Below are 57,671 nucleotides of genomic sequence, written 5' to 3' on the forward strand. Positions count from 1 at the left end.
CTGCTGCCACAGGTCGGCGTTTTTCACCGGTTCCTTGGCAGCCGTCTTCCAGCCGCGCTTCTTCCAGTTGACCATCCACTCGTTGATGCCCTTCATCACATACTGCGAGTCCGTGGTCAGCACCACCTCGCACTCACGCTTGAGCGACATCAGGCCCTGGATTGCCGCCATCAGCTCCATGCGGTTGTTGGTGGTTTCACGTTCGCCGCCCCACAGTTCCTTCTCGACGCCCTTGTAAATCATCAGGACCCCCCAGCCACCTGGGCCAGGGTTGCCTTTGCAGGCACCATCGGTAAACATTTCGACGCTATCGCTCATGTACCACTCTTGAATTCAGTGCTTGTCAGTTTCAGGGTTGGCCGCCGTGCGGTTCACCTTGGCCAGTGGCAGCGGCAACAGCTTGCCCATCGGCTCGCGGCGCTCCGGGCGCAATGGCCTCAGGCCGACTACCATCTTGCGCGCTACCAGCAGGTACACCCCGCCACCGGCGCTTTGCCAGCCGCCGGCCAGCCGCTCCCAGCCCTCCAGGCGTTGCTGCCAGGCCGGTGAGGCAAGCGGCGGACGATAGCACCCGAAGCGGCGTTTCTCCAGCGCGAAGCCCAGCAGGTTGAGCCAGTCGCCCACCCGTGACGGCGAGATGCAACGGGCCTTGCGCAAAGCCCCATGGCTGAAGAAATGGCGCATGCCCCAGCTGCTCCATGGGTTGATCCCGACGATCAGCAAATGCCCACCCGGACGCACGGCACTGGCGGCCTCGCGCAGCAGCCCATGGGGCGACAGGCAAAAGTCCAGGCCATGCTGCAACACCACCACGTCGGCGGCATGCTCGCTCAACGGCCAGGCCTGTTCCTCGCAGACAATCTCCACCCCTGGCAGCGGCGCGCCGAGGCGCACATTGCGCTGCACCTGGGGCGCGCTCGGTGGCGGCTCGGCACAAGGCCCGTAATGCACGAGGTAGCCGCCGAAGAAGCGCCCGAGCTCTTCTTCCAGCAATTTTTCCTCTTCCTTGAGCATCAGTTGGCCGAGTGGGCCATTGAACCACTCACGGGCCAGGCTGATCAGCTCGACCCAGTCCGGGTCGGCCTGGGCAAAGGCTTGGTCGGTCATTGCGCTCTCCCTCGAAGGTTCTCCCACCGCGCCATCGCGGCTAAGATGCCCTCATGTGCCACGCTAGGCGAATCGGATCCGCACCATGATACAGATCGATGCTCTCCCCGCTTTCTCCGACAACTACATCTGGTTGTTACAGGATACTGCCAAACGCCGCTGCGCGGTGGTCGATCCAGGTGACGCCGGCCCGGTGGAACGCTGGCTGGCGGCCAACCCCGAGTGGGTGCTGAGCGATATCCTGATCACCCACCACCACAACGATCATGTCGGCGGCGTGGAACGGCTCAAGCAACTGACCGATGCGCGTGTATGCGGCCCGGCCCATGAGCGTATTCCGTGTCGAGACCTGGCGCTGGACGAAGGCGATCAGGTGACCGTGCTGGGCCAGACCTTCCAGGTGATGGCGGTTCCTGGCCACACCTTGGGGCATATCGCTTACTTCAGTGACCAGACGGCTACGCCGGTACTGTTCAGTGGCGATACCCTGTTCGCCGCCGGCTGCGGGCGCATGTTCGAGGGTACACCCGAACAGATGCAGCCTGCCCTCGCCCGCCTGGCGGCATTGCCGGCACAAACCGAAGTCTATTGCGCCCACGAGTACACACTCAGCAACCTGCGCTTCGCCAAGGCGGTGGAACCCACCAATCTACACGTTCTAAAGCGGTTCGAGGACGTTACCCGTTTGCGCGCCGACAATCGCATCACCTTGCCATCAACCATTGGCCTGGAGCGCCTGACCAACCCCTTCCTGCGTACCTCTGAAACATTAGTTAAACAAAAAGCAGACGAATGGAAGGGACATCCAAACGACTCGCAGGTCACTGTTTTTGCTGCCTTGAGGTCTTGGAAGGACACCTTCTGATAACCGCAAGATATATCGCAAGCGATGGTCAAAGGTTGACCAGGCCCGGAGCGGTTTCTAGAATCGCCGAAATTTTTCGCCCGGATACCTGTGTCAGCCGATGTCTTCCCGTAGCCGCAGAACCTCTCATTCCGTCGCCCTGACGCGCCTGGCCCAAATCAGTGCGCTGGCCCTGGCCGCCACCTTGGTGGGCTGCCAGAGCACCCGTCAGCTCGACGAAGCCGATAGCGTTCGCGCGCACAACTACCAGGCGCGGATCAAGCACAAGCCTTCACCGCTGCTGGTAAAGCCGGCCGAGCAGACGCCGCAGGATGTCTGGGAACGCATGCGCCAGGGCTTCACGCTGCAAGACAGCATCGACGTCAATCCGCGCATCGAGCAGCAGCGCCTGTGGTTCGCCAGCAACCCGACGTTCATCGAAAGTGCCGGCGAGCGCGGCAGCCTCTACCTGCACTACATTGTCGAGCGCCTTGAAGAGCGCGACATGCCGCTGGAGCTGGCCCTGCTGCCCGCCATCGAAAGCGCCTACAACCCGATGGCCTATTCACGCGCCAGCGCTGCCGGCATGTGGCAGTTCATGCCAGCGACAGGTCGCCACTTCAACCTGCGCCAGACCAACTTCTACGATGGCCGCCGCGATATCACTGCGTCGACCAACGCGGCACTGGACTACCTGACCCGCCTGCACGACATGTTCAACGGTGACTGGCTGCTGGCCCTGGCCGCCTACAACGCCGGTGAAGGCACGGTCAGCCGCGCCATCGAACGCAACGAAAGGCTCGGTCTGCCGACCGACTACTGGAACCTGCCGCTGCCACAGGAAACCCGCGACTATGTGCCCAAGCTGCTGGCCCTGTCGCAGGTCGTGCTCACGCCTGAAGCCTACGGCGTCAACCTGAACCCGATTGCCAACGAACCCTACTTCGAGGCAGTGGCCATCAACGACCGCCTGGACTTGTCGCGGGTGGCAGCCTTTGCCAACATCGATGAAGACGAGCTGATCCAGCTCAACCCGGCCTTCAAGAAGCGCATGACCGTGGACGGCCCGCAGCAACTGCTGGTGCCGACCGCCAAGGCACAACTGCTGAGCGACAGCCTGTCCAACCTCAAGCCCGAGCAACTGGTCAGCCTGCAGCCGAACAAGGCGGTGTTCGCCCGTGCCGTGGCCGAAGCCAAGGCACCGGTTGCAGCGCGTAGCTATCGGGTCAAGCGCGGCGACAACCTGGGCGCCATCGCCAAGGCCAACCGCGTGTCGGTCAAGGACATCAAGCGCTGGAACCGCTTGTCCGGCAACAGCGTACGCGCTGGCCAGGTACTCGCCCTGCGCGGTGGCAGTGCACCGAGCGCCGCGGGCAACCGGGTGGCAGCATCCGGAAAGCGCTCCACCCAATACAAGGTACGCAAGGGCGACTCGCTGTACCTGGTGGCCAAGCGCTTCAACGTGGAAATGCAGCACCTCAAGCGCTGGAATCCGCGCAGCGGCCATGCCCTCAAGCCAGGCCAGACCCTGACCGTCTACCTCTCGCACTGATCTAATGCCCTGGGGCTGCAAAGCAGCCCCTTGCAATCCGCCGGGCCGCACTCTTTTTCCAACCCCACCAAGCTGTTACTGTACCCCGATCAAAGCCCAACGCCTCTGGATCGGATGCCGACTTGATACGTCCCCTCCTGCTGTCACTCAGCCTGGCCTTGAGCTTTCCCGCAGCCGCGATGGTGAGCGAAAGCCACGGATACGCGCAGTTCGGCACGCTCAAGTACCCAGCCACCTTCACCCACTTCGACTGGGTCAACCCGCAAGCGCCCAAGGGCGGCACCTTGCGGGCCATGGCTTTTGGTACGTTCGATACCCTCAACCCCTACACCTTCAAGGGGTCGAGCCCGATCACCACGCCCAATTTCCAGCAGTACGGCATCAGCGAGCTGAACGAGCCACTGATGGTCGGCACCGGCCAGTACGATCCGTCTGGTGATGAGCCGACCTCCAGCTACGGCCTGATCGCCCGCTCGGTCGAATACAGCGAGGACCGCAGCTGGGTGGTATTCAACCTGCGCCCGGAAGCCCGCTGGCATGATGGCCAGCCGATCACCTCGGCAGACGTGGCCTTCTCCTATCGCACCCTGCTCAAGGACGGCCACCCGATCTACCGCACCAACCTGCAGGAAGTGCAACGGGTGGACATTCTCGGCCCGCTGCGTATCCGCTTCGTGTTCAAACGCGCCGGCAACCCGCTGCTGATCCTGCGCCTGGGCGAAATGCCAGTACTGCCTAAGCACTACTGGCAAAAACGTGACTTCAAAGCCACCACCTTCGAGCCACCGCTGGGCAGTGGCCCCTACCGTATTACCCAAGTGCAACCCGGGCGCCGGCTGGTGTTCGAACGGGTCAAGAACTACTGGGGCAAAGACCTGGCGGTCAACCGTGGCAAGTACAACTTCAAGCGCGTGGAATACGAGTTCTACCGCGACGCCACGGTGGCCTTCGAAGCGTTCAAGGCCGGCGAATTCGACATCTACATCGAGCACCAGGCGAAAAACTGGGCCAACGGCTACAACTTCCCGGCCGTGCGCCGTGGCGAGGTGATCAAGGCCCAGATCCCGCACCAGATCCCCACGCAAACCCAGGGCCTGTTCATGAACAGCCGCCGGGCCACCTTCAGCGACCCTCGGGTACGCCAGGCGCTGGGGCTGATGCTCGACTTCGAGTGGACCAACCGCGCACTGTTCAGCAGTGCCTACCGCCGCTCGACCAGTTACTACCCCAACAGCGAGTTCGCCGCCAGCGGCTTGCCCACCGGTAAAGAGTGGCTGCTGTTGGCGCCGTTCCGTGACCAGTTGCCGGCCAAGCTGTTCAGCGAACCCTACAAGGTCAGCCACACCGATGGCCGGGGTATCAACCGCCAGACCCTGCGTCAGGCCTTGGGCCTGCTCGCCGAAGCCGGCTGGAAGCTGAACGGCCAGCGCCTGGTCGACAGCAAGGGCCAGCAGCTGCGCATGGAACTGCTGCTGGTGAACCCCAACCTTGAACGCATCCTGCAACCTTATGTCGAAAATCTGTCCAGCATCGGCATCGATGCGCGCTTGCGCACCGTGGACCGTGCCCAGTACAAACAACGCCTGGACCAGTTCGATTTCGACATGATTCTGATGACCCTGAACCAAACCTTGAGCCCCGGCCTTGAACAGTGGCTGTACTTCCACTCAAGCCAGGCCGCCACCAAAGGCAGCAAGAACTATGCTGGGGTCAGGGACCCGGTGGTCGACCACCTGCTCGACACCCTTCTCGCTGCACGCACCCGCGACGACCAGGTCGCCGCCGCCCGCGCCCTGGACCGTGTGCTTTCATGGCAGTACTACATGATCCCCAACTGGTACCTCGACAATCACCGCCTGGCCTACCGAAACCGGTTCGCCTTCGTCACCACGCCGCCCTACACGCTCGGGCTGAACAGCTGGTGGATCAAGACTTCGGAGAAAGCCCAATGACGCCAACGCACCGTCTGCGCCGGCTGGCAGGCAGCCTGTTGCTCGCCTGCCTGAGCCTTCCCGCCCTGGCCGCACCGCAACACGCGCTCACCCTGTACGACGAACCCCCCAAGTACCCCGCCAACTTCAAGCACTTCGACTACGTCAACCCGGATGCGCCCAAGGGCGGTACCTTCCGCCAGTCCAGCTTCGGCGGCTTCGACAGCCTCAACCCGTTCATCAACAAAGGCGTGTCGGCCGAGAACATCAGCATCATCTATGACACCCTGATGCGCCAAAGCCAGGACGAACCCTTCACCGAGTACGGCCTGGTAGCCGCCAAGATCGAAAAAGCCCCGGACAACAGCTGGGTGAGGTTCTACCTGCGCCCCGAAGCCCGCTTCCACGACGGCCATCCGATGCGCGCCGAGGATGTGGTGTTCACGTTCAACGCCCTGATCAAGGACGGTGCGCCGCTGTACCGCCAGTACTACGCCGACGTCGCCGAAGTGATCGCCGAAGACCCGCTGAAGGTACTGTTCAGGTTCAAGCACAAGAACAACCGAGAGCTGCCGCTGATTCTCGGCCAACTGCCAGTACTGCCCAAGCACTGGTACGAAAACCGCGACTTCAATCGCGGCAATCTCGAAATTCCGCTGGGCAGCGGCCCATACAAGGTGGCCGAGGTCAAGGCCGGACGTTCGGTGCGCTACGAGCGGGTCAAGGACTACTGGGCCAAGGACCTGCCGATCAACCGTGGGTTCTATAACTTCGACGTCATGACCTTCGACGCCTACCGCGACACCACCGTCGCCCTGGAAGCACTCAAGGCCGGCGCGTTCGACTATGCGCTGGAAGTCAGCGCAAAGAACTGGGCCACCGCCTATAACGTGCCCGCCGTGCGCGACGGCCGCCTGATCAAGGAAGAGCTGCCCAACGGCAACCCCACCGGCATGCAGGGCTTCATCTTCAACATCCGCCGCCAGGTGTTCCAGGACGTGCGTGTGCGCCAGGCACTGAGCTTGCTGCTGGACTACGAGTGGACCAACAAGCAGCTGTTCAACGGTGCCTACACACGCACTGGCAGCTATTTCGACAATTCGGAAATGGCCGCCCACGGCCTGCCCAGCGCCAGCGAGCTGAAAATTCTCGAACCACTGCGTGGCAAAGTCCCCGAGCAGGTATTTACCGAGGCCTTCAAAAACCCGGTCAGCGACGGCAGCGGCATGATTCGTGAGCAGCAACGCCAAGCCTACAAGCTGCTGCAGGAGGCCGGCTGGAATATCGTCGACGACAAGATGGTCGACGCCCAGGGCAAACCGGTGAGCATCGAGTTCCTGCTGGCGCAGACCGAATTCGAACGTATCCTGCTGCCATTCAAGCGTAACCTTGCCGACCTCGGCATTGACCTGAACATTCGCCGGGTTGACGTTTCCCAGTACATCACCCGCCTGCGCTCACGCGACTACGACATGATCGTCGGCGGCTACCCGCAGTCCAACTCGCCGGGCAACGAGCAGCGCGAATTCTGGTCCAGTGCCGCCGCCGACAACCCCGGCAGCCGCAACTTCATCGGCCTGCGCGACCCGGCCATCGACCAGCTGGTAGACCAGTTGATCAACGCAGAGTCGCGGCAAAGCCTGGTCGACCACTGCCGCGCCCTCGACCGCGTGTTGCTGTGGGGCTACTACGTGATCCCCAACTGGCACATCAAGACCTGGCGCGTGGCCTACTGGAACCACATCGGCCACCCGAACGTGTCGCCCAAGTACGACATCGGCATCGACACCTGGTGGATCAAGCCCGGCGTAACGCCAGCCGTCAGCGAAGCCCCTGCGGACGAGGCCAACTAAGATGCTGGCCTACATCCTGCGCCGCCTGCTGCTGATCATCCCGACCCTGTTCGGCATTCTGATCATCAACTTCATCATCGTCCAGGCCGCCCCCGGCGGCCCGGTCGAACAGATGATCGCCAAGCTCGAAGGCTTCGAAGGCGCCACCAGCCGCATTGCCGGTGGTGGCGCAGAGGTTTCCGTGGCCGGTTCCAACTACCGCGGCGCCCAGGGCCTGGACCCGGCGCTGATCGCCGAAATCGAGCGCATGTACGGCTTCGACAAGTCGCCGCCCGAGCGCCTGTGGATCATGATCAAGAACTACGCCCAGCTGGACTTCGGCGACAGCTTCTTCCGTGATGCCAAGGTCATCGACCTGATCATCGAGAAGATGCCGGTGTCGATCTCGCTGGGGCTGTGGAGCACGCTGATCATGTACCTGGTGTCGATCCCGCTGGGCATCGCCAAGGCGGTACGCCACGGCAGCCACTTCGACGTGTGGACCAGTTCGGCGATCATCGTCGGCTACGCCATCCCCGCGTTCCTGTTCGCCATCCTGCTGATCGTGCTGTTCGCCGGCGGCAGCTACTTCGACTGGTTCCCGCTGCGCGGCCTCACCTCCAACAATTTCGACGAGCTGAGCACCACCGGCAAGGTGCTGGACTACTTCTGGCACTTGGTGCTGCCGATCACCGCACTGGTCATCGGTAACTTCGCCACCATGACCCTGCTGACCAAGAACAGCTTCCTCGACGAGATCAACAAGCAGTATGTGGTCACCGCCAAGGCCAAGGGACTGAGCCGGCCACGCGTGCTGTACGGGCATGTGTTCCGCAACGCCATGCTACTGGTGATCGCCGGCTTCCCGTCTGCGTTCATCGGTATTTTCTTCACCGGCTCCCTGCTGATCGAGGTGATCTTCAGCCTCGATGGCCTGGGCCTGATGAGTTTCGAGGCAGCCATCAACCGCGACTACCCGGTGGTCTTCGGCACCCTGTTCATCTTCACCCTGCTGGGGCTGGTGGTGAAACTGATCGGCGACCTGACCTACACCCTGGTCGATCCACGCATCGACTTCGCCAGCCGGGAGCACTGACATGGCCTTGTCCCCCCTCAACCGCCGGCGCTTCGAGCGCTTCAAGGCCAACCGCCGTGGCTGGTGGTCGCTGTGGCTGTTCCTGGTCCTGTTCGGCCTGAGTCTGGGCGCCGAGCTGATCGCGAACGACAAGCCAGTTGCCGTGCGCTACGACGGCGAGTGGTACTTCCCGGCGTTCAAGCGCTACCCGGAAACCACCTTCGGCGGCGAATTTCCGCTGGAAGCCAACTACAAGAGCCCGTACATCCGCGAGTTGCTGGAAAAGAAAGACAGCTTCGTGCTGTGGGCGCCCATCCCTTTCAGCTACCAGAGCATCAACTACGACCTGCGCGTGCCCGCACCGGCACCACCTTCGGCGGACAACTGGCTGGGCACCGACGACCAGGGCCGCGACGTGCTGGCGCGGGTGATCTACGGCTTCCGCATTTCGGTGCTGTTTGCCCTCACCTTGACCATTGCCAGCTCCATCGTCGGCGTCATCGCCGGCGCGGTGCAGGGCTTTTATGGCGGCTGGGTCGACCTGGCCGGGCAACGTTTTCTGGAGATCTGGTCCGGCCTGCCAGTGCTGTACCTGTTGATCATCCTCGCCAGCTTCGTGCAGCCCAACTTCTGGTGGTTGTTGGGCATCATGCTGCTGTTCTCGTGGATGAGCCTGGTGGACGTGGTGCGCGCCGAGTTCCTGCGCGGGCGTAACCTGGAATATGTGCGCGCCGCCCGCGCCTTAGGGATGCGCAACGGCGCGATCATGTACCGGCACATCCTGCCCAACGCCATGATCTCGACCATGACCTTCATGCCGTTCATTCTCACGGGCGCCATCGGCACCCTCACCGCCCTGGACTTCCTCGGCTTCGGCCTGCCTGCCGGTTCGCCATCGCTGGGCGAACTGGTGGCCCAGGGCAAGTCCAACCTGCAGGCGCCGTGGCTGGGCATCAGTGCCTTTGCCGTGCTGGCGCTGATGCTGAGCCTGCTGGTGTTCATCGGCGAATCCGCCCGCGATGCCTTCGACCCGAGGAAGTGACATGAGTGAACAGAACCTGATCGAAGTGCGCGACCTGGCGGTGGAGTTTGTCACCGGCGACCAGGTCAACCGCGTGGTGGACGGTATCAGCTTCGACATCCGCAAGGGTGAGACACTGGCCCTGGTGGGTGAAAGTGGCTCGGGCAAATCGGTCACCGCGCACTCGATCCTGCGCCTGCTGCCTTACCCCCTGGCCCGCCACCCCAGCGGCAGCATCCGCTATGAAGGCAAAGATCTGCTGCAGCAGAACGAGAAGACCCTGCAGCGCATTCGCGGCAACCGCATTGCGATGATCTTCCAGGAGCCGATGACCTCGCTCAACCCGCTGCACTGCATCGAAAAGCAGATCAACGAAATCCTGTTGCTGCACAAAGGCCTGACCGGCAAGGAAGCAACTGCGCGCACCCTGGAGCTGCTGGATCTGGTTGGCATTCCCGAGCCGCACAAGCGTTTGAAGGCCCTGCCCCACGAGCTGTCGGGCGGGCAACGCCAGCGGGTGATGATTGCCATGGCGTTGGCCAACGAGCCGGAGTTGCTGATTGCCGACGAACCGACCACGGCGCTGGACGTGACCGTGCAGTTGAAGATCCTCGACCTGCTCAAGGAACTGCAAGCGCGCCTGGGCATGGCGCTGTTGCTGATCAGCCATGACCTGAACCTGGTGCGCCGCATCGCCCACCGCGTATGCGTGATGCAGCGCGGGCAGATCGTCGAGCAGGCCGAATGCGCCACGCTGTTCAGTGCTCCGCAGCACCATTACACGCAGATGCTGATCAACGCCGAGCCCAGTGGGCTGCCGGCGCATAACCCGGTGGGCGCGCCGCTGCTTGAGGTGGATGACCTCAAGGTGTGGTTCCCGATCAAGAAGGGGCTACTGCGGCGCACGGTGGACCATGTGAAGGCAGTGGACGGGGTCAACTTCAGCCTGCCGCAAGGGCAGACGCTGGGCATTGTTGGCGAGTCCGGGTCGGGCAAGTCGACGCTTGGGTTGGCGATCCTGCGGCTGATTTCCAGCCAGGGCGGCATTCACTTCCACGGGCAGAATTTGCAAGGGCTGAACCAGAAGGCCGTACGGCCACTGCGGCGGGAAATGCAGGTGGTGTTCCAGGACCCGTTCGGCAGCCTGAGCCCGCGCATGTGCGTGGCGGACATCGTGGGTGAAGGGTTGCGCATTCACGGCATTGGTACCCCGCAAGAGCAAGAAGCGGCGATTGTTGCGGCACTGGAGGAAGTGGGGCTGGACCCGCGTACGCGGCATCGCTATCCGCATGAGTTTTCCGGTGGGCAGCGCCAGCGCATTGCGATTGCACGGGCGTTGGTGTTGAAGCCGGCGCTGATCCTGCTGGATGAGCCCACCTCCGCGCTGGACCGCACAGTGCAACGGCAGGTGGTGGAGTTGCTGCGTAATTTGCAGCAAAAGTACAACCTCACCTACCTGTTCATCAGCCATGACTTGGCGGTGGTGAAGGCGTTGAGTCACCAGTTGATGGTGATCAAGCATGGGCATGTGGTGGAGCAAGGGGACGCGCAGGCGATCTTCCATGCGCCACAGCATCCGTATACGCGGCAGTTGCTGGAGGCGGCGTTTCTAGAGGTGGATGATGCCGAACCGGGCATGATGCGCTAAAGATCAAAGTATGGGCGGTTGCGTTGCTGCAACTGCCCATACACTGACCGCTGCAGGACCGCACAGCACTGGAGGCTTTCTTGTGACTATCTCACCGTCCCCCATCGGCCCGATGCTCAGGCACTGGCGCATGCTGAACCGGGTCAAGCAACTGCACGCTGCGCAGATGTTCGGGGTGTGCCAGTCCACCATTTCCCGCTGGGAATCTGGCGTTCAGGACGCCGAGCCGGAACAGCGCGCCCGTATCGAAGCCTTGCTCAAGGCCCGCCTCAGCAGCGCTGCCGACCATGCACTGGCGCGGCTTGTATCGGGCAACGCGCAGCCTGTACACCTGGTGTGCGACCTCACCCACCGCCTGTTGGCGTGCTCAGTCCCACGCGAAGCCGAGTTCCACATCCCGGTCAGCGAACTGCTGGGCGTTTCGCTGTGGCCCTTCGCTACAGAGGAAATCGCCAATCAGGAACAGCGCCTGGCCGAGTTGGGCTGGCGAGATAACCTGACCTCCCCGGCACTGGAGTTCGCCACTGGCACGAACGGCTCTGCGGTGGTACCCATCCAGCACAGCCTGTGCCGCTGGACACGGTTAACCCTCTCGGATGGCTCGACTGCCCGACTGGTCGAAACACTCGCGCATATTTAATGCGTGGACGCAGGCAAGCACCACGTCGAAGATCCACCTCTGCAATAGCCAGAGGTCACTCACCGTGTCAGATCACAACCTTCATGGAAAACTCGAATTCCTGCGCCAGGCCGAAAAGCTCAAGAGCGTGACCCGCAGTGCCCACACCTCCACGGGCCGGCGTGAAAGTACCGCAGAGCACAGTTGGCGGCTGGCATTGCTGGCACTGGTGTTTGAAGAAGACCTGGGTGATGTCGATATCTGCAAGGTGTTGAAGCTTTGCCTTGTCCATGACCTTGGGGAGGCCTTGAATGGCGATGTCCCCGCCCCCGAGGCTCAGGCCATGCCCGACAAGGGAATGGGTGAACGGCAGGACCTGCTAGCCATCACATCAACGCTGGAACCCTCGATGCAAGACAACATCGTTGCCTTGTTCGACGAGTACGAAGCGGCCACTTCGCCCGAAGCCAAGGTGGTCAAGGCACTCGACAAGATCGAAACCATCCTGCAGCACGCCCAGGGCGATAACCCGCCTGGCTTCGACTACGCGTTCAACCTGGAATACGGCCGCCGTTATACGGATGCCATTCCATTCCTGGCCTCCCTAAGGCGCACACTCGATGACGAAACACGTCAACGCATGACAGGCTAACGCGGTCGCTGTGGGAGCGGCCTTGTGTCGCGAAAGGGCCGCAAAGCGGCCCCAGCAATTCATGCAATGAAGTTGAAACCCGGGGCCGCTACGCGGCCCTTTCGCGACACTGCAGCGATTAACGCTGGCTTACCCACTACGCCCAGGTCTGGAATGAAAGCTTGCAGCGGTTTTATCCGGCTTTATGAATGGCCAATAATTATTGGCTGCCAATAATTTCCATAATTCAGCGCTATTATCAGTTTCCCTGACAACAATCGTCTTTCATCATCAGCCAGACCAGGCATAAATTCTCTCCGTCCACTCCCAGCAGCAACGGTAGAGCCTCATGCCCAGCCCACAGCACCCGTCCGCCTCTCCTGCCCTGACCACACTGATCAGCCGATCCGGCCTGCCCAGCCCTTCACTCAGTGAAACGCAGGCTCACGCCGTATTGCAGGCGCACTATGGTCTCGACGGTGGCCTGACGGCATTGGGCAGCCAACAGGACCTCAACTTCCGCGTGGAGGCGCCAGAAGGCCGCTATGTGCTCAAGGCCTGCCACGGCAGCTATGCCCAGTTGGAGCTGGAAGCACAACATGCCGCCCTGGCCTACTTACGCGAACAGGGCTTGCCAGTACCCGCCGTGCGCCCCGCCAGCAACGGCGAAGGCTTGCTGGCACTGGACGTAGACGGGCAACCCCTGCGCCTGCGCCTGCTCGACTACATCGAAGGCCAACCGTTGACCCGCCTCAAACACCTGGAGCCACGCCTGATCGCTGAACTGGGCAGGCTCTGTGCGAAGCTGGACAGGGCGCTGGTCGACTTCGATCACCCCGGCCTTGTGCGCACCCTGCAATGGGACCCGCAACATGCCCAGGCGCTGATCGACCACCTGTTGCCGGTGCTGCAAGACAGCGGGCAACGCACCCGCATCGAACACGCCACTCGCCAGGCCTGCGCGCGCCTGACGCCGCTGGTGGACCAGCTGCCGGTTCAGCCCGTGCACCTGGACATCACCGACGACAACACCGTCTGGGCTCGCGATGGCCAGCGCCAGTGGCAACTGCAAGGTGTGATCGACTTCGGCGACCTGCTGCGTACCTGGCGCATTGCCGACCTGTCAGTGACCTGCGCAGCATTGCTGCACCACGCCGAGGGCAACCCGCTGCGCATCCTGCCGGCGATCAGCGCCTACCAGGTGCTCAACCCGCTGACCGAGGCCGAGCTACGCGCCCTATGGCCACTGGTGATCAACCGGGCCGCTGTGCTGGTGTTGAGCAGCGCACAGCAACTGGCCGTGGACCCTGGCAACCAGTACACCCGCGATAACGTGGCCCATGAATGGGAAATCTTCGACACCGCCACCGCCGTGCCTTTCGCGCTGATGGAGGCCGCCATCCTGCAAGCGGCAGGCTTGCCGCTCGACGTTCCAGACTTGAACCGTTGCGCCCCCCTGCTCCCCGAGCTGGCCGGGCAGGCTGTAACACGGGTGGACTTGGGGGTACTCAGCATCAATTGCGAAGCGGGCAACTGGGAGCAACCCGGTTTCGATCAGCACCTGCTGACCTCGCAAGCGGCCCCGGCTTGCAGCCTGTACGGGCAATATCGCCTGTCGCAGACCCATATCGACCGCCCCGAAGAGCCCGCCACCTGTGCCCTCGGCGTTGAGCTGCATGTGCCCAACGGCAGCCAGGTACAAGCGCCAGAAACCGGCACCTGGCAGCGCCATGGCGACGGCCGCGGTTGCCTGCGAACCGCGCACTGGGCCTTGTGGCTGCAGGGCCTGGAGGATGCCCCCGCAGATGGACAGGCCGTGGAAAAAGGCCAGTCGCTGGGCAATAGCTGCGGTTTCCTCAGCGTACAGCTGTGCCTGGACCTCAGCATCCAGCCCCCCTTCTTCGCCACCCCGTCGCAGGCCGATGCCTGGCTGGCCCTGTGCCCGTCGCCAGCCGCGCTGCTGGACCTGGACTGCGATGCCGATCCGCTGCCCGACCCACAAGCCCTGCTGGCCCGCCGCGACGCCAGCTTTGCCCGCTCGCAGAAACACTACTACGCGCAGCCACCGCACATTGAGCGCGGCTGGCGTAACTACCTGATCGACATGCAGGGCCGCGCCTACCTGGACATGCTCAACAACGTCGCCGTGCTGGGCCATGGTCACCCACGCATGGTCGCCGAGTCGGCCCGACAGTGGTCACTGCTGAACACCAACTCGCGCTTCCATTACGCGGCCATCACCGAGTTTTCCGAACGCCTGCTCGACCTGGCGCCCGAAGGTTTCGACCGTGTGTTCATGGTCAACAGTGGCACCGAGGCCAACGACCTGGCCATTCGCCTGGCCTGGGCCTACAGCGGCGGGCGCGACCTGCTGAGCGTGCTGGAGGCGTACCACGGCTGGTCGGTGGCCACCGACGCCATCTCCACCTCCATCGCCGATAACCCGCAAGCCCTGGAAACCCGACCGGACTGGGTGCACCCGGTCGAGGCGCCGAACACCTTCCGCGGCCGATTCCGCGGCGCCGACAGCGCTGCCGGCTACCTGCGTGACGTCGATGCCAAACTGGCCGACCTCGATGCACGCGGCCGTCAACTGGCGGGCATCATCTGCGAGCCCGTGTACGGCAATGCTGGCGGCATTTCGTTGCCGGCCGGTTACCTGCGCGATGCTTACGCCAAGGTCCGCGCGCGTGGCGGCGTGTGCATTGCCGACGAAGTACAGGTGGGGTATGGCCGCCTGGGTGAGTACTTCTGGGGCTTCGAGGAGCAGGGCGTGGTGCCCGACATCATCACCATGGCCAAAGGCATGGGCAACGGCCAGCCGCTGGGCGTGGTCATCACCCGCCGCGAAATTGCCGAAGCGCTGGAGGCCGAGGGTTACTTCTTTTCCTCGGCAGGTGGCAGCCCGGTCAGCTGCCGCATTGGCATGGCGGTGCTGGACGTGATGCAGGAAGAAGGCCTGTGGGACAACGCCCGCGACACCGGGCGCTACTTCAAGGCGCGCCTGCAGGCACTGGTCGACAAGCACCCGCTGGCCGGCGCGGCGCATGGGTCGGGCTTCTACCTGGGGCTGGAACTGGTACGCAATCGCGAAACCCTGGAGCCGGCCACCGAAGAAACCATGGCCCTGTGCGACCGCCTGCGTGATCTGGGGATCTTCATGCAGCCTACAGGCGACTACCTGAACATCCTCAAGATCAAGCCGCCAATGTGCACCACCCGGGCGAGCGTGGACTACTTTGTCGACAGCATTGACCGGGTGCTTGGCGAAGGCTTGTAAGTTTCAAGGCGTGAGCCCGATGGCTGCGGCCCACGCCTCTAGTGCCTCACACGCGGCCATCGCGATCTGTTCATCTGTGCGACCGCTGAACTGACGCTCAATTGCATCGGCGGCAATCAGCCCGGCGACGGTGGGCTTGCCCACGGCATCGGTCAGGTCCAGCCACTCACCCCAACTGGCAGGCACGTCATACCAGCGCAAATAGCCGGAGGATGAACTTGGCCACCAGCGCTCATCGAACTGCAAAATCACCTTTTCCAGCTTGCCCATGCCCAAATGCGCCAGCGCTCGTTGCTGGGTTTCAGGTAACGCAGGGGTGAAGTGCATCGTTTTCAACACACCTACGGGGACTGTGCAAATACAGAAATCGCAGGTTTCATCATTCACCATGACGGCTGTGCCTGACCAGTCGATACGGGTTACCGGTGTGTTCAACCGAATGTCCAGGTTTTGCGTCAACACATCGACCAGCTCGCTGTAGCCACCAGGCAGCATGCAGTCGCCATGCCCGACGCCCTCTTCGTCCAATGCGCTGACCGACAGCTGCGTCACTGGTAAACACGCTTCCAGCACAAGGTTGGCATCAATGGCGAACTGCGTGGCCCGCACGCCAGCAGGGTCCAGTGTGGCCATATAGCCGCTGATCGCCTCGGACAAAGGCAACTGCCGGTCAAGGCGCTCGGTGAAGGCAGCCCAGGCGCCTTCGACATCTGGCAACACTCCGTCACTTGCAGCGGCAAGCGGGCGGCTGAAGTCGGTCTCGATGCAAGCCAAACCCTGGCACTGCGCAATGGCGGCCAATGGGTTTTCAGCAAAATGTTGAAGCCATGCCGCACCTTCATCGGCCTTCACACTCCCCAGCTCGACTGTATGCGTGCGCCCGCCTGTACGCCCTCGTGCTTCCAGCACAATGCAATCGATACCCTGGCGCCGCAAACGCTGTGCCGCAGTCAAGCCCGCACAACCGGCACCGATCACGATCACCTTGCGCGCCCCGGCCGCCATTGCAGCCTCTGCGGCGCGCTGCCCATCATTCCATGCACCATGAGCCGTTGCCGGGGCGCGGGTGTCACAAGCTTCTCCGGCGATGACCAAGCGTTCATGCAGCACTTGGCCTAGGTCACTTCGATGCTGCCGCGTCCCGCCCGGCAACAACGCACTGTAGGCGCCGAGGCTGAACGGGTCTGCACTCCAGTGAGTGACATGCCACGCGGTTGGTCTATGCACGCTCTTCTCCATTGAGGGAACTGTCCTGTATGTGCATTAATGTTCATAATTTCTATCAATAAAAGATGATCATCATCAGGTTTACTGACAATGGCCTTTTCCAGCGATTCCCTGGCAATATTCCTCGCCGTGCTCGATGCCGGCTCGTTCTCCGCCGCTGCGCGCAAGCTGGGCCGTGTGCCTTCAGCCGTCAGCATGGCGGTTGCCCAGCTGGAAGCTGAACTGGACCTGGTGCTGTTTGACCGGGCCACGCGCAAGGCCTTGCCCACCAGCGCCGCCCTGGCGCTGGAGCCGCAAGCCAGGCAGGTGATCTGCCAGCTCAACCTGCTGGACGCCCAGGCTCTGCAACTGCATAAAGGCCTGGAAAAGCGCCTGACCATCGCCATGGCACCCGAGCTACAAACCGGTCGCTGGAGCCAGCCACTCGAAATCCTCGCCCAAGAGTTTCCCAGCCTGGAAATCGAAGTGCGCTCGGCCACGCAGACCGAAGCCGTTCGCTTGCTGCACGAAGGCAGCGTGCAACTGGCGCTGGTGTTCGAGCGACCTGGTATCGACGAACGGGAGTCGTTTCTTGAAGCCGGCAGCCAGCTGCTGGTAGCGGTCGCTTCGCCCCGCCACCCCGCCGGACAGAACAGCGGCACGCCATTGCCTGAAGAAGCCTTTGCAGAACAGCGGCAGATCATCGTGGCCTCGGGCAAGGCCACCGGGTCGGATCCGCGAATGGTGCTGTCGCGGCGCATCTGGCTGACCGACAGCTACCTGGCCACGCTGGACCTGGTGCAGTCTGGCCTCGGCTGGGCCTACCTGCCGCAGCCGCTGGTCGAACCGCTGATTGCCTCAGGCGCACTGGCAGAGGTGCGCTTTGACAACATGGCCAGCCGCTTGCGCTTGTGGGTGGATATCATCTGGGTCAAGCCGCGCCCCTTGGGCTTGGGAGCGCGGCGCTATCTGGAAGTCATGCGCCAGCTGTTCGACAGGGAGCCGGCCAGGGCCTGATGCCCTTTCACCCTCCGGGGTAGATGCCCGGATCAAGCGACCGGCGCCACCAACCTGTACCCCACCCCCGCCTCGGTAATGATGAACCGTGGCGCCGTGGGGTCATCCCCCAGCTTCTGGCGCAGATGCCCGACCACAATGCGCAAGTAATGGGTGTCTTCCACATGGGTAGGCCCCCAGATGTCCTTGAGCAACTGCTGCTGGGTAATCACCCGCCCCGGATGCCCGGCCAACAGCGCCAGCAAGGCATACTCCTTGCGCGTCAGCGCCACCTCAACGCCATCCAGCGTCACCCGGCGAAAGGCAAAATCCACGGTCAACGGCCCAAAGCTGGCCGCCACCTCCGAACCACCGGCCTGCGGCACCTGGCGTAGCAAGGCCCGCACCCGCGCCAGAAATTCCTGGATGCCGAACGGCTTGGTCACATAGTCGTTCGCCCCGCCATCCAGCGCATCCACCTTCTGCACTTCACTGGCACGCACCGACAGCACCATCACCGGCACCGCACTCCATTCACGCAGCTCACGCAGCACCTGCTGGCCGTCCATGTCCGGCAGGCCCAGGTCGAGCACCACCAGGTCCGGCTTGCCCAGCGCCGCTTGGGCCAGGCCTTCAGCGCCGGTGGCCGCTTCAAGCACTTTGTAGCCTTGCGAGGCCAGGCTGATGCGCAGGAACTTGCGGATCTGCGGCTCATCGTCGATGACCAACAACGTGGCGGGCTGGCTCATGGGGTTTCGCTTTCGGCTTCAGGTTGAGGGGGCAGCGGCAAGCATAGAGTGATGCCTGTGCCTTGGCCATCGATGCCTTCGCCCACCAGAATCTGCCCGCCATGGGCGCCTATCATGCCTTGGCAGATGGCCAGGCCCAGGCCGGTACCCTGCCCGCCACGGTCACCACGGGCGGCGGTGTAGAACATGTCGAAGATCTTCTCGCGGTCGGCCACCGGAATGCCGGGGCCTTGGTCAAGGACGGCAAAACGCAACTGCATGTCCTGCACCGATACCTGCAGCTCAAGCCGACCATTGGCCGGCGAGAACCGTGCAGCGTTTTCCAGCACATTGACCAACGCCTGCTCGATCAGCGCCGCATGCACGAACAGCAGCGGCAGCTCGGCTGGCACGTCGGTGTGCACGCGCAACGGGGCGAGCACTGCGCGCAGGCGGTTGAGCGCGCTGCCGACGATGTCGCCCGGAGCCACCCAGTCGCGCGCCAGCTTGAGGCCGCCGTGGCCCAGGCGGGTCATGTCCAACAGGTTCTGGATGTAGCGGTCGAGGCGCTCGGCCTCATTGCGGGTGCCCTCCAGCAGCTCTCGGCGGTCTTCAGTCGGGATCGCGTCGCCCAATGCCAGCAGGCTGTCGATGCTGCCACGCATGGCGGTCAACGGCGTGCGCAAGTCATGGGAAACGGACGCCAGCAAGGCGCTGCGCAACTGCTCGGTTTCACCATGCAGGCGTGCGGCCTCCAGTTGCTCGGCCAGGCGGGCGCGTGCCAACGCCTGTGCCAGCGGCTGGCCAAGGGCCGTGAGCAGGCGACGACGTGGGTCGCTGAGCGGCTGGCCGGAGCGTGGGCGCACACCGAGCAGCGCCAGGGGTTGTTCATCCACCCCTAGCGGCCACCACCACCAGCGGCCATTGGGCAGCGTATCGCTGCCGTGGCCGGCGGCCTGGCCATGCTGCCAGGCCCATTCGGCGGCGGCGCGTTCGTTATCGCTGAAGGCATGGGCTTCGCCACTGGCCACCTGCAGTTGGCCTTCAGCGTTGCGCTCCAGCAGGCACACCTGCATATCCTGCCAACCATCCAGATGCTGGCCGGCGGCATTGAACACGGCTTGGCGATCGGTGGCCACGGTCAGCCGGCGCGACAGGTCGAGCAGTTGGCTGGTCTGCGCCTGGGTTTCGCGCAGCGCCTGCAACTGGCGGCGCTGACGGGCGGCCAGGTTACCGGTGAGTGCGGCCATCAGCAGGAAGAACACCAAGGTCAGCACGTCTTCTTCGCGCTGGATGCTGAACGAAAAGTTAGGGGGGATGAACAGAAAGTCGTAGGTCAGGAACGACAGTGCGGCGCAGGCCAGTGCAGGCCCCAGGCTGCTGCGCACTGCCACCAGCAACACGGCGGCCAGGAACACCAGCGAGATGTTGGGCAGCGCCAGCACACTCGACACTGCCCAGGCCAGGCCCGCAGCCATCACGGTGGCCAGCAGCGCGAGCAGGTAATGGCGCCACACCCACACCCGCCGTACCGCCGAACGCGGCGCTGGCGGTTGCACGTCGCGGTCCAGTACGTTGATTTCCAGGTCATGGCTCTCACGCAACAGCCGGGCAGCCACTCCGGCACCAAACAGGCGTCGGCGCAAGCGGTCGCGAGACTGCCCCACAAGCACCAGGCTGGCCCGCCGTTCGACAGCATGCTGAATCAGCGTGCGCGCCACTTCGCCAGCGCGCAACAGCACCACCTCCCCGCCCAGGCGCTCGGCCAGTTGCTGCGCAGCCTGCAGGCGATGGCGAGCGGTTTCGTCACGCAGGCGGCCATTGTCCACATGCACCATGCTCCAGGGCAGGTGGCGGCGCTGGGCCACGCGGCTGGCATGACGCACCAGGCGCTCGGCCTGGTCGTCGCCATCAACGCCCACCAGCAACCGGCCACGCAAGGCCGGGGCCTCCTGGCCGCGCTGGCGATAGCCGTGGGCCAGGTCGGCATCCACCTGGGCGGCGGCAGTCTGCATGGCCAACTCGCGCAGGGCGGTCAGGTTGGTTTGTGAGAAGTACGCGTCGATCGCAGCCCGCGCCTGCTCGGGCACATACACCTTGCCTTCGCGCAGCCGTTCGAGCAGCTCGCGCGGCGGCAGGTCGATCAGCACCAGCTCGAAGGCTTCCTGCAGCACCCAGTCCGGCAGGGTTTCGCGCACGAGCACGCCGGTAATGTCGCGAACCTTGTCGTTGAGGCTTTCCAGGTGCTGGACGTTGACCGTGGTGTACACGTCGATGCCGGCGGCCAGCAGTTCCTGCACATCCTGCCAGCGCTTGGCGTGCCGGCTGCCGGGGGCATTGGTGTGGGCCAGCTCGTCGACCAGGGCCAAGGCCGGTGCTGCCTTGAGCAGGCCGTCGAGGTCCATTTCTTCAAGCGTGACGCCGCGGTACTGGCTGCGCAGCAGGGGCTGCTGCTGAAGGCCGGCGAGCAGCGCTTCGGTTTCGGCGCGGCCGTGGGTTTCGACCACCCCGGCCAGCACCTGAACGCCTTGGCGTTGCTGGGCGTGGGCGGCCTGAAGCATGGCGAAGGTCTTGCCGACGCCGGGCGCAGCGCCGAGAAACACCTTCAGCCGGCCCCGGCCGGTGCGTGGGAGGTTAGCCAACAGCGCATCGGCGCGGGCGGAATCACTCATGTTTCATCCTTTGCAATTTCCAGCAACTAGCTAATTCAGGGACAAACACCGTAACTGTGGGAGCGGGTTTACCCGCGAACACCGGCGAAGCCGGTGCCATGCACCGAGTCGCCTTCTTCGCGGGTGAACCCGCTCCCACAGGGTCCCTGCCAACCCTTCAAATCATCTAAGGGTGGCGAGTTTTTCCAGGGCCTGGTTGAGCGCCAGCACATTGACCACCGGCGGGCCGATCAATGGGTGGAGGGTGGCCTCTTCCAGCAAGGCTTGCAAGCGCTCTACCGGCACTTGCCGCGCCGCCGCCACCCGCGGGATCTGATAGGCCACCGCTTCTGGCGGAAGGTGCGGGTCAAGGCCACTTCCTGAGGTGGTCAGCAAGGCCTGTGGCACCGGCCCCTGTTGCGTCTGATACAACGCAGCGGCATCCCCCTTTACCCGCTCAGCCAGCGCCGGGTTGCTCGGAGACAGGTTGCTCGCGCTGCTGGCCACGGTCGCGTAGGCGCCTGCCGAAGGCCTTGCGTGAAACCAGCCGTCACCCTTGAATTCCTGGGCAATCAGTGCCGAACCCCGCACCTGGCCCTGGTCATCGCGCACCAGGCTGCCATTGGCCTGCTGCGGGAAAGCGACTTGGGCAATGCCGGTCACCGCCAGTGGATACAACGCCCCGGTCACCAGCGTCATCAACAGGGCCAGGCTCAACGCCGGGCGTACATAAGCATTCATGGTGGCCTCCTCAGACCAGGTTCAGGGCGTTGAGCAACAGGTCGATCAGCTTGATCCCGGCAAACGGCACCACGATGCCGCCAAGCCCGTAGATCAGCAGGTTGCGCCGCAACAGATGCGCCGCACTGGCCGCCTGCACCCGCACGCCACGCAGTGCCAGCGGAATCAGCACGATGATGATCAGCGCGTTGAACACGATGGCCGACAGGATCGCGCTCTGCGGGCTGGCCAGGTGCATCAGGTTGAGCACGCCCAGTTGCGGGTAGATCGCGGCGAACAGTGCCGGCAGGATGGCGAAATACTTGGCCACGTCGTTGGCGATGGAGAACGTGGTCAGCGCGCCACGGGTGACCAGCAGCTCCTTGCCGACCTGTACCACATCCAGCAACTTGGTCGGGTCGCTGTCCAGGTCGACCATGTTGGCCGCCTCGCGTGCAGCCTGGGTACCGTCGTTCATGGCCATGCCCACATCCGCCTGGGCCAGGGCCGGGGCATCGTTGGCGCCGTCGCCGCACATGGCCACCAGACGGCCGTCGTTCTGTTCCTGGCGAATACGCGCCAGCTTCTTCTCGGGCGTGGCCTCGGCCAGTACGTCATCAACCCCTGCTTCGGCGGCGATGGCAGCGGCGGTCAGCGGGTTGTCGCCGGTCACCATCACGGTGCGGATGCCCAGTTTGCGCAACTCGGCGAAGCGCTCGCGAATACCCGGCTTGACCACGTCCTTGAGGTGGATCACGCCAAGCAGGCGCTTGTCGACGCACACCAGTAACGGTGTGCCGCCACTCTGGGCAATGCGCTCCACTTCGCGGGCCAGCGCCGGGGGCATTTCCAGCCGTTGCATGCCGACGAATGCCAGTACCGCATCGACTGCGCCCTTGCGGTAACGGTGCTGCTGGAAGTCGATACCCGACAAACGGGTCTCGGCACTGAAGGCCACGGCCTGAAACTGCCCGGCAGCCGGCTCGATGAAGTCGTGCAGCTGGCGCAGGTACTCGACAATCGACTTGCCCTCGGCGGTGTCATCGGCCAGCGAGGCCAACAGCGCGCCCTCCCCCAATTCCTTGGCGGTAATGCCTGGCGCAGCATGCAGGGCGCTGCAACGGCGGTTGCCGAAGGTGATGGTGCCAGTCTTGTCGAGCATCAGCGTGTGCACGTCACCGGCTGCTTCCACCGCACGGCCTGAGCGGGCGATCACATTCAGCCGCACCAGCCGGTCCATGCCGGCGATGCCGATGGCCGACAGCAGGCCGCCGATGGTAGTGGGGATCAACGTCACCAGCAGCGCGGCCAGGAAGATCAACGGCAGGCTGCCACCCGCGAAGTGGGCGAACGGCTGCAAGGTCACTACCACGATCAGGAAGATCAGCGTCAAGCCGATCAGCAGGATGTCGAGGGCGATCTCGTTTGGCGTTTTTTGTCGCTTGGCGCCTTCGACCAGGGCAATCATGCGGTCCAGGGTCGACTCCCCCGGGTTGCTGGTGATGCGGATCAGCAACCCGTCGGAGACCAGCCGGGTATTGCCGGTCACGGCCGAGCGGTCGCCGCCGGATTCGCGGATCACGGGTGCAGACTCACCGGTAATGGCGGCCTCGTTGACCGCAGCGATGCCTTCGAGCACCTCGCCGTCACCGGGAATCATCTCGCCGGCCACCACGCGCACCACATCGTCTTTGCGCAGCGCGCTGGCAGCAACAGTCTCGTAACTGCCATCACGCTGACGACGCTGGGCCATCAGGCCCTGGCTGCCGGCCTTGAGACTGTCGGCGCGGGCTTTGCCACGGCCTTCGGCCAGGGCTTCGGCGAAGTTGGCGAACAGCACGGTAAACCATAGCCACAGGGCGATCTGCACGGCAACGCCGGTACTCACGCCACTGCCGGGGGCAACACACAGCACGGTGGTCAGCACAGCGGTCAGCGCGACCACCAGCATCACTGGCGATCGCTTGAGCTGGCGCGGGTCGAGCTTGACGAACGCCTGCACCAGCGCCGGGCGCCATAACGCCGCGAAGCGGGTCTGGTCCTTGGCAGTGTGCCGGGTATTCACTTCAGGAATGGGCATGTTCATGATCGGTCCTCAAAAACCCAGGCTCAAATGTTCGGCAATCGGCCCAAGGGCCAGGGTCGGCAGGAAGGTCAGGCCACCCACCAGCAGAATGGTCACCAGCAGCAGGCCGGTGAACAGCGGGCCGTGGGTGGGGAAGCTGTTCAGCCCCTGCGGCGCACTTTTCTTCGCCGCCAGGCTGCCGGCCAAGGCCAGAATTGGCAGGATGTAGCCGAAGCGGCCGATGAGCATGGCCAAGCCGATCATCAGGTTGTGGTACACCGTGTTGGCGCCAAAACCGGCAAAGGCCGAGCCATTGTTGGCCGTGCCTGAGGTGTAGGCGTACAGCAACTGGCTGAAGCCATGCGCCCCCGGATTGCTGACCGCACCCGCCGGGCCTGGCAGGCTGGCAGCGATGGCGCCCAGCACCAGTACGCCGACGGGCATCACCAGCAGGGTTGCCACCAGCAACTGCACCTCCCGAGCCTGCAGCTTTTTGCCCAGGTATTCCGGTGTGCGGCCAATCATCAGCCCGGCCAGGAACACCGCGATCAACACGAACAGCAACATGCCGTAGAGCCCGGCACCGACGCCGCCGAAGATCACTTCGCCCACCATCATGTTGACCATCGCCACCATGCCGGTCAGCGGGTTGAGGCTGTCGTGCATGGCGTTCACCGAGCCGTTCGAGGCCGCAGTGGTGGTGACCGTCCACAGCACCGAACCGGTGGTACCGAAGCGGCTTTCCTTGCCCTCCATGGGGGCCGTCTGTTGCACCTGGGTGCTTTCCAGCGCCGGGTTAGGCTGGTACTCGGACCACAGCGCGGTGCTGCCGCCAATCAGGAACAGGGCGAGCATGCAGGCGAGGATGGCGCGGCTCTGGCGCAGGTCCTTCACGTAGTGGCCGAAGGTGAACACCAAGGCCACCGGAATGAGGATGATCGACGCCACCTCGAACAGGTTGCTCCAGGCCGTGGGGTTTTCGAACGGGTGCGCCGCGTTGACGCCGAAGAAGCCGCCGCCATTGGTGCCCAGTTGCTTGATGGCGATCTGGCTGGCGGCCGGGCCCAGCGGGATGGTCTGGTCAGCACCTTGCAAGGTCAGCGCATGGGCGTAGTCGGCAAAGGTCTGCGGTACGCCCTGCCACACCAGCAGCAGCGCCAGGAGCAGGCACAGCGGCAGCAAGCCATAAAGGGTGGCGCGGGTCATGTCGACCCAGAAATTGCCCAGCGTCGTCGCACTGCGCCGGGCAATGCCGCGGCACAACGCGACCAGCACGGCCAGGCCGGTGGCGGCGCTGACAAAGTTCTGCACGGTCAGGCCAAGCATCTGGCTCAGGTAGCTGACCGACGCTTCACCGCTGTAGGCCTGCCAGTTGGTGTTGGTGACGAAGCTGACGGCGGTGTTGAACGCCAGCGACCATTCCTGGCCGGGCAGGTGCTGCGGGTTGAGCGGCAGGTCGCCCTGCAACAACAACACGGTGAACAGCAGCAGGAACCCGGCCAGGTTGAAGGCCAGCAACGCCAGGGTGTACTGCCGCCAGTTCTGCTCCTGGCTGGCGCTCACGCCCGCCAAGCGGTAGCAGGCCTGCTCGACCGGGCCCAACACGGGCGACAGCCAGGTGCGTTGGCCTTCCATGACCTTGAAGTAGAACCGCCCGAGCCAAGGTGCTGGAAGCAACACGATGGCGAAGAACGCCAGAAGCAAGGCGAAATCGTAACTGTGCATGGCCGCTCCCTAGCTGCGATCGGCGCGCAGCAGCGCCACCAGCAGATAAATCGCCAAAGCCACTGCCAGCAGCAGTGACAGCCCGTCGAGCATGTTCATGAGTGGTTCTCCCCGTGGTGCGGCTTGGGCCGCTATGGGGAAATTGTCTGAGGGAGGGGCGTAAAGGGGCGAGATTGGGGGATGGGGGTGGGTATAAAGAAATCGTAAAAATCAAGGTTAAGCGTTGTCTGCACCGGCCTCTTCGCGGGCAAGCCCGCTCCCACAGGACTTTCACCACAGTTGAATGTGGCGCTGTCCCTGTGGGAGCGGGCTTGCCCGCGAAAAGGCCGGTGCAGGCTTACTGCTGGGGAGGCTGCTGGGCAGCGTTACGACTCCAGTCCAGCAGCAGGCTGTAACCGACTGCCAGCAAGGTCGGCCCGATGAACAGGCCAATGAAGCCAAAGGCAAGCAAGCCACCGAACACGCCCAACAACACGATCACCAGCGGCAGGTTGCCGCCACGGCTGATCAGGTAAGGTTTGAGCACGTTGTCCACGCCGCTGATGACAAAGGTGCCCCAGATGCCCAGGAACACCGCCATGCCGTACTCGCCCTTCCACACCAGCCAGGCCGTGGCCGGGATCCAGGCCAATGGCGGGCCCATGGGGATCAGGCTGAGCATGAAGGTCACCAGGCCCAGCACGATGGCACCCGGCACGCCGGCGATCAGGAAGCCGATCAGCGCCAGCAGGCCCTGCGCTGCCGCCGTGCCGATCACCCCGTTGACCACCCGCTGCACGGTACCGGCTACCAGTTCCAGGTAATACTCGGCGCGCTCGCCCATCAAGCGGTGCAGCAAGCGTAACACGAAGGCCGCCAGGCGTGGCCCGTCGCGGTAGAAGAAGAACACGAACACCAGGCTCAGCGTCAGCTCCAGCACGCCGCTGCCGATCTGCGCGCTGCGCGCCAGCAGCCAGTTGCCCACCTGCCCGAAGTAGGGTTTGACCGAGGCCAGCAAAGCCGCGCCCTGCTGATCCAGCGATTGCCACCAGGTGACCAGGCGCTCGCCAACAAACGGAATGCCACCCAGCCAGTCCGGCGCCTCGGGCAGGCCGTCGACCTGCACGTCACGCACAAACGCCGTGGCATCGCGAATGTGATCGGCCAGGTTGAACCCCAGCCACACCAGCGGCAGTGCCACGATCAGGATCCAGGCCGTGGTCAGCAGGCTGGCCGCCAGCGTCTCACGGCCGCCCAGCAGGCGTGTCAGCAAGCGCATCAACGGCCAGCTGGCAAAGGCCAGGATCGCCCCCCACAACAGCGCCGAGATGAACGGTGCCATCACCCACAGGCCGGCACCCAGTAACGCCAGCAGCAGAATCTGGACCAGCAGGCGATCATTGTTAACCATGGTGGCGCTCGTTCAACGGATCAGTTCAAGGTGCAGGCCGTCTGTAGGCGCGCTGCCAACCTCAAGGCGGCCATTGCGCACCCCCGCCTTGACCAGCGCCTCGCGCCAGGCTTCGGCCTGGGCGCCACTGAGGCTGGCGCGCAAGGTGCTGTCGAGGTTCAGGCTGCGGGCCAGCAGGTTCACCCAGGTGTCTTGCGGTGCAGCAAGGTCAGGGTAGTCGAGCTTGCCGGTGTCGCGCATTTCGCGCAGCACCGTGGCGGCGGTTGGCAGCAGCTCGCCCAGCGGGCTGCCGGCGACGAACTCCTCCACATGCAGGTAGGCGCGGCGGTTGCCACGGGTGACGCTGTACAGTGCGACCAGGGTGTCGGCCTCTTCTGCCGAGCGGCGTAGCAAGATGAACGCCTGCTGCTCGTCGCCACCGTTGAGGCGGGCATTGGCGAACACATCGTTGGCCCACAGGCTGGCCTCGCCGCAATCGCGGCCCTGGCACCAGAACAACGGGTAACCGCCGTCGCGTTGCAGTGCTTCGCGGGCGCTGGTGAAGGCTTCGCGGGCGGTACGTTCGACCGGCAGTTCGTAGGTGACCGAACTGACCTGTCCACGGCTTTCGACCTTGTCTTCGACCCGCAGGCGGCCGCTGATCTTGCGCAGCGGGCCCATCGGGTAAACGCGCTCCTGCTCCACGGCTGGGCGTTGGTCGACGACCTTGGCGTCCTGCGGGACCGGCAGGCTGCCAGCCCACAACGTGGGGCTGGCGAGTATCAGGCCAACAGCCAGGGCCGTACGCATGGAAACGGGCGCGCTCATTGGCGACCCAAGCGGCGCCCTGCGCCGAAGTGATGCTCCAGGATGTCTGGCAGTTGCATGGTTGTCTCCCTGTTCAACCCGCCAAGCCTCGACACTTGTCCAGTGCAAGTCAAGCAAAGCCAAAGAAGCGATTGAAACAGTCTGCGACAAGAGCCGCGCCCTGCTCATCGTTCAGGTGCAGGTGATGACCACCAGGCAACGCCACCTGCTCAAAGGGTAGCTGCTCCAGCAACGCGGTGTGGCGCGTCAGCATGCCGTCGGCGGCCACCACCAGACACGCTGGGCAACTTACCCGCCGGACATAAGCCATGGCCTGGGCTTCGCTCAGGCGCACCGGCGATGGCAGGGTCAGGCGGCTGTCGCTGCGCCAGCTGTAGCCTCCGGGTACCGGCATCAGGCCGCGCTGGGCCAGCAATTCAGCCGCTTCACGGCTGACCGCGACCATGCCTTTCATCCTGGCGTGCACGCCTTCTTCCAGCGTCGCGTACACCGACTTGCGCTTGCCATCCAGCCTTAGCTGAGCTTGCAGCGCCATCCCCAGGCGTTCACCGGCATCCTGCTCGGCGCCGGTCGGCGGAATGACGCCGTCGATCAAGGCCAGGTGGCTGACCCGGTCGGGCAAGGCACCGGCCAGTTGCACCGAAACGATGGCCCCAAGCGAATGCCCCAGCAGGGCAAAACGCTGCCAACCGAGCTGCTCGGCCACCCGCAGCACATCATGGGCATAGTCGGCCAAGGCATAACCGGCGCCAAGCGGGCGGTGTTCAGAGTAACCATGCCCGGCCAGGTCCAGGGCGACGATGCGCAGGCCCTTCAGTTGCGGCGCCAGGCGGGCGAAGCTGTTGGCGTTGTCCAGCCAGCCATGCAGGGCAATCACCGGCAGCCCGTCCTCGGGGCCGAACAGGTGCGCGGCCAGCTCGATATGGCCCAGGCTCAGGCGGATTTCCTCGACGTGTGCGCTCATGCGTGGCTCCAGCGGTCGAACAGGCCCTTGATCAGGCTGGCAGTGTCAGCAGGGCGCTCCAGCGGGAACATGTGCCCGCCCGGCACGCTGTGGTATTCACCCTTGGGCATGCCCCGCACGGCCAAGGTGTGGTGGCGGCGAATGACGTTGCTACGGTCGCCTCGCACCATGGCCAGCGGCACCTGCAACTGCCGCGCGGGCGCCGGGCTGGTATGCGGGATGCTGCGGTAGATGCTGATTTCCGTAGCCGGGTCGAAGCGTAGCTGCAGGCCCTGTTCTGCCGCCTGCAAGCCGTGTTCGACATAAGCGTCGAGGCAGTCGGGATCGAAATGGCGAAACAGTGACTTACCCGCGAAATAGTCCCGGGCGCTGTCGCGGTCATTGAAGGTTTCGCGGCGCCCCAACGTGCGCCCGGCCGGCGTGATGCGGTCGATGAAGCCGAAACGCTTGGCAGTGCGCAGCAGCCATTGATCGGCGCGAGTGAGTACCGGCGAGTCGAGCATCACCACCCCACGGTAGTACTCGGGGCGGCGCAACGCAGCGTGCAGGTGCAAGACGCCACCTAGCGAATGGCCGACACCCCAGACCGGTTGGTCCTGTTGTGCCAGGTGGTGCAACAGTTCATCAACCAGGCTCTGCCAGTTGTCATTCACCGGAAAGCGCGGATCGTGCCCGTGCTGGGCCAGGTGCTGCACCTGGTAGTCCGGCGCCAGGGCAGCGAACAGCTTGCCGTAGGTGGCCGAGGGGAAGCCATTGGCATGGGCGAAGAAGATCTGCTGCGACATGGCGCCTGGTCCGGACGGAGGATGATGGCTCATTGTCGGCATCGGCACGCCGTTCGGCAACGTCCGGAAAGGTCATCGGCGAGGGCTATCAGGTCACGCCGAACGGTCGAAACTGGCCAGTGAACGGCGCAGGCAGGCTTGCATGTAGGCCAACTGGCTTTCCAGCGCTTCGCGGGCCAGGCGCTGGTCCTTACAATCAAGCTGAAGGCGACGCAGAGCCAGGCAACTGGTTTGCAGCAGGTGGGCGACTCGCAGGCAGGCATCCTGCAGCGTGCACAGGTCGTACTCGCTTTGTTGCCTGGCGCTGGGTTCCAGATCGGGATTGCCCATCACCCTGTGCATCAGATGGTAAAGCTTGGCATCGGCCGATTCGCGTAGAAGGCTGTAGCGGGCGAAGTCGAGAGCGGCGCCCCGGTCAACCTGGTTAATCGTGGGTTGCAGGTCCAGGGAGCTCAACAGCTCCCACATCTCACCACTCATCCACTGCTCCCTGCCTGATTGCTTTTGGGCAACGCTAGCAAGACGCCGTCAAACGCGACAACTGGCAAAAATGCCAGTTGCCTTCCAGATTACCAGGGGTGCTTTGCGCCCCAGGGTATCAAGCCGGTGAATTGATTGCCCGAAGCGTCATCAGCCCAGCCAGCGGCCAATCCCCTTCCAGCTCCGCCAGGCTGGCGGTGCTCATGGCTGCGGGATGCTGCTGATGGCCATGCTCCAGCGCCCCGACCAAGGTCCCCACCAGCGGCTGGTGGCTGACCAGCAGCACATGCTCCAGGCCCAGGCGTTCGATTTCGCCGATCACCTTCTGCACGTCACTTTCAGGCGTCAGCCAGGGCACGGTGCGCACGGGCTCGGCGAAGCCCAAGGTGTCATGCACCAGCGCCGCCGTTTGCTGGGCACGCACATAGGGACTGGCGATAATCGCCTGCAACGGCTGACCCAACAGGCGAGCAGCGCTGTGCAGCACCTGCTCACGACCATGAGCAGTCAAACGGCGCTCGGCATCCGTGTTGGCCCGTGGCTCCGCTTCACCGTGGCGCAGTACCCACAGCTTCACAGCTTGGGCTCCTCGTCACGCACCGGGTGCGGGGCCGGCGCCACGGCGTGCGCCGCTTCGCCTTCCGGCGCTCGCGGCGCAGGCCAGTCAGAGAACGGCCATGGCTTCTGGTCGCTGTGGAAACTGCCGAAACGGCCAATCTGCGCCAGGAACTGGCTCAGGCTGTCACCGAAGTTCATCAGGCTGGCGCTGGGTGCGCCGTACACCAGACGGTAGATCAGCTGTACCAGCACCAGGCCACCCAGCAGCAATTCGGCCAGTTGCCAGACCACCAGGAACACCAGCATCCACAGTACCCGCAGGATGATCGACTCACGCTGGGCGCGTTCGGGCGTATCGTTCATGTGTTGCTCCTTGCTCGTGTCAGAGCCGCCAAGGACTCAGTTGAAACCGCTGATGGAAATGAAATCGACATCGGTCTTGGGCTCGGCGCGCATCAGGTGCTCGATCACCTGGTTCAACGTGCGGCCTTCGAACAGGATGGCATGCAGGCCCGCCACCAGCGGCATGTATACCTGCACTTCCTGGGCTTTGGCCTTGAGCACCTTGATGGTATTGACGCCTTCGGCCACCTCGCCCAGGCGGTTGACCGCCTCCTCCAGGCTCTGGCCCTGGCCCAGCGCGTAGCCAACCTGATAGTTGCGGCTCTTGGGCGAGGAGCAAGTGACGATCAGGTCACCGACGCCGGCCAGGCCGAGGAAGGTCATGGGGTTAGCCCCCTGACTGACGGCGAAGCGGGTCATTTCGGCCAAGGCGCGGGTAATCAGCATGCTCTTGGTGTTCTCGCCCATGCCCAGCGCAACGGCCATGCCGGCGATGATGGCGTAGACGTTTTTCAACGCGCCACCCAGCTCGACACCGAAGCGGTCTGCGCTGGCATAGACGCGGAACGTGCGCCCATGCAGCACAGCCTGCACCTGCTTGCAGAGTGTTTCGTCCTCGCTGGCGACCACCGTCGCGGTCAGCGCATGCTCGGCGATCTCGCGGGCAAGGTTAGGGCCCGATAGCACGCCGATGCGGGCTTCGGGGGCGATCTCTTCAAGGATCTGGCTCATCAGCTTGAAGCTTTGCGCTTCGATGCCCTTGGTCAGGCTGACCAGGCCCTTGCCGCGCAGCAACCCGGCATGCGGCGCCAGCACGCTGCGCAAGGCGCTCGACGGCAGGGCAACGAAAATCAGCTCGCTGGCCTGCAGGGTCGCCAGCAGGTCACTGACCGGCTCGACACCATCGTGCAGGTGGATGCCCTTGAGGTAGCGCGGATTCTCACGATTGACGCGCATGGCCTCGGCTTGCGCCGGGTCGCGCATCCATTGACGCACCGGCACACCGTTTTCCGCCAGCAGGTTCGCCACGGCGGTGCCGAAGCTGCCGCCTCCCAGAACTGCAACAGGTTGCTGTTCAGTCATATCCAATCCGTTAAAGCCCAAAATTAAGTGGCGACCCTGCCATTATACGGCTCGCCTGCTACAGAACCAGTCTCTGTACCCGCGAAAGGGCCCGGGCCGCTCATGCAGATCACTGGCAAATGCGCCACGGTCAGTTACCATGCCTGTTTCAATCCTGATACAAGGCCGCACCGTGTTCCCTGGCACGCCCCCGTACCCGCGCCTGCTCATACTGACCGCTCTGCTCGGTGGCCCGGCCGTGGCCGATGACCTGTTCATCGACAGCACCGACCTGCCACAGGTGCTGACTGCCACGCGCTTGAAACAGTCGCCGGCAGCAGTCCCAGGCAGTATGACCGTGCTCGACAGCGAACTGATCCGTGCCAGCGGTGCCCGCGACATCCCCGAGTTGCTGCGCCTGGTGCCGGGCATGATGATTGGCTACGGTGCCGGTAACCAGCCCACGGCCAACTACCACGGCAGCAACGTCAACGACGCACGGCGCATGCAGGTTCTGATCGATGGCCGCTCGGTGTACCGCGCGGGCCTGGCCACAGTGGACTGGAGCGACATCCCTCTGGCCATGGAGGATATCGAGCGCATCGAGGTCTTTCGCGGCCCGAACACCGTCAGCTACGGCGCCAACGCGCTGATGGCGGTGGTCAACATCCTTACCCGCAACCCTGCCGACAGCCATGGCACGCGGCTGAAGGTGACCCGCGGCCAGGATGGCATCAATGACTTCTATGCCAGCCACGGCTTTGGCTGGGACGGCGGCGACATGCGCCTGTCGCTGTCCGGCCAGCAGGACGATGGTTTCGACGAAAACCAGTTTGGCCAGAACTACCGCGACAGCCGCCGGCTGACCCGCTTCAACCTCAGCGCCAGCCACAACCTGGCAGTGGACCAGACCCTGGAGTGGCAACTGGCGGCGAAGGAAGGCAGTAACCAGCGGCCCTATACCTATCAGCCAGTATTCGCCCGGTACGAAGCAGGCGACAACGCAGACGTCAATGCCAAAGACTATGCCGGTTCATTGCGCTGGACCAAGGATTTCAGCGCCGAGCACAGCCTCTATATCCAAGGCTCGGCGCAGCACTTTGACCGCCAGCAGGTATGGCGCGCCTGTGATGCATTGCAGTCGTTCAGCCCCGAATTGACGCAACTTTGGCAAATGAACCCTGACTTCGCCGAAAAAGTGGCACGCGGCATTGCCACTGGCGTCCCCCTTTCCACCAACGACCCCGCCCTGAAAGGGCTTCTGCAAAAAGTGCAGCAGCAATGGGAGCGCGGTGGCATGCAGCAGGTCTGCGGCGACGTCGACCAGAGCACCCGCGAAACCCGCTACGACCTGGAAATCCAGGACACCCTGAGCCTGACCGACAGCCTGCGCCTGCTCAGCGGCATGAACTACCGCTATGATCGGGCCGACTCGCAGACCTACTTCAACGGCAGCCTCGACGACCAGACCTGGCGCCTGTTCGGCCAGCTGGAATGGCGCGCCGACGAGCACTGGATCCTGCAGGGCGGGACCATGTTCGAAGACTCCCGCCTGTCGGGCAGCTCGCTGACCCCGCGCGTGGCGGTCAACTACCTGATTACCCCGCGCCATGGCCTGCGCGCCGTGTACTCCGAGGCCGTGCGCTCGCCCGACATGTTCGAGAACAACGTCAACTGGAGCTACACGGTCAAGAACCTCTCCCCCAATGCATTTGGCCTGCAGAACGGCGAGTATTTCGTCAAGACGCGTGGCCCTGGCAACCTCGAACAGGAACGCATGCGCTCCCGCGAGCTGGGCTACAACGGCTTCTTCAGCGACATCGACCTGAGCATGGATGTGAAGCTGTTCTACGACGAGATCACGGGAATGATCAGCGAGCCCTTGAAGAACAACCAGTACATCGCCAGCAACGCCAACAAGGCCCGTTTCAGTGGCAGCGAGGCGCAACTGGACTGGCGCCCCACCCTGCGCGATCGCCTGCGCCTGACCTACGCCTACGTCGATGCCTGGGCCAGCAACCCCGACGACCGCCGCCTCAGCGCCCACAACAGCGGCTCGGCCGGCTGGATGCGCGAATGGGGTGCTGGCTGGTCGAGCGCGCTGTTCTACTACGGCGACGATGCACTCAACCAGTACCGTTACGAGCGCCTGGACCTGCGCCTGGCCAAGCGTTTTCGGGTGCATGGCAGCAACCTGGAGCTGGCAGCGCTGTGGCAGCAGCGCCTGGACGATGAGCCCACCACGGCAATCCAGAACCGCTACGACAGCCGCCACCGGCTGAGCGTCAGCGCGGAGCTGGATTTCTGATGGCCGTGTTGCTGCGCCTGTTGCTGCTGTGCCTGTGGCCGCTAGGGCCCTTGTCGGCCAGTGAAATCCTGCTGGTGGGTGCCGAGGACCAGCCCGGCATTCGCAGTTTTGTCGCGGCGCTGGAAAGCCGTCGACCGCATGACCATGTCCATTTTCTGACCACTGCCGAGCTTCCGCGCCCGAGCAAACTCAAAGCTGACCAACGCCTGATTCTGCTCGACAACGCCGCGCTGGAGTGGCGCCTGGGCGAAAACGCCGGCCCGCCGGCCCTGGCCATGCGGATCAGCCGGGTACAGGCTGAACAACGCCTGGGAAAGTCGCGCCCCGCGTTCCTCACCTTGTTGTGGAGCGATGCGCCGCTGGGCCGGCAATTGCGCCTGACGCGCTACCTGTTGCCGCAAGCCCAGCGTATCGGCGTGCTTTACGGTGAACACAGCAGTTTCTTGCTCGACGAGCTGCGCCATGCCGCCCGACCACTGGGCCTGGAGGTCATTGCCCAGGACTGGTCCGACCCACGAGACAGCCGGCCGCTGCAGCACCTGCTGGGCAACAGCGACGTGCTGCTGGGCCTGGACGACCCCAACCTGTTCAACTCCAAGACTGCGAAGAACCTGCTGCTGAGCAGCTATGGCCGGCAGATGGCACTGATCGGCCCGAACGCCGGTTTTGTGCGCGCCGGCGCACTGGCCAGCACCTACAGCGATCAGGACGACTGGCTGGCGGAGCTCGACCAACTGCTCGACCAGCCGCCAACGCGCTGGCCACGCAGCCTGTACCCAGCGCGCTACAGCGTCAGTGGCAACCAGCAGGTGGCCCGCGCCCTGGGCCTTGAACCGATCGACCCGAACGCCGCTGCCAAGGCCCTGGCCGCAGGAGAACCCACCCCATGAGCAAGCGCCTGAGCTGGGACATCCACACCCGCACCCAGATCATCAGCCTTGGCCCTGCCCTGCTGCTGACCTTGCTGTTGATCAGCTTCTTTACCTTCGTGCGCATCCAGGACCTGCGTCAGGAGCTCAACCACACCGGGCAACTGATCGCCAATCAGTTGGCCCCGGCGTCAGAGTACGGGGTGATTTCGGGCAACAACGAAGTCCTCGAAGGGCTGATGCGTGCCACCCTCAGCATCCCGCATGTGCGCTTCCTGGAAGTACAGGACAGCCGCAACCATATTCTGGTGTACGTCGAGCAGTCCGACGAAAGTGCCAACCGCGCGCAACAGGTTGAAGTGTTCCAGGCCCCCATCCGCCTGCAACAAATCCGCCTGGACAACGACTTCCTGCAACAGGGCAAAGCCGCCACCCCCGCTATCGGTGACGACTACCTGGGTCGGGTCATCGTCGGCATGTCGGATGACGCCTTCAGCCAGCGCCAACAGGAAATCGTGATCAAGGCCGGCATCCTGGCGCTGTTCGCGCTGCTGTTTACCTTTTTGCTGGCGCGCCGCCTGGCCCTGAGCCTGGCCAAGCCCATCAGCGACATGGGCCATGCGGTAAAGGCCATTCAGCAAGGCGAGTACAACACCCCCTTGCCCGTGGTCGATGACAGCGAACTGGGCCACCTGGCGCGACACATCAACAACCTGGCCAGCGCCCTGGAACAGGCCAGCGATGAACAGAAGCAGGCCATTGCCGAGCTGATCCAGGCCCGTGAGGAAGCCGAGCAGGCCAACCGCGCCAAATCGGACTTCCTGGCGATGATGAGCCACGAACTGCGCACGCCGATGAATGGCGTGCTGGGCATGCTGCAGTTGCTGGAGACCACATCGCTGAGCAACGAACAGGCCGACTACACGGCGGTCGCCAGCGAGTCCACCGGGCATTTGCTCAAGGTTATCAACGACATCCTCGATTTTTCGCGCATCGAACGCGCCGCGCTGCAACTGGAACACATCGACTTCAATCTGGGTGAGCTGATCACCAGCAGTGTCCAGTCGTTCCAGCACAGCGCACAGCAGCGCGGCCTGGGCCTGCACTTGCAACTGCCTGCTGGCATCAAGCAGTTGCAAGTGAACGGCGACCCCACACGCATCCGCCAGATCCTGCTGAACCTGGTGGGCAACGCCCTGAAGTTCACCGAACGCGGCCAGGTGCAGGTCGAGGCACGCTGGCAGGTGCTTGACAGGAAACTGATCTGGCTGACCTGCAGCGTGCGCGACACCGGCATCGGCATCGACAATGCCCGCCTGGAAATGATGTTCGTCGCTTTCCAGCAGGCCGACAGCTCGATTTCACGCCGGTATGGTGGCACCGGGTTGGGGCTGTCGATCGCCCGCACCCTGGCCGAGCGCATGGGCGGCAAGCTGCGTGGTGAAAGCCGTGAAGGCCTGGGCTCGACCTTTACCCTGGAGATGCCACTGGCCCTCGCCAGCCCTGCCCCCGTCCCGCTGGCGCCGCCAACAGCTGCGCCAACGCCGCTAACCGACAATGATCAGGTACTGCTGGTAGAGGACAATCCGGTCAACCAGAGCGTCATCGAGGCCATGTTACGCAGCCTGGGGTTGCCAGTATGCACGGCCGAGGATGGCCTCGAGGCGGTCGATCTGGTCGGCCGGCAGCGCTTTGCCGCTGTGCTGATGGATTGCCGCCTGCCGCACCTGGACGGCTATGAAGCGACCCGGCGCATCCGGCAGTTGCCCAATGGCGCCGGGCTACCGATCATCGCCTTGACCGCCAACGCTTTGCAGGGCGATCGCGAACGTTGCATGGCCGCCGGCATGGACGACTACCTGAGCAAACCCTTGCGCCGTACCGAACTGCAGCGGGTGCTGCAACGCTGGTTACCCGGCCGGACAACCGCGACTGGCGATAAATGCTAAAGTGCGGCAGTCTTAAACACTGGACAGGACCTTCATCGGACCTGAAAATAGACGTTTCAGTGCACACCTGTACTTCTTTCACCAGATGCACTGTGACTTTCACCACAACGCAATAGTCTACCTGTAGGCTGCCGCCCCGAAGCTGTTGCTTTTCGGGCCGGCCGGGAAGATTCATCCCCTGCCACAGGGGGTTATTGAGGAGCTCGCATGACCAAACAACACGCCTTTACTCGGGAAGACCTGCTGCGCTGCAGTCGCGGTGAGCTGTTCGGCCCAGGTAATGCGCAACTGCCCGCGCCGAACATGCTGATGGTCGATCGCATCACCCATATCAGCGAAGAAGGCGGCAAGTACGGCAAAGGTGAATTGGTCGCCGAGCTGGATATCACCCCGGACCTGTGGTTCTTTGCCTGCCACTTCGAAGGCGACCCGGTCATGCCAGGCTGCCTGGGCCTCGATGCCATGTGGCAGCTGGTAGGCTTCTTCCTCGGCTGGCAGGGCCTGCCGGGCCGCGGTCGCGCCCTGGGTTCGGGTGAAGTGAAATTCTTTGGCCAGGTATTGCCTACTGCCAAGAAAGTCACCTACAACATTCACATCAAGCGCGTCCTGAAGGGCAAGCTGAACATGGCCATCGCCGATGGCTCGGTCAGCGTCGACGGCCGCGAGATCTACACTGCCGAAGGCCTGCGGGTCGGCGTGTTCACCTCCACTGACAATTTCTAAGGGTTATTCGCATGCGCCGCGTCGTTATCACTGGTCTGGGCATCGTATCGTGCCTGGGCAATGACAAAGCTACCGTCACCGAAAACCTGCGCAACAGCCGTCCGGGTATCCGTTACAACCCGGAATACAAGGAAATGGGGCTGCGTAGCCAGGTTTCCGGGTCCATCGACCTCAACCTCGAAGAACTGATCGACCGCAAGGTCTACCGCTTCGTCGGCCACGCCGCCGCATACGCCTACCTGGCCATGCAGGACGCGATCAAGGACGCCGGCCTGACCGAAGAGCAGGTTTCCAACCCGCGCACCGGCCTGGTGGCCGGCTCCGGCGGCGCTTCGACCCTGAACCAGATGGAAGCGCTGGACACCCTGCGCGAGAAAGGCGTCAAGCGCGTCGGCCCGTACCGCGTCACCCGCACCATGGGTAGCACCGTTTCGGCGTGCCTGGCCACCCCGTTCAAGATCAAGGGCATCAACTACTCGATCTCGTCGGCCTGCGCCACCTCGGCACACTGCATCGGTACCGCCCTGGAGCAGATCCAGTGGGGCAAGCAGGACATCGTCTTCGCCGGCGGCGGTGAAGAAGAGCACTGGAGCCAGTCGTTCCTGTTCGATGCCATGGGCGCCCTGTCGACCAAACGCAACGAAACCCCGGAACTGGCCTCGCGCGCCTACGATGCCGACCGTGATGGCTTCGTCATTGCTGGCGGTGGCGGCATGGTGGTGGTCGAGGAGCTGGAGCACGCCCTGGCGCGTGGCGCCAAAATCTACGCCGAAATCGTTGGCTACGGCGCCACTTCCGACGGCTACGACATGGTTGCTCCGAGCGGCGAAGGTGCCATCCGCTGCATGCAGCAGGCACTGTCCACCGTCGACACCCCGATCGACTACCTGAACACCCACGGCACCTCGACCCCGGTCGGTGACGTTGCCGAGGCCAAGGGCATTCGCGCCGTGTTCGGCGACAAGGCACCCAAGATCAGCTCGACCAAGAGCCTGTCGGGCCACTCGCTGGGCGCCGCTGGCGTGCACGAGGCGATCTACTGCCTGCTGATGATGGAAAACAACTTCATCGCCGGCTCCGCCAACATCGACGAACTGGACCCGGAAGTCGCTGACCTGCCGATCCAGCTCAAAACCGAAGAAAACGCCAAGATCGACACGGTCATGAGCAACAGCTTCGGCTTCGGCGGCACCAACGCCACCCTGGTGCTCAAGCGCTGGGAAGGCAAGTGATTCGCTGATGCGGTAATCGAAAACGCCCCGACTGGTTCGGGGCGTTTTTATTTGTAGCCTGTGCCGGCGATAGGGCCAGTACAGGCAACCCTTATTTTTGCTTTGGCAGCACAGCCAGAAAGTTATCCCGGGCCACTTTGTTGGCTACCTGTTCTGGCAAAGCATCCAGAAACGGCCTGAACCCGTGCATCTGCTCCCCCAGGCTACCAAACCGCCCCACCACGTCCGACCCCAGCATGAATCGCTCCGGGTATTTTTCGACCAACGCTACCCATTCCTTGCGCGGCACGCCTTTGTCATCCAGCAGATAGGGCTCCAGCACACTCCACGACAGGTCGACATACAGGTTCGGGTAATCCTCTAGCAACCGCGTCAGCACCGGCAGCAGAAAGTCCATCTGCGTCTGGTGCCGGTGTATCTCCATGCTGCTGCCGGCATGCGCCCAGATGAACCGCGTATGGGGGTGATTGCGCAGCGGCTCTTCGATCTCCGCCAGGTACAACGGGTTGCGCTCGCGCTTGGAGGTGATGTTGGAATGCAACAGCACCGGCAGGTCACGCTCGGCCGCCAAGTGATAGATGCGCGCCATGGCTTCATTGTTGGCACGCGGCGTGTCACCGCTGGTCAGCGCGGTCAGGTCATCGTGACGGGTGAACACCTCGCCAATGCCCTGCCACAGCCCTGGATACAGTTCGAGCATGCGCTCGATATGGCTGACCGCGTTCTTGTCCACCGGGTTGAAGCCCGTCAGGAACGGGTGAAAGCGTTCGCGCTGCTCAATCGGCAATTGCTGCAGGGCTGCGGCCACATAGGTATCGGTCGCGCTGTACCAATACGCATCGGCATCGTCACCGGCGTAATAGCGTGGGCGTTTGGGCTCGTCCTCATGCCACTTCTTGGCCACTGGTATGCCGGAAATCATCGACTGCTCGATACCGGCAGCATCCATGGCCTTGATCAATGCCGCCATGCCTTCGCTTTCCTGGAAGAAGTCGACGTAGTGCAAGTGGGCATCGCTGTAGCGGTAGTCGCGCGCCTGCGCCGCCTGGCACAGCCAGCCAGTCAACAACACGCAGGCCAGCGCTTTGGCAATCATGGGCAGCTTCCTTCCAAGGGGGCGAAAACAGTAGACCGGCCGTTAAGCGAGACGGTTCAGCCGAAGCGGGCAAACCGCTATGCTGGAGGCATTTCCACTTCGCCTGGAGCCCACCCCATGAGCAGCCCCCTGATCATCCGCCCGCGCGCCGAATCGGTCGAGGGCCAGCCGATCCTGCGCCCGCTGCCAGCGGCCCAGTGCCGGACCGTTCGTGTTTTTCGACCACATGCTGGAAACCGACTATGCCCCAGGGCACGGCATGGACATCCGCCAGCACCCGCATATCGGCCTGTCGACCCTTACCTACCTGTTCGAGGGGGCGATCCTGCACAAGGACAGCCTCGGCTCAGCACAGCGGGTATTGCCCGGCGATGTCAGCTGGATGACGGCTGGCAGCGGCGTGGCCCATGTGGAGCGTACGCCCGACGACGCCTTGGCTCATGGCTCGCGCCTGCATGGCTTGCAGGTATGGCTGGCCTCGCCGCGTGAACATGAACAAGGCGCGGCAAGCTATAGCCATCACCCAGCGGCGAGCCTGCCAGTCAGTGAAAACCTGGGGGTGCGCATTTGCATGATTGCCGGTAGCGGGTTCTGCCTGGAGTCACCGGTGCCGGTGCTGTCCCCTACCCTTTATGCGCATGTGCGGATGCAGCCGGCAACCACCTTGCAGGTACCGACCGAGCATGCGCAACGAGCGCTGTATCTGCTGGATGGTGAGCTGCTGTTGAACGATGAAGACGTGGAGCCGTGCAGCCTGGTGGTGCTGCCGGAAGGCGAAGAGGTGGTGCTCTATGCAGAGGAAGAGTGCCAGCTGGTACTGATTGGCGGCGAGCCTTTGGATGGACCGCGGCGAATGAACTGGAATTTCGTGGCCAGTGACCCGGAGCTGATCGAGCGGGCCCGGGCAAGGTGGGCGGCGGGGGATTGGCCGGTGGTGCCGGGGGAAACCTCCAGGATCGAGTTGCCCCGGTAATTTTGGGGCCGCAAAGCGGCCCCCTGCATTCTCAGCGCTGGAACACTTCTGTCAGCAGGTTATGCATCGAGCGGAACGCCCGCTCCGAGGTGCGCCGGTCATACTGCATCTTGCCCGGCACATTGGCATTCGGGTCGGTAAACGAGTGCACCGCCCCGCCATAGCTCAGCAACTGCCAGTCGACCTTGGCCGCGTTCATCTCGTCCTCGAACGCTGGCAACTGCTCTTTAGGCACCAACGGGTCGGAGGCGCCATGCAACACCAGCACCGAGCCCTTGATGCGCTTGGCATCTTCAGGGTTCGGCGTGTCCAGCGTGCCATGGAACGACACCGCCGCACGCAAGTCGGCACCGGTACGGGCCAGCTCCAGTGCACAGCAGCCACCAAAGCAGAAGCCAAACGTGCCGACCTTGCCTGGCTCCAGCAGCGCCTTCGACTGCCCCAACAGCTGCGCCAGGGCTTCCTGCATGCGCTTGCGCAGTTCGCCCCGGTCGTTCTTCAACGGCATCATCGCCGCGCCAGCTTCGTCGGCGTTGGACGGGCGTACCGATTGACCGTACAGGTCGGCAATCAGCACCACATAGCCCTTCTCGGCCACTTCCTTGGCAATGCGCTCAGCCCCTTCGCCAATGCCCATCCAGTTCGGCGCCATCACCAGGCCTGGGCGGCCCAGCGCCCCTGGCTCATAGACCAGGCGGCTTTCGTAGGTTTTGCCGGACAGGTGATAAACCAGCGATTCGACGATTACCTTGCTCATCAAGCACTCCTTAGGCACTCATTCTAAAAAGCCCGCCATGAAAAAAGCCCGCCGAAGCGGGCTTTCCTATGCATCAACTCAAGCAGACAGCTCGACCAACAGCTTGTTCAGGCGACGAACGTAGGCCGCCGGGTCCTTCAGGCTGTCACCCGCCGCCAGAGCCGCCTGATCGAACAGGATGTGCGACAGCTCGGCGAAGCGGTCTTCGCTCTGCTCGCTGTCCAGCTTCTCGATCAGCGGGTGGGTCGGATTGAACTCGAAGATCGGCTTGGATTCAGGCACCTTCTGCCCACTGGCTTCCAGAATCTGGCGCATCTGCAGGCCCAGGTCCTGCTCGCCAATGGCCAGGATCGCCGGCGAGTCGGTCAGGCGGTGCGACACGCGCACTTCGGCCACGCTGTCACCCAGCGCGCCTTTCAGGCGCTCGACCAGGCCTTCCTTGTCCTTGGCCACTTCTTCCTGGGCTTTCTTGTCTTCTTCCGAATCCAGGTTGCCCAGGTCCAGGTCGCCACGGGCGACGTCGACGAACGCCTTGCCATCGAACTCGTTGAGGTAGCTCATCAGCCACTCATCGATGCGGTCGGTCAACAGCAGCACTTCGATGCCTTTCTTGCGGAAGACTTCCAGGTGCGGGCTGTTCTTGACCTGCGCATACGACTCGCCGGTGAGGTAGTAGATCTTGTCCTGGCCTTCTTTGGCGCGGGCCAGGTAGTCGGCCAGGGCGACGCTCTGCTCGCCGCTGTCGTCCTGGGTGGAGGCAAAGCGCAGCAGGCTGGCGATCTTCTCCTTGTTGGCGAAGTCTTCGGCCGGGCCTTCCTTCAGCACTTGGCCAAAGTTTTTCCAGAAGCCCTTGTACTGCTCAGGCTCGTTCTTCGCCAGCTTCTCCAGCATGTCCAGCACGCGCTTGGTCAGCGCGGTCTTCATCGAGTCGATGATCGGGTCTTTTTGCAGGATTTCACGCGACACGTTCAGCGACAGGTCGTTTGAATCGACCACGCCCTTGATGAAGCGCAGGTACAGCGGCAGGAACGACTCGGCCTGGTCCATGATGAACACGCGCTGCACATACAGCTTCAGGCCACGCGGTGCTTCGCGCTGGTACAGGTCGAACGGGGCGCGGGCCGGCACATAGAGCAGCGAGTTGTATTCGAGCTTGCCTTCGACCTTGTTGTGGCTCCAGGCCAGCGGGTTTTCGAAGTCATGGCCAATGTGCTTGTAGAATTCCTGGTATTCCTCGTCCTTCACTTCAGTGCGAGGACGGGTCCACAGGGCGCTGGCGCGGTTGACGGTTTCCCACTCTTCGGCCGGCTGCTCTTCGCCTTCAGCGGCAGCCTGCTCTTTCGGCAGCTGGATCGGCAGGGCGATGTGGTCGGAGTACTTCTTGACCACGTTGCGCAGGCGCCAGCCGTCAGCGAACTCTTTCTCTTCCTGTTTCAGGTGCAGGACGATACGGGTACCGCGCTGAGGCTTGTCGACAGTGGCGACTTCGAACTCACCCTCGCCTTTCGACGACCAGTGCACGCCTTCCGCGGCTGGCTGGCCGGCACGGCGGCTGTAGACGTCGACCTTGTCAGCCACAATGAACGCGGAGTAGAAGCCCACACCGAACTGACCGATCAGGTGCGAGTCCTTCTTCTGGTCACCGGTGAGGTTCTTCATGAAGTCGGCGGTGCCGGACTTGGCGATAGTCCCCAGGTGCGCGATGACGTCTTCGCGGCTCATGCCAATACCGTTGTCCTCGAGGGTCACGGTACCGGCGTCCTTGTCGAAGCTCAGGCGAATCTTCAGGTCAGCGTCGCCTGCGAGCAGCTCTGGCTTGGCCAGGGCTTCGAAGCGCAGCTTGTCGGCAGCGTCGGAGGCGTTGGAAATCAGCTCCCGCAGGAAGATTTCCTTGTTCGAATACAGCGAGTGAATCATGAGGTGCAGCAGTTGCTTCACCTCGGTCTGGAAGCCCAACGTTTCCTTTTGTGTTTCCACAGTCATGGTCTTCGAAACTCCGATCTGATGGCAGTGGGCGCCTGGCGGCCGGTTCGGCCTGCGTTAGCGGCGGATGTCATTCAGATGGGGGCTGCCCGGATGATTTCAAGGGCTTTTCCGGTTCGATCTTGAAATGCGCCCGGGCCGTGGCAATCGGCGCCTGCCTGTCGCCTTGCCAGGCGGTAACGGCCACATTGGTCACCCGCCGACCTTGGCGCCACAGCTGGCACTGAGCGTATGTATCGCGAAAATGCCCGGCACGCAGGTAGTCGATGGAGAAATCGATGATTTTCGGGATGCTCGCGCTTTCGCTGTAGATCAACAGGTACAAGGCAGCGGACAGCTCCATGAACCCAGCAATCACACCACCGTGGATGGCGGGTAGCAACGGGTTGCCGATGTTGTCCGGGTTGACCGGCAAGCGGAACAGCAGGTCGTCGCCCTGGCGCTCGCATTCGATACCAATCAGCCCGGCGTAAGGGATCAACGCCAGCAATGGCCCATAGTCGCCCACCGCGTGGGCGGCATTGAGCTGTTGACGAACCGCGTGCGGAATCATGCCCCGCCCTCCTTCAGGCTATTGCCGAAACGGATACCGCCCTTGATCTCCTGCCCCAGGCGCATGAACGTGCCAACCACCTGGCATATTGGCTGGTCGGGATCGTCCTGGTAGGCAGTGCCACGGGTGAAGATCACGTCGCGGGTCACCTGGTAGCACTGGGCATGGCCGTAGATGTCCTTGCCGGCATCGGCCGGGTGCATGTAGTCGATGCGCAGGTCCAGTGTGGGGCACACCTCGAAGCGCGGCAGCACGCACAGCGTGGCCATGCCGCAGGTGGTGTCCATCAGCGTGGTCAGCGCGCCACCGTGCACGGCGCCGGTCTGCGGGTTGCCAACAATGGCTGCCGACCAGGGCATGACCAAGGTCATGCCATCGCCATCGGCGCTGGCGACACGCATCTGCAGTAACTGACAATGTTTTAGAGCCGAGAGAAAACGCTCGGCCATGGCCATCAAGGTTGAATCGCTCATTCGCTGTTTCCACCCGTACTGCCGCAGCGGCATAAAATCGATAAAAAGTCTATATAGAACGGGGCGTTATATATCTGTAATCTTCGCGGAACTTATTCCGCGTAGTTGCACTCGAAGGAACAAGTCACTTATTCCACCAAGGAGAAACACCCCCATGCGTAAACCTTTTGCTTTTGCTCTGATGCTGGCCGCTGCCATGGGCCTGGCCGCTTGCGATAAAGCGAGCGAAGACAAAGCCCAGGACGCACAGCAACACGCCGAGCAAGCCCAGGAAAAAATGGGTGAAGCTCAGGATAAAATGAACGAGGCAGCCAAGGAAAACGCCGAAGCCGCCAAAGATCAGGCTGAAGCCGAGCAGAAAGCTGCCGAAGAAGCCGCTCCGGCTACTCCGGCTCCAGAAGCCGCACCGGCCGCTCCGGCGCCAGAAGCTGCCCCTGCTGCTCCTGCTGCTCCGGCAGAACCAGCCAAGCAGTAATTGGCTAAAACAAAAAAACCCGACGCTGTCGGGTTTTTTTGTGCCTGCAACTTAACGATTAAACGTTTCAGTTACCCGCCACGGTAGTTTCCCTGCCCGGTTCGTTAGGCACACTTTCCGTGGGTGTGAACACCATCACATCCAGCACATCCGAATGGAACTCGCGGCGATACAGAATAAAGACCACCCCGACACTCATGACCATGAACAACCACGGGCTGATGAACCAGCTCAACATGGCCATACCGAAGTAGTACGAACGCAACCCCAGGTTGAACTGGTTGGCCGCCAGGGACAGCACACGCGCCGCCCGCGAGGCGAAGGCCTTGCGCTCCAGTTCATTGACCAACCGCTCTCCGATCATCGGGGCCGAACCCACCAGCACGGCGGCAAAGTTGTATTGACGCATGCACCAGCTGAACGTGAAAAAGGCGTAGACGAAGACCGTGGCCAGGCACAGCAGCTTGATCTCCGACATGCCTTGGGAGGCCTGTTGCACCAGCGGCAGGTCGGCCAGCAGCGACAGCGCCCGGTCAGAGGCTCCGAGCACGGTAAGGATGCCGGCGAGGATGATCAGCGTGCTGGAAGCAAAGAACGATGCGTTGCGTTCAAGGTTGCCGATTACGCTGGCATCGGCGATTCGGTTGTCGCGCAACAGCATGCGGCGCATCCAGTCTTCACGGTACAAGTGCAGCACGCTGGCCAGGCATGCAGTGTCACGCCCCTTCCAGATGGCATAACGGGTATAGCCGCCCCAGCACAGGGCAAACCAGGCGATGGCCAGCAGATTGTTGAAGTTGCTTTGGATGAAGTTCATGCAGGGTTCCCGAATGGGCCAGATGCCTAGAGGATAGGGACCGGGTTTCGACGCTGGCAAGCGGCAAAAGACACACACCCACCCTGAAATGTGCACGGAGCATGTAGCCAATAAAAAGCCCCGCATCCTTCCGGATACGGGGCTTTCGAGTCTGAGCCGTTGGCGAGCACCCTTTTGGCTTGTGGCCGGTGCCGCCCTCAGGCTTCGACTATCAGGCCAGTGCTTCGCGTGGCTTGCCGAGCATACGGTCGCAGGCCACGGCACCCACCAAGGTCACCACCGAAGGCACCAGCCAGGCCAGGCCCTGGTCGCTCAGCGGCAAGTGCGCCATGAAGTCTGGCAGCACATGGGCAATGCTGCTGCCCTTGATCGCGTCAACCATGCCGAACACCAGCGATACCAGCATCACCGGCGCCAGGATGCGGGTCGGCGAGTTCCACAGGTCCTTCACGAAGCTCAGGCCGACCACCACGATGCACGGCGGATAGATGGCGGTGAGCACCGGGATCGAGAACATGATCAGCTTGGTCAGACCAAGGTTGGAGATCAACAGCGAGAAACCGGCGAGGATCACCACCAAGGCACGGTACGACAACGGCAGGATCTGGCTGAAGTACTCGGCGCAAGCGCAGGTCAGGCCGACTGCGGTCACCAGACAGGCCAGCGCGATCAGCACAGCCAGGAAGCCGCTGCCCAACGAGCCGAAGGTATGCTGCACATAGGCATGCAGAACCGCCGCACCGTTGGTGGCGTCAGCCGCGATGTCGTGGCTGGTAGCGCCCAGACGGAACAGGCTGATGTACACCAGAGCCAGACCGACACCGGCGATCAGGCCGGCGATGATGGCGTAGCGGGTGATCAGCTTCGGCGACTCGACACCGCGCGAGCGGATGGCGTTGACGATGACAATGCCGAACACCAGGGCACCCAGGGTGTCCATGGTCAGGTAGCCATCGGAGAAGCCCTTGGAGAACGCAGCGGCAGCGTAAGCAGGCTGTGCTTCACCAATGGTGCCGGCTGGCAGCGCGAAGGCAGCAATGCCCAGCACCGCCAGGGCGATGATCTTCAACGGCGCCAGGAAGCGACCGACAGTATCGAGCAGCTTGCCCGGATACATGGACACTGCCAGCACAACGATGAAGTAGACCAGGCTGTAGATGAACAGCGCCAACGGGCTTTCACCGGTCAGCGGTGCCACACCCACTTCAAACGACACGGTCGCCGTACGCGGGGTAGCGAACAGCGGGCCGACAGACAGGTAGCACACAGCCGCCAGCAGGCCGCCGAAGAACTTGCCGATCGGGCTGCTCAGGGCATCCATACCGCCACCGACCTTGGCCAGAGCGACCACGGTAATGACCGGCAGGCCCACGGCGGTCACCAGGAAGCCCAGTGCAGCCATCCACACGTGCGGGCCAGACTGCAGACCGACGATAGGCGGGAAGATGATGTTGCCTGCACCTACGAAAAGCGCAAACGTCATAAAGCCAAGCGCCAGGATGTCCTGGCCTTTGAGAACTTTCATTTAAGGTAGTACCACACTGCTGAAATCGGGATTCGAGAGGGGATTTCCCTATGGGTGAGGGAAATGCTGCCCGGCTTTATAGGCCAGACCCGTTTAGCGTGTCGTTCCCTTTTGGGGAGCGGGCACAGAGTGAACGCGTAGACTAACCGTTTTACCCGACAAACGCACTGTTACAGTGCTGCTTGTCCGATGTGCGTACATGTTTGTCGTCTGGTTATCGGTGTCCGGCGATAATTTATTGCCAGTTAGTGCGAATGTCTGGTGGAAAAACCTGGTGGGGGCTATCGAATTTTCCACACCTACAAAATACCCAACGCTACAACGACAAAGGCCACCCGAAGGTGGCCTCTGTGCGCGTGGGGGGTGTAGCAGTATTACTTCTTGGCTTCCCAGCCAGTCAGCTCGGCCAGGGCCTTGCCGATGTCAGCCAGAGAACGCACGGTCTTCACACCCGCGTCCTGCAGGGCGGCGAATTTCTCGTCCGCAGTGCCCTTGCCGCCGGAGATGATGGCGCCAGCGTGGCCCATGCGCTTGCCCGCAGGTGCGGTAACACCAGCGATGTAGGAAACGACAGGCTTGGTAACGTTGGCCTTGATGTAGGCCGCGGCTTCTTCTTCAGCCGAACCGCCGATCTCACCGATCATGACGATCGCTTCGGTCTTCGGGTCTTCCTGGAACAGCTTCAGGATGTCGATGAAGTTGGAGCCCGGGATCGGGTCACCGCCGATGCCGACGCAGGTCGACTGGCCGAAGCCGGCGTCGGTGGTCTGCTTCACAGCTTCATAGGTCAGGGTGCCGGAACGCGAAACGATACCGACCTTGCCTGGCAAGTGAATGTGACCTGGCATGATGCCGATCTTGCACTCGCCCGGGGTGATGACACCTGGGCAGTTAGGGCCGATCAGGGTAACGCCCAGCTCGTCGCACTTGACCTTGGCATCCAGCATGTCCAGGGTAGGAATGCCTTCGGTGATGCACACGATCAGCTTGATGCCACCGAAAGCAGCTTCCAGGATCGAGTCTTTGCAGAACGGAGCAGGAACGTAGATAACCGAAGCGTCAGCGCCGGTAGCTTCCACGGCTTCCTTGACGGTGTTGAACACCGGCAGGCCCAGGTGGGTGGTGCCACCCTTGCCTGGGGTTACGCCGCCGACCATCTTGGTGCCGTAGGCGATGGCTTGTTCGGAGTGGAAAGTACCCTGCGAGCCGGTGAAGCCCTGGCAGATGACTTTGGTGTCTTTATTGATCAGGACGCTCATTACTTGCCCTCCGCAGCTTTGACAACTTGTTGAGCAGCGTCGGTCAGGCTGGTTGCCGCAATGATGTTCAAACCGCTTTCTGCCAGTACTTTAGCGCCCAGTTCGGCGTTGTTACCTTCAAGGCGAACAACAACCGGAACTTTAACGCCGACTTCTTTCACTGCACCGATGATGCCTTCGGCAATCATGTCGCAGCGAACGATGCCGCCGAAGATGTTGACCAGAACGGCCGCGACATTGCTGTCGGACAGAATGATCTTGAACGCTTCGGTAACGCGCTCTTTGGTAGCACCACCGCCAACGTCGAGGAAGTTGGCTGGCTTGCCGCCATGCAGGTTGACGATGTCCATGGTACCCATGGCCAGGCCGGCACCGTTGACCATGCAACCGATGTTGCCTTCCAGCGCCACGTAGTTCAGCTCGAAGCTGGCAGCGTGGGCTTCACGAGGATCGTCCTGCGACGGGTCGTGGAAGGTTTTCAGCTTAGGCTGACGGTACATGGCGTTTGCGTCGATGTTGATCTTCGCATCCAGGCAGTGCAGGTCGCCGTCGGCCTTGATGACCAGCGGGTTGACTTCCAGCAGGGCCAGGTCGTGTTCTTTGAACAGCTTGGCCAGGCCTACGAAAATCTTGGCGAACTGTGCAACTTGCTTGCCTTCCAGACCCAGCTGGAATGCCAGTTCACGACCCTGGAACGGCTGAGCGCCGACCAGTGGATCGATAGTAGCCTTGATGATCTTCTCAGGAGTTTCGTGAGCGACTTTCTCGATGTCCACGCCACCTTCGGTGGAGGCCATGAACACGATACGGCGGCTCGAGCGATCGACTACAGCGCCCAGGTACAGCTCTTTGGCGATGTCAGTGCAGGATTCGACCAGGATCTTGGTCACTGGCTGACCGTTGGCGTCGGTCTGGTAGGTTACCAGGCGCTTGCCCAACCATTGCGCAGCGAACGCCTTGGCGTCTTCCTTGCTGCGAACCAGCTTGACGCCGCCCGCTTTACCGCGACCACCTGCGTGAACCTGGGCTTTTACAACCCACTCGGAACCGCCGATCTTGTCGCAGGCTTCTGCTGCAGCTTCAGGGGTGTCGACTGCGAAACCCTTGGAAACTGGCAGGCCGTATTCAGCGAACAGCTGCTTACCCTGATACTCGTGAAGATTCATGCTTTTTACCGTCTTCGTTAGGTACTGCGCTTCGGCGCTGCGCCATTACTGGCGCCGCACCACCTGTGACCGTTGACCCCGGGTTTTCCCATGTAGTCCGGTCCGGCGGACGTTCCGCGGTGAGTCATGCACGCAAGACTCACGACGGGCTGCCCGCCGTGGTTTCTTATAATTAACGCTTCTTACGGTTGGCCACGTGAATGGCGCCGCCATTCACCGCCAGCGCTGCTTCATGCAACGCTTCGGACAGGGTTGGATGGCTGAAGACCATCATGCCCAGATCCTCGGCACTGGTGCCGAATTCCATTGCGATTGCACCCTGCTGCACCAGTTCGGCAGCCGATGGGCCAATCACATGTACACCCAGGACGCGGTCGGTCTTGGCATCGGCGATGACCTTGACGAAACCACCGGTGTCGTTGGCAGCCATCGCACGGCCGCTGGCCGCGAACGGGAAGGTGCCTACGTTAACCTCAACACCCTCGGCCTTCAAGGACTGTTCGGTCTTGCCGACCCATGCAATTTCCGGGTGGGTGTAGATAACCGACGGGATCAGGTCGTAGTTCATCTGGGCCTTGTGGCCCTTGATACGCTCGACAACCATGATGCCCTCTTCCGAGGCCTTGTGGGCCAGCATCATGCCGCGTACCACGTCACCGATGGCGAACACGCCCGGCACGCTGGTGGCGCAGTGATCGTCGACGAAAATGTAGCCACGCTCGTCGATGGTCACGCCGCTGTCGGCAGCCAGCAGGTCGGTGGTGACAGGGCGACGGCCGACCGCGACGATCAGCTTGTCGAAGGTGATCTTCTGCTCGCCTTCGGCGTTGGTGTAGGTCACTTCAACTTCGTTGCCGTTGACTTTCGAGCCGGTGACGCGCGCGCCCAGCTTGATGTCCAGGCCTTGCTTGGTCAGGGTCTTCTGGGCTTCTTTCGACACGGCAGTGTCGGCAGCCATCAGGAAGGTGTCCAGGGCTTCCAGGACGGTGACTTCAGCACCCAGGCGAGCCCATACCGAGCCCAGCTCCAGGCCGATCACACCAGCACCGATAACGCCCAGGCGCTTCGGTACGGCCTGGAATTCCAGGGCGCCGGTGGAGTCGACGATGACGTTCTGGTCGACCGGAGCCGGCGGAATGTCGATCGGGCGCGAGCCGGAAGCCAGGATCACGTTCTCGGCTTCGATGACTTCGGTGGTGCCGTCAGCCTTGGTGACTTCGACCTTTTTACCAGCCAGCAGCTTGCCGTGGCCCTGGATCGAAGTAACGCCGTTGGCCTTGAACAGGGTGGCAACGCCACCCGTCAGGTTCTTGACGATGCCGGCCTTGCGGCCAACCATCGCGGCGACGTCCATCTTCACTTCGCCCGTGGAGATACCGTGGACGTTGAAGCTCTCTTTGGCTTCCTTGTACTTCCAGGAGCTGTCCAGCAGCGCCTTGGAAGGAATGCAACCTACGTTCAGGCAGGTGCCGCCCAGGGCCAGTTTGCCCTCGGCGTCAGTGTACTTCTCGATACAGGCAGTCTTCAGACCAAGTTGGGCAGCCTTGATGGCAGCCACATAGCCGCCAGGACCTGCACCAATCACCACTACGTCGAATTTCTGGGTCATAAAAGATTCCTTATCAGCAACAAGCTACAAGCCGCGAACCGCGCGGCATGGCTTCTCGCGAAGCCAGGGCCGGCACGGTACGCAGCCAGAGGGTTAGATGTCCAGCAGCAGGCGGGACGGATCTTCCAGCAGGTTCTTGATAGTGACCAGGAAGGTTACCGCTTCCTTGCCGTCGATCAGGCGGTGATCGTACGACAGCGCCAGGTACATCATCGGGCGAATCACGACCTGGCCATTGATGGCCATCGGGCGCTGGATGATGTTGTGCATGCCGAGAATGGCGGCCTGCGGCGGGTTGACGATCGGGGTCGACATCATCGAACCGAAGGTACCACCGTTGGTGATGGTGAAGGTGCCACCGGTCATCTCTTCGATGGACAGTTTGCCGTCACGGGCCTTCTTGCCAAAGGTAGCGATGCCGTTCTCGATTTCAGCCAGGCTCATCGACTCGGCGTTACGCAGTACCGGCACCACCAGGCCACGGTCGCTGGACACGGCAACACCGACGTCGGCGAAGCCGTGGTAGACGATGTCGTTGCCGTCGATCGAGGCGTTGACTGCCGGGAAGCGCTTCAGCGCTTCGGTAGCGGCCTTGACGAAGAACGACATGAAGCCCAGGCGCACGCCATTGTGGGTCTTCTCGAACAGGTCCTTGTACTTCGAACGCAGCGCCATGACTTCGGTCATGTCCACTTCGTTGAAGGTAGTCAGCATCGCCATGTTGGACTGTGCTTCGACCAGACGCTCGGCGATCTTGGCACGCAGGCGGGTCATCGGCACGCGCTTCTCGGTGCGGTCGCCAGCAGCGACGACTACCGCAGCAGCAGCGGCGGCAGGCTTGGCAGCCGGGGCAGCGGCAGGTGCCGACTTCTTGTTGGCAACAGCCGCAACCACGTCTTCCTTGGTGACGCGACCGCCTTTACCAGTACCGGCAACGGTAGCCAGGTCGATGCCGTTTTCTTCCGCCAGCTTGCGAGCAGCCGGGGCAGCAATCGGGTCATCTTCGCCAGCATCAGCGGCAGCGGCAGCGGCAGCTGGAGCAGCGGCAGGAGCAGCGGCGGCGGCAGGAGCGGCAGCACCGCCTTCAACGATCGAACCCAGCAGTTCGTCGGACAGGACGGTGTCGCCCTCGCCCTTGACGATGTCGCCCAGCACGCCATCGGCGGTAGCCAGTACTTCCAGGACAACCTTGTCGGTCTCGATGTCGACGATCAGCTCGTCACGCTTGACGGCATCGCCCGGCTTCTTGTGCCAGGTGGCAACGGTGCCATCGGCAACCGATTCCGGGAAGGTTGGGGCTTTGATCTCGATAGCCATTATCTGTGTTTCCTTAAATTCGGTTTCAGGTGCGCGAAGGCGTTAGACAGTGAAGGCGTCTTGCAGCAGTTTTTCCTGCTGTTCGGCGTGCTTCGAAGCGTAACCACAGGCTGGTGCGGCAGAAGCGTCGCGACCGGCGTATTCCAGGACCAGTGCCTTGTTGTGGCGGCCCAGGATACGGCGCATGTGGTGCTGGCTGCTGTACCAGGCGCCCTGGTTCATCGGCTCTTCCTGGCACCACACGGCGTGCTTGAGGTTGCTGTATTGCGCCAGGATTTCGACCAGGTCGTCTTCCGGGAACGGGTACAGCTGCTCGAGACGCAGGATGGCGATGTCTTCGCGGCCTTCGGCACGGCGTTTTTCCAGCAGGTCGTAGTAGACCTTGCCGCTGCACAGCACCAGGCGCTCGACCTTGGCCGGATCGATTGCGTCGATTTCCGGGATCACGGTCTGGAACGAGCCTTCGGCCAGGTCTTCCAAGGTCGAGATGGCCAGCTTGTGGCGCAGCAGCGACTTCGGCGTCAGGACGACCAGCGGCTTGCGCAGCGGGCGGATGACCTGGCGACGCAGCAGGTGGTAGATCTGTGCCGGGGTAGTCGGTACGCAGACCTGGATGTTGTGCTCGGCGCACAGCTGCAGGTAACGCTCCAGACGCGCGGAGGAGTGCTCCGGGCCCTGCCCTTCGTAACCGTGTGGCAGCAGCATGGTCAGACCGCACAGGCGGCCCCACTTGTGCTCACCGCTGGTGATGAACTGGTCGATCACCACTTGCGCACCGTTGGCGAAGTCGCCGAACTGGGCTTCCCAGATCACCAGCGCGTTCGGCGTGGTGGTGGAATAGCCGTATTCGAAGGCCAGTACCGCTTCTTCCGACAGGAAGGAGTCGTACAGGTCGAAGCGCGGCTGGCCCGGGAACAGGTTCTGCAGCGGAATGTAGGTGCTGGCGTCCTTCTGGTTGTGCAGCACCGCGTGACGGTGCGAGAAGGTGCCACGGCCGATGTCCTGGCCGGTCATGCGGATCGGGTGACCTTCGAACTGCAGGGTGGCGTAGGCCATGGTCTCTGCATAACCCCAGTTGATCGGCAAGCCACCAGCCTGCATCTTCTGGCGATCTTCGTAGATCTTCGACACCTGGCGCTGAACGACGAAGCCTTCTGGCAGTTCCAGCAGCTTGGCCGACAGGTCCTGCAGGGTCTTGAGGTCGAAGCGGGTGTCGTGACGCGCAGTCCAGGCGTGGCCCAGGTACGGACGCCAGTCGACGAACAGCTCGCGGTTCGGCTCCTTGACCAGGCTTTTCACAACGTGCAGGCCGTTGTCCAGCGCGTTGCGGTACTCGTCGATCTTGGCCTGAGCACGCTCGGCGTCGATGCGACCGGCCTGGATCAGCGCCTCGGCATACAGTTCACGCGTAGTGCGCTGCTTGCTGATCTGCTGGTACATCAGCGGCTGGGTGCCGTTCGGCTCGTCGGCCTCGTTGTGGCCGCGACGACGGTAGCAGACCAGGTCGATGACCACGTCACGCTTGAACTGCATGCGGTAGTCGATGGCCAGCTGGGTGACGAACAGCACCGCTTCCGGGTCATCCCCGTTCACGTGCAGGATCGGCGCCTGGATCATCTTGGCAACGTCGGTGGCGTACTCGGTGGAGCGCGCATCCAGCGGGTTGCTGATGGTGAAGCCAACCTGGTTGTTGATCACGATGTGCACGGTACCGCCGGTCTTGAAACCGCGGGTCTGCGACATCTGGAAGGTTTCCATGACCACGCCCTGGCCGGCGAATGCTGCGTCGCCGTGGATCGAGATCGGGAGTACCTTGTCGCCAACGGTGTCGTTACGGCGGTCCTGACGGGCACGCACCGAACCTTCGACCACGGGCGAAACGATTTCCAGGTGGGACGGGTTGAACGCCATGGCCAGGTGAACTTCGCCACCGGTGGTCATCACGTTCGAGGAGAAGCCCTGGTGATACTTCACGTCACCGGAGCCCAGCTCGTTCATCTTCTTGCCTTCGAACTCGTCGAACAGCTCGCGCGGGTTCTTGCCGAAGGTGTTCACCAGTACGTTCAGGCGGCCACGGTGGGCCATGCCGATCACGACTTCCTTGGTGCCGTAAGAGCCGGAACGCTGGATCATTTCATCCAGCATCGGGATCAGGCTCTCGCCGCCTTCAAGACCGAAACGCTTGGTGCCCGGGTACTTGGTGCCCAGGTACTTTTCCAGGCCCTCACCGGCGGTCACGCGCTCCAGCAGGTGAGCCTGCACGTCAGCGGAAAACTCCGGACGGCCGCGCACGCTTTCCAGGCGCTGCTGGAACCAGCTGCGCTGCTCGGAATCGACGATGTGGGTGAATTCGGCGCCAATGGTGCGACAATATGTCTTCTGGAGTGCATCGAAGATGTCGCGTAGGCTCGCCTCCTCTTTGCCGATGAACAGGTCGCCGGCACGGAAGGTCGTATCAAGATCGGCATTGGTCAAGCCGTAGTGATTGATCGACAGGTCTACGGGCGCAGGGCGCTGCCACAACCCCAACGGGTCGAGCTTGGCAGCCTGATGGCCGCGCATACGATAGGCCTGGATCAGTCGCAGAACTTCAACCTGCTTCTTCTCGTGTTCACTGCTCACGCTCCCGGCGGATACCGGTTGGGCGCGGCGCTGGTTCTTTGCCAGCAGTACGAAATGGTCGCGGATTGTCGAGTGCGATACATCAGTAGCGGTGCTGCCGTCGGCTGGCAACTTCTGGAAGTAAGTGCGCCACTCTTCTGGCACAGCGTTAGGGTCGTGCAGGTAGAGTTCGTAGAGCTCTTCCACATATGCAGCGTTACCACCTGAAAGGTGGGCGCTATCCCACATGCGCTGCATCACGCTTTCTTGCATGCTTGGTCACCCTCGATTAGGGGACTGATCGGCGAGAGCCACAGCAAACCTGGAAAAGTCCGAATAAAGCGACTGAACCACGCCACTTGGATCCTGCTGATTTTCCGGGTACCAGCCCGGAAAGCCCCTGCTGGTCTCATATCTTCATAGGTATGAACGCGGGCTTTGTGGGCCCTTGTTCGGGTTTTACCTCAGTGCGGGCTCACCACCCGCACCTCGGCTTACTGCAGGTACAACAGGTTGTATCAGGTGCCGCTTTGCAGCAGCATGTTACGTACATGACCGATTGCCTTGGTCGGGTTCAGACCTTTCGGGCAAACGTTCACGCAGTTCATGATCCCGCGGCAGCGGAATACGCTGAACGGGTCATCCAGGGACGCCAGGCGCTCCTGAGTCTTGGTGTCACGGCTGTCGGCCAGGAAGCGGTAGGCCTGCAGCAACGCAGCGGGGCCCAGGAACTTGTCCGGGTTCCACCAGAACGACGGGCAGGACGTCGAGCAGCACGCGCACAGGATGCACTCGTACAGGCCGTCCAGCTTGTCGCGGTCTTCCGGCGACTGCAGGCGCTCGATGGCCGGTGCCGGGGTATCGTTCTGCAGGAACGGCTTCACCTTCTCGTACTGCTTGTAGAAGATGCTCATGTCGACCACCAGGTCACGAATGACCGGCAGGCCTGGCAGCGGACGCAGAACCAGCTTGTTGCCCTTGACCACACCCGACAGCGGGGTGATGCAGGCCAGGCCGTTCTTGCCGTTCATGTTCATGCCATCGGAACCGCAAACGCCTTCACGGCAGGAGCGACGGTACGAGAAACCTTCGTCCTTTTCCTTGATCAGCGCCAATACATCGAGAACCATCAGGTCCTTGCCGCCGGTATCGACGTCGAACGACTCCATTTTGGGCGCCGAGTCGGTGTCGGGGTTGTAACGATAAACTTCGACTTTCAACATAGCAGCCACCCTTAGTAAGTCCGGATTTTTGGCTCGAAGGCCGGTACGGTCTTCGGCGCAAAGTTGACGCCGCGCTTGGCAACGCGCTTCTCACCCGGGTAGTACAGGGTGTGGCACAGCCAGTTTTCGTCGTCACGGTCTTCGAAGTCTTCACGGGCGTGAGCGCCGCGGGACTCTTTACGGGCTTCGGCCGCGATGGCGGTCGCTTCGGCAACTTCCAGCAGGTTCTGCAGCTCCAGCGCTTCGATACGCGCGGTGTTGAAGGCCTGGGACTTGTCGTTGATCTTGACGTTGGCGATACGCTCGCGCAGGCCAGCCAGCTGCTCGATACCCTTCTGCATGTATTCGCCAGTACGGAATACACCGAAGTAGTTCTGCATGCAGCTCTGCAGCTCGCGCTTCAGGCTGGCAACGTCTTCACCCGTGGTACGCCCGTTGAGGTTGTTCAGGCGGCTCAGGGCAACATCGATGTCGGTGTCGCTGGCGTCGAGGTGCTCGATGCCGTCGCTCAGCGCCTTCTCCAGGTGCAGGCCGGCAGCACGGCCGAATACCACCAGGTCGAGCAGCGAGTTGCCGCCCAAGCGGTTGGCACCGTGAACCGATACGCACGCCACTTCACCTACAGCGAACAGGCCAGGGATGATGTGATCCTTGCCTTCTTCGTCCATGGTGATGGCCTGACCATGAATGTTGGTGGCAACGCCGCCCATCATGTAGTGGCAGGTCGGCACGACCGGAACCGGC

General features: G+C 62.7%; 48 protein-coding genes and 1 pseudogene (2 of these 49 cut by a window edge). 18 read left to right on the plus strand and 31 right to left on the minus strand.

Annotated elements, in window-relative coordinates:
- Together rnhA and QQL85_RS22170 are read right to left on the minus strand one after the other, a co-directional pair.
- Nucleotides 1–318 carry the 5' portion of a ribonuclease HI gene (gene rnhA / locus QQL85_RS22165; RefSeq protein ID WP_016498736.1) on the minus strand. Its footprint begins 129 nt before the window's first position, so the window shows 318 of its 447 coding nt (coding positions 1–318); the start codon lies at nucleotides 316–318; its stop codon lies beyond the left edge, outside the window.
- Between the two features lie 15 nt (nucleotides 319–333).
- Nucleotides 334–1,107: a class I SAM-dependent methyltransferase gene (locus QQL85_RS22170; protein WP_284356633.1), complete on the minus strand. Its 774-nt coding sequence runs from the start codon at nucleotides 1,105–1,107 to the stop codon at nucleotides 334–336.
- Between the two features lie 85 nt (nucleotides 1,108–1,192).
- On the opposite strand from QQL85_RS22170, the gene gloB reads away from it, so the two are divergent.
- The 10 genes from gloB (at nucleotide 1,193) to QQL85_RS22220 (ending at nucleotide 15,540) form a co-directional block, all read left to right on the plus strand.
- The gene (gene gloB / locus QQL85_RS22175) at nucleotides 1,193–1,972 is read left to right on the plus strand and encodes a hydroxyacylglutathione hydrolase (protein WP_284356632.1); all 780 of its coding nucleotides are present in this window, start codon (nucleotides 1,193–1,195) and stop codon (nucleotides 1,970–1,972) included.
- A 100-nt stretch (nucleotides 1,973–2,072) separates the two neighbouring features.
- Entirely contained in the window at nucleotides 2,073–3,503 is a 1,431-nt protein-coding gene (locus QQL85_RS22180; RefSeq protein ID WP_284356631.1) for a lytic transglycosylase domain-containing protein, read from the plus strand.
- Nucleotides 3,504–3,625: 122 nt separating this feature from the next.
- Complete coding sequence (locus QQL85_RS22185) at nucleotides 3,626–5,455, plus strand: extracellular solute-binding protein (protein ID WP_284356630.1); 1,830 nt, start codon at nucleotides 3,626–3,628, stop codon at nucleotides 5,453–5,455.
- Nucleotides 5,452–7,287, plus strand: a complete 1,836-nt coding sequence (locus QQL85_RS22190; RefSeq protein ID WP_284356629.1) for an extracellular solute-binding protein — start codon at nucleotides 5,452–5,454, stop codon at nucleotides 7,285–7,287. Before QQL85_RS22185 ends, QQL85_RS22190 begins: the two co-directional genes overlap by 4 nt.
- A 1-nt stretch (nucleotide 7,288) precedes the next feature.
- Complete coding sequence (locus QQL85_RS22195; protein WP_056803365.1) at nucleotides 7,289–8,362, plus strand: microcin C ABC transporter permease YejB; 1,074 nt, start codon at nucleotides 7,289–7,291, stop codon at nucleotides 8,360–8,362.
- Nucleotide 8,363: 1 nt separating this feature from the next.
- Nucleotides 8,364–9,383, plus strand: coding sequence for an ABC transporter permease (locus QQL85_RS22200; RefSeq protein WP_284356628.1), 1,020 nt, complete (start codon nucleotides 8,364–8,366; stop codon nucleotides 9,381–9,383).
- Nucleotide 9,384: 1 nt separating this feature from the next.
- Nucleotides 9,385–11,010 (plus strand): ABC transporter ATP-binding protein, encoded by a 1,626-nt coding sequence (locus tag QQL85_RS22205; protein WP_284356627.1) that lies wholly within the window; start codon nucleotides 9,385–9,387, stop codon nucleotides 11,008–11,010.
- A gap of 112 nt (nucleotides 11,011–11,122) precedes the next feature.
- Nucleotides 11,123–11,650, plus strand: coding sequence for a helix-turn-helix domain-containing protein (locus QQL85_RS22210; RefSeq protein WP_284356709.1), 528 nt, complete (start codon nucleotides 11,123–11,125; stop codon nucleotides 11,648–11,650).
- Between the two features lie 64 nt (nucleotides 11,651–11,714).
- A complete protein-coding gene (locus QQL85_RS22215) occupies nucleotides 11,715–12,281 on the plus strand; it encodes an HD domain-containing protein (RefSeq protein ID WP_284356626.1) in 567 nt (188 codons plus the stop codon).
- Between the two features lie 328 nt (nucleotides 12,282–12,609).
- A complete protein-coding gene (locus tag QQL85_RS22220; protein ID WP_284356625.1) occupies nucleotides 12,610–15,540 on the plus strand; it encodes an aminotransferase in 2,931 nt (976 codons plus the stop codon).
- A 3-nt stretch (nucleotides 15,541–15,543) separates the two neighbouring features.
- Here QQL85_RS22220 and QQL85_RS22225 read toward each other — a convergent pair whose 3' ends face one another.
- The gene (locus tag QQL85_RS22225; RefSeq protein ID WP_284356624.1) at nucleotides 15,544–16,779 is read right to left on the minus strand and encodes a flavin monoamine oxidase family protein; all 1,236 of its coding nucleotides are present in this window, start codon (nucleotides 16,777–16,779) and stop codon (nucleotides 15,544–15,546) included.
- A 78-nt stretch (nucleotides 16,780–16,857) separates the two neighbouring features.
- On the opposite strand from QQL85_RS22225, the gene QQL85_RS22230 reads away from it, so the two are divergent.
- The gene (locus QQL85_RS22230) at nucleotides 16,858–17,763 is read left to right on the plus strand and encodes a LysR family transcriptional regulator (protein WP_019096477.1); all 906 of its coding nucleotides are present in this window, start codon (nucleotides 16,858–16,860) and stop codon (nucleotides 17,761–17,763) included.
- Between the two features lie 32 nt (nucleotides 17,764–17,795).
- On the opposite strand, the gene QQL85_RS22235 is transcribed toward QQL85_RS22230, so the two are convergent.
- The 14 genes from QQL85_RS22235 to QQL85_RS22300 form a co-directional block, all read right to left on the minus strand.
- Entirely contained in the window at nucleotides 17,796–18,491 is a 696-nt protein-coding gene (locus tag QQL85_RS22235; RefSeq protein ID WP_284356623.1) for a response regulator, read from the minus strand.
- Nucleotides 18,488–21,142 carry a sensor histidine kinase gene (locus tag QQL85_RS22240; protein WP_284356622.1) on the minus strand — a complete coding sequence of 885 codons (2,655 nt, stop codon included), beginning with the start codon at nucleotides 21,140–21,142 and terminating at the stop codon, nucleotides 18,488–18,490. Before QQL85_RS22240 ends, QQL85_RS22235 begins: the two co-directional genes overlap by 4 nt.
- Nucleotides 21,143–21,304: 162 nt before the next feature.
- Nucleotides 21,305–21,862 (minus strand): potassium-transporting ATPase subunit KdpC, encoded by a 558-nt coding sequence (gene kdpC / locus QQL85_RS22245; RefSeq protein WP_284356621.1) that lies wholly within the window; start codon nucleotides 21,860–21,862, stop codon nucleotides 21,305–21,307.
- 10 nt (nucleotides 21,863–21,872) lie between these two features.
- Complete coding sequence (gene kdpB / locus QQL85_RS22250) at nucleotides 21,873–23,927, minus strand: potassium-transporting ATPase subunit KdpB (RefSeq protein WP_284356620.1); 2,055 nt, start codon at nucleotides 23,925–23,927, stop codon at nucleotides 21,873–21,875.
- A 9-nt stretch (nucleotides 23,928–23,936) separates the two neighbouring features.
- Nucleotides 23,937–25,631 carry a potassium-transporting ATPase subunit KdpA gene (kdpA, locus tag QQL85_RS22255; protein ID WP_284356619.1) on the minus strand — a complete coding sequence of 565 codons (1,695 nt, stop codon included), beginning with the start codon at nucleotides 25,629–25,631 and terminating at the stop codon, nucleotides 23,937–23,939.
- A 9-nt stretch (nucleotides 25,632–25,640) separates the two neighbouring features.
- Nucleotides 25,641–25,730 carry a K(+)-transporting ATPase subunit F gene (kdpF, locus tag QQL85_RS22260; protein ID WP_033699240.1) on the minus strand — a complete coding sequence of 30 codons (90 nt, stop codon included), beginning with the start codon at nucleotides 25,728–25,730 and terminating at the stop codon, nucleotides 25,641–25,643.
- Between the two features lie 238 nt (nucleotides 25,731–25,968).
- On the minus strand, nucleotides 25,969–27,021 hold the full coding sequence (locus QQL85_RS22265) for an AI-2E family transporter (protein ID WP_284356618.1): 1,053 nt from the start codon (nucleotides 27,019–27,021) through the stop codon (nucleotides 25,969–25,971).
- 12 nt (nucleotides 27,022–27,033) lie between these two features.
- Nucleotides 27,034–27,828 carry a DUF4892 domain-containing protein gene (locus tag QQL85_RS22270; RefSeq protein ID WP_284356617.1) on the minus strand — a complete coding sequence of 265 codons (795 nt, stop codon included), beginning with the start codon at nucleotides 27,826–27,828 and terminating at the stop codon, nucleotides 27,034–27,036.
- A gap of 109 nt (nucleotides 27,829–27,937) precedes the next feature.
- Entirely contained in the window at nucleotides 27,938–28,792 is an 855-nt protein-coding gene (locus tag QQL85_RS22275) for an alpha/beta hydrolase (protein WP_284356616.1), read from the minus strand.
- The gene (locus QQL85_RS22280; protein WP_284356615.1) at nucleotides 28,789–29,577 is read right to left on the minus strand and encodes an alpha/beta fold hydrolase; all 789 of its coding nucleotides are present in this window, start codon (nucleotides 29,575–29,577) and stop codon (nucleotides 28,789–28,791) included. The genes QQL85_RS22275 and QQL85_RS22280 overlap by 4 nt, the downstream gene beginning before the upstream one ends.
- Before the next feature lie 93 nt (nucleotides 29,578–29,670).
- The gene (locus QQL85_RS22285; RefSeq protein WP_284356614.1) at nucleotides 29,671–30,057 is read right to left on the minus strand and encodes a hypothetical protein; all 387 of its coding nucleotides are present in this window, start codon (nucleotides 30,055–30,057) and stop codon (nucleotides 29,671–29,673) included.
- A 118-nt stretch (nucleotides 30,058–30,175) separates the two neighbouring features.
- A complete protein-coding gene (gene sixA / locus QQL85_RS22290; RefSeq protein ID WP_284356613.1) occupies nucleotides 30,176–30,634 on the minus strand; it encodes a phosphohistidine phosphatase SixA in 459 nt (152 codons plus the stop codon).
- Nucleotides 30,631–30,978 carry a DUF4389 domain-containing protein gene (locus tag QQL85_RS22295; protein WP_016711631.1) on the minus strand — a complete coding sequence of 116 codons (348 nt, stop codon included), beginning with the start codon at nucleotides 30,976–30,978 and terminating at the stop codon, nucleotides 30,631–30,633. The genes sixA and QQL85_RS22295 overlap by 4 nt, the downstream gene beginning before the upstream one ends.
- Before the next feature lie 36 nt (nucleotides 30,979–31,014).
- Nucleotides 31,015–32,040, minus strand: coding sequence for an NAD(P)H-dependent glycerol-3-phosphate dehydrogenase (locus tag QQL85_RS22300; RefSeq protein ID WP_284356612.1), 1,026 nt, complete (start codon nucleotides 32,038–32,040; stop codon nucleotides 31,015–31,017).
- 139 nt (nucleotides 32,041–32,179) lie between these two features.
- Here QQL85_RS22300 and QQL85_RS22305 point away from each other — a divergent pair, with 139 nt between their 5' ends.
- From QQL85_RS22305 to fabB, 5 genes are all read left to right on the plus strand, one after another.
- Nucleotides 32,180–34,327, plus strand: coding sequence for a TonB-dependent receptor plug domain-containing protein (locus QQL85_RS22305; RefSeq protein ID WP_284356611.1), 2,148 nt, complete (start codon nucleotides 32,180–32,182; stop codon nucleotides 34,325–34,327).
- A complete protein-coding gene (locus tag QQL85_RS22310; protein WP_284356610.1) occupies nucleotides 34,327–35,217 on the plus strand; it encodes an ABC transporter substrate-binding protein in 891 nt (296 codons plus the stop codon). Before QQL85_RS22305 ends, QQL85_RS22310 begins: the two co-directional genes overlap by 1 nt.
- Nucleotides 35,214–37,145: an ATP-binding protein gene (locus QQL85_RS22315; RefSeq protein WP_284356609.1), complete on the plus strand. Its 1,932-nt coding sequence runs from the start codon at nucleotides 35,214–35,216 to the stop codon at nucleotides 37,143–37,145. Before QQL85_RS22310 ends, QQL85_RS22315 begins: the two co-directional genes overlap by 4 nt.
- A gap of 207 nt (nucleotides 37,146–37,352) precedes the next feature.
- A complete protein-coding gene (fabA, locus tag QQL85_RS22320; protein ID WP_008089108.1) occupies nucleotides 37,353–37,868 on the plus strand; it encodes a 3-hydroxyacyl-[acyl-carrier-protein] dehydratase FabA in 516 nt (171 codons plus the stop codon).
- An 11-nt stretch (nucleotides 37,869–37,879) separates the two neighbouring features.
- On the plus strand, nucleotides 37,880–39,100 hold the full coding sequence (gene fabB, locus QQL85_RS22325; RefSeq protein ID WP_284356608.1) for a beta-ketoacyl-ACP synthase I: 1,221 nt from the start codon (nucleotides 37,880–37,882) through the stop codon (nucleotides 39,098–39,100).
- Nucleotides 39,101–39,191: 91 nt separating this feature from the next.
- On the opposite strand, the gene QQL85_RS22330 is transcribed toward fabB, so the two are convergent.
- Nucleotides 39,192–40,196 carry an amidohydrolase family protein gene (locus tag QQL85_RS22330; protein ID WP_284356607.1) on the minus strand — a complete coding sequence of 335 codons (1,005 nt, stop codon included), beginning with the start codon at nucleotides 40,194–40,196 and terminating at the stop codon, nucleotides 39,192–39,194.
- 117 nt (nucleotides 40,197–40,313) lie between these two features.
- On the opposite strand from QQL85_RS22330, the pseudogene QQL85_RS22335 reads away from it, so the two are divergent.
- Nucleotides 40,314–41,169: pseudogene (locus tag QQL85_RS22335) on the plus strand (pirin family protein).
- Between the two features lie 31 nt (nucleotides 41,170–41,200).
- Here QQL85_RS22335 and QQL85_RS22340 read toward each other — a convergent pair.
- From QQL85_RS22340 to QQL85_RS22355, 4 genes are all read right to left on the minus strand, one after another.
- Nucleotides 41,201–41,926: a dienelactone hydrolase family protein gene (locus tag QQL85_RS22340; RefSeq protein WP_284356606.1), complete on the minus strand. Its 726-nt coding sequence runs from the start codon at nucleotides 41,924–41,926 to the stop codon at nucleotides 41,201–41,203.
- 78 nt (nucleotides 41,927–42,004) lie between these two features.
- Entirely contained in the window at nucleotides 42,005–43,909 is a 1,905-nt protein-coding gene (htpG, locus tag QQL85_RS22345) for a molecular chaperone HtpG (RefSeq protein ID WP_284356605.1), read from the minus strand.
- 70 nt (nucleotides 43,910–43,979) lie between these two features.
- Nucleotides 43,980–44,462, minus strand: coding sequence for a PaaI family thioesterase (locus tag QQL85_RS22350; protein WP_284356604.1), 483 nt, complete (start codon nucleotides 44,460–44,462; stop codon nucleotides 43,980–43,982).
- Nucleotides 44,459–44,935, minus strand: a complete 477-nt coding sequence (locus tag QQL85_RS22355; protein ID WP_284356603.1) for a PaaI family thioesterase — start codon at nucleotides 44,933–44,935, stop codon at nucleotides 44,459–44,461. The genes QQL85_RS22350 and QQL85_RS22355 overlap by 4 nt, the downstream gene beginning before the upstream one ends.
- Nucleotides 44,936–45,089: 154 nt before the next feature.
- On the opposite strand from QQL85_RS22355, the gene QQL85_RS22360 reads away from it, so the two are divergent.
- Entirely contained in the window at nucleotides 45,090–45,410 is a 321-nt protein-coding gene (locus tag QQL85_RS22360; protein ID WP_284356708.1) for a hypothetical protein, read from the plus strand.
- A 67-nt stretch (nucleotides 45,411–45,477) separates the two neighbouring features.
- On the opposite strand, the gene QQL85_RS22365 is transcribed toward QQL85_RS22360, so the two are convergent.
- From QQL85_RS22365 to sdhA, 9 genes are all read right to left on the minus strand, one after another.
- On the minus strand, nucleotides 45,478–46,227 hold the full coding sequence (locus tag QQL85_RS22365) for a DUF599 domain-containing protein (protein WP_284356602.1): 750 nt from the start codon (nucleotides 46,225–46,227) through the stop codon (nucleotides 45,478–45,480).
- Between the two features lie 211 nt (nucleotides 46,228–46,438).
- Nucleotides 46,439–47,752 (minus strand): branched-chain amino acid transport system II carrier protein, encoded by a 1,314-nt coding sequence (brnQ, locus tag QQL85_RS22370; RefSeq protein ID WP_016711645.1) that lies wholly within the window; start codon nucleotides 47,750–47,752, stop codon nucleotides 46,439–46,441.
- 374 nt (nucleotides 47,753–48,126) lie between these two features.
- Complete coding sequence (gene sucD / locus QQL85_RS22375; RefSeq protein WP_016393102.1) at nucleotides 48,127–49,011, minus strand: succinate--CoA ligase subunit alpha; 885 nt, start codon at nucleotides 49,009–49,011, stop codon at nucleotides 48,127–48,129.
- Nucleotides 49,011–50,177, minus strand: coding sequence for an ADP-forming succinate--CoA ligase subunit beta (sucC, locus tag QQL85_RS22380; protein WP_008091914.1), 1,167 nt, complete (start codon nucleotides 50,175–50,177; stop codon nucleotides 49,011–49,013). The genes sucD and sucC overlap by 1 nt, the downstream gene beginning before the upstream one ends.
- Before the next feature lie 172 nt (nucleotides 50,178–50,349).
- A complete protein-coding gene (gene lpdA, locus QQL85_RS22385) occupies nucleotides 50,350–51,786 on the minus strand; it encodes a dihydrolipoyl dehydrogenase (protein ID WP_284356601.1) in 1,437 nt (478 codons plus the stop codon).
- Nucleotides 51,787–51,879: 93 nt separating this feature from the next.
- Nucleotides 51,880–53,103, minus strand: coding sequence for a 2-oxoglutarate dehydrogenase complex dihydrolipoyllysine-residue succinyltransferase (gene odhB, locus QQL85_RS22390; protein WP_284356600.1), 1,224 nt, complete (start codon nucleotides 53,101–53,103; stop codon nucleotides 51,880–51,882).
- 42 nt (nucleotides 53,104–53,145) lie between these two features.
- Complete coding sequence (locus QQL85_RS22395; protein ID WP_012273353.1) at nucleotides 53,146–55,977, minus strand: 2-oxoglutarate dehydrogenase E1 component; 2,832 nt, start codon at nucleotides 55,975–55,977, stop codon at nucleotides 53,146–53,148.
- A 245-nt stretch (nucleotides 55,978–56,222) separates the two neighbouring features.
- Nucleotides 56,223–56,927 (minus strand): succinate dehydrogenase iron-sulfur subunit, encoded by a 705-nt coding sequence (locus QQL85_RS22400; protein ID WP_012315348.1) that lies wholly within the window; start codon nucleotides 56,925–56,927, stop codon nucleotides 56,223–56,225.
- Nucleotides 56,928–56,938: 11 nt separating this feature from the next.
- Nucleotides 56,939–57,671, minus strand: partial view of a succinate dehydrogenase flavoprotein subunit gene (gene sdhA, locus QQL85_RS22405; RefSeq protein ID WP_284356599.1) — the 3' end only. It continues 1,040 nt past the right edge of the window; the window shows 733 of its 1,773 coding nt (coding positions 1,041–1,773); its start codon lies off the right edge, out of view — the gene reads right to left on this strand; it ends in the stop codon at nucleotides 56,939–56,941.

It is taken from the genome of Pseudomonas putida (assembly GCF_030159595.1).
Lineage (GTDB): Bacteria > Pseudomonadota > Gammaproteobacteria > Pseudomonadales > Pseudomonadaceae > Aquipseudomonas > Aquipseudomonas putida_AC.

Excerpts from the sequence above, each read along its gene's own strand:
- QQL85_RS22170 (WP_284356633.1), bottom strand. The coding sequence starts at position 1,107 with ATGACCGACCAAGCCTTTGCCCAGGCCGACCCGGACTGGGTCGAGCTG.
- gloB (WP_284356632.1), top strand. The coding sequence starts at position 1,193 with ATGATACAGATCGATGCTCTCCCCGCTTTCTCCGACAACTACATCTGG.
- QQL85_RS22180 (WP_284356631.1), top strand. The coding sequence starts at position 2,073 with ATGTCTTCCCGTAGCCGCAGAACCTCTCATTCCGTCGCCCTGACGCGC.
- QQL85_RS22190 (WP_284356629.1), top strand. The coding sequence starts at position 5,452 with ATGACGCCAACGCACCGTCTGCGCCGGCTGGCAGGCAGCCTGTTGCTC.
- QQL85_RS22195 (WP_056803365.1), top strand. The coding sequence starts at position 7,289 with ATGCTGGCCTACATCCTGCGCCGCCTGCTGCTGATCATCCCGACCCTG.
- QQL85_RS22200 (WP_284356628.1), top strand. The coding sequence starts at position 8,364 with ATGGCCTTGTCCCCCCTCAACCGCCGGCGCTTCGAGCGCTTCAAGGCC.
- QQL85_RS22205 (WP_284356627.1), top strand. The coding sequence starts at position 9,385 with ATGAGTGAACAGAACCTGATCGAAGTGCGCGACCTGGCGGTGGAGTTT.
- QQL85_RS22210 (WP_284356709.1), top strand. The coding sequence starts at position 11,123 with ATGCTCAGGCACTGGCGCATGCTGAACCGGGTCAAGCAACTGCACGCT.
- QQL85_RS22220 (WP_284356625.1), top strand. The coding sequence starts at position 12,610 with ATGCCCAGCCCACAGCACCCGTCCGCCTCTCCTGCCCTGACCACACTG.
- QQL85_RS22225 (WP_284356624.1), bottom strand. The coding sequence starts at position 16,779 with ATGGAGAAGAGCGTGCATAGACCAACCGCGTGGCATGTCACTCACTGG.
- QQL85_RS22230 (WP_019096477.1), top strand. The coding sequence starts at position 16,858 with ATGGCCTTTTCCAGCGATTCCCTGGCAATATTCCTCGCCGTGCTCGAT.
- QQL85_RS22235 (WP_284356623.1), bottom strand. The coding sequence starts at position 18,491 with ATGAGCCAGCCCGCCACGTTGTTGGTCATCGACGATGAGCCGCAGATC.
- QQL85_RS22240 (WP_284356622.1), bottom strand. The coding sequence starts at position 21,142 with ATGAGTGATTCCGCCCGCGCCGATGCGCTGTTGGCTAACCTCCCACGC.
- kdpC (WP_284356621.1), bottom strand. The coding sequence starts at position 21,862 with ATGAATGCTTATGTACGCCCGGCGTTGAGCCTGGCCCTGTTGATGACG.
- kdpB (WP_284356620.1), bottom strand. The coding sequence starts at position 23,927 with ATGAACATGCCCATTCCTGAAGTGAATACCCGGCACACTGCCAAGGAC.
- kdpA (WP_284356619.1), bottom strand. The coding sequence starts at position 25,631 with ATGCACAGTTACGATTTCGCCTTGCTTCTGGCGTTCTTCGCCATCGTG.
- kdpF (WP_033699240.1), bottom strand. The coding sequence starts at position 25,730 with ATGAACATGCTCGACGGGCTGTCACTGCTGCTGGCAGTGGCTTTGGCG.
- QQL85_RS22265 (WP_284356618.1), bottom strand. The coding sequence starts at position 27,021 with ATGGTTAACAATGATCGCCTGCTGGTCCAGATTCTGCTGCTGGCGTTA.
- QQL85_RS22270 (WP_284356617.1), bottom strand. The coding sequence starts at position 27,828 with ATGAGCGCGCCCGTTTCCATGCGTACGGCCCTGGCTGTTGGCCTGATA.
- QQL85_RS22275 (WP_284356616.1), bottom strand. The coding sequence starts at position 28,792 with ATGAGCGCACACGTCGAGGAAATCCGCCTGAGCCTGGGCCATATCGAG.
- QQL85_RS22280 (WP_284356615.1), bottom strand. The coding sequence starts at position 29,577 with ATGTCGCAGCAGATCTTCTTCGCCCATGCCAATGGCTTCCCCTCGGCC.
- QQL85_RS22285 (WP_284356614.1), bottom strand. The coding sequence starts at position 30,057 with ATGAGTGGTGAGATGTGGGAGCTGTTGAGCTCCCTGGACCTGCAACCC.
- QQL85_RS22295 (WP_016711631.1), bottom strand. The coding sequence starts at position 30,978 with ATGAACGATACGCCCGAACGCGCCCAGCGTGAGTCGATCATCCTGCGG.
- QQL85_RS22300 (WP_284356612.1), bottom strand. The coding sequence starts at position 32,040 with ATGACTGAACAGCAACCTGTTGCAGTTCTGGGAGGCGGCAGCTTCGGC.
- QQL85_RS22305 (WP_284356611.1), top strand. The coding sequence starts at position 32,180 with ATGCCTGTTTCAATCCTGATACAAGGCCGCACCGTGTTCCCTGGCACG.
- QQL85_RS22310 (WP_284356610.1), top strand. The coding sequence starts at position 34,327 with ATGGCCGTGTTGCTGCGCCTGTTGCTGCTGTGCCTGTGGCCGCTAGGG.
- QQL85_RS22315 (WP_284356609.1), top strand. The coding sequence starts at position 35,214 with ATGAGCAAGCGCCTGAGCTGGGACATCCACACCCGCACCCAGATCATC.
- fabA (WP_008089108.1), top strand. The coding sequence starts at position 37,353 with ATGACCAAACAACACGCCTTTACTCGGGAAGACCTGCTGCGCTGCAGT.
- fabB (WP_284356608.1), top strand. The coding sequence starts at position 37,880 with ATGCGCCGCGTCGTTATCACTGGTCTGGGCATCGTATCGTGCCTGGGC.
- QQL85_RS22330 (WP_284356607.1), bottom strand. The coding sequence starts at position 40,196 with ATGATTGCCAAAGCGCTGGCCTGCGTGTTGTTGACTGGCTGGCTGTGC.
- QQL85_RS22340 (WP_284356606.1), bottom strand. The coding sequence starts at position 41,926 with ATGAGCAAGGTAATCGTCGAATCGCTGGTTTATCACCTGTCCGGCAAA.
- htpG (WP_284356605.1), bottom strand. The coding sequence starts at position 43,909 with ATGACTGTGGAAACACAAAAGGAAACGTTGGGCTTCCAGACCGAGGTG.
- QQL85_RS22350 (WP_284356604.1), bottom strand. The coding sequence starts at position 44,462 with ATGATTCCGCACGCGGTTCGTCAACAGCTCAATGCCGCCCACGCGGTG.
- QQL85_RS22355 (WP_284356603.1), bottom strand. The coding sequence starts at position 44,935 with ATGAGCGATTCAACCTTGATGGCCATGGCCGAGCGTTTTCTCTCGGCT.
- QQL85_RS22360 (WP_284356708.1), top strand. The coding sequence starts at position 45,090 with ATGCGTAAACCTTTTGCTTTTGCTCTGATGCTGGCCGCTGCCATGGGC.
- QQL85_RS22365 (WP_284356602.1), bottom strand. The coding sequence starts at position 46,227 with ATGAACTTCATCCAAAGCAACTTCAACAATCTGCTGGCCATCGCCTGG.
- brnQ (WP_016711645.1), bottom strand. The coding sequence starts at position 47,752 with ATGAAAGTTCTCAAAGGCCAGGACATCCTGGCGCTTGGCTTTATGACG.
- sucD (WP_016393102.1), bottom strand. The coding sequence starts at position 49,011 with ATGAGCGTCCTGATCAATAAAGACACCAAAGTCATCTGCCAGGGCTTC.
- sucC (WP_008091914.1), bottom strand. The coding sequence starts at position 50,177 with ATGAATCTTCACGAGTATCAGGGTAAGCAGCTGTTCGCTGAATACGGC.
- lpdA (WP_284356601.1), bottom strand. The coding sequence starts at position 51,786 with ATGACCCAGAAATTCGACGTAGTGGTGATTGGTGCAGGTCCTGGCGGC.
- odhB (WP_284356600.1), bottom strand. The coding sequence starts at position 53,103 with ATGGCTATCGAGATCAAAGCCCCAACCTTCCCGGAATCGGTTGCCGAT.
- QQL85_RS22395 (WP_012273353.1), bottom strand. The coding sequence starts at position 55,977 with ATGCAAGAAAGCGTGATGCAGCGCATGTGGGATAGCGCCCACCTTTCA.
- QQL85_RS22400 (WP_012315348.1), bottom strand. The coding sequence starts at position 56,927 with ATGTTGAAAGTCGAAGTTTATCGTTACAACCCCGACACCGACTCGGCG.